This is a genomic window from Mesorhizobium sp. M1399 (genome assembly GCF_040317735.1).
Classification (GTDB): domain Bacteria; phylum Pseudomonadota; class Alphaproteobacteria; order Rhizobiales; family Rhizobiaceae; genus Mesorhizobium.
The window spans coordinates 280,687-336,554 of sequence record NZ_JAMYKZ010000005.1 but is presented as its reverse complement, the minus strand read 5'-3'; the positions used below and the strand labels follow the sequence as shown (position 1 = coordinate 336,554).

General features: G+C 62.7%; 57 protein-coding genes (2 of these 57 only partly in view). 28 read left to right on the top strand and 29 right to left on the bottom strand.

All coding sequences use genetic code 11. From position 1 onward, the window contains the following. Both NKH05_RS11005 and NKH05_RS11000 read right to left on the bottom strand, forming a co-directional pair. Positions 1–289, bottom strand: partial view of a Pr6Pr family membrane protein gene (locus tag NKH05_RS11005; RefSeq protein WP_353025386.1) — the 5' end (the start) only. The gene continues 311 nt to the left of window position 1, outside the view; only the first 289 of its 600 coding nucleotides appear in the window; it begins with the start codon at positions 287–289; the stop codon falls past the left edge of the window. Between the two features lie 299 nt (positions 290–588). Next, entirely contained in the window at positions 589–1,185 is a 597-nt protein-coding gene (locus NKH05_RS11000) for a glutathione S-transferase family protein (protein WP_023719799.1), read from the bottom strand. A 532-nt stretch (positions 1,186–1,717) separates the two neighbouring features. Between NKH05_RS11000 and NKH05_RS10995 the strand changes: the two genes are divergently transcribed. Next, a complete protein-coding gene (locus tag NKH05_RS10995) occupies positions 1,718–2,140 on the top strand; it encodes a hypothetical protein (protein ID WP_210164499.1) in 423 nt (140 codons plus the stop codon). Positions 2,141–2,597: 457 nt separating this feature from the next. Here the strand turns inward: NKH05_RS10995 and NKH05_RS10990 are convergent, their stop codons facing one another. Next, positions 2,598–3,128 (bottom strand): DinB family protein, encoded by a 531-nt coding sequence (locus NKH05_RS10990; protein WP_352856503.1) that lies wholly within the window; start codon positions 3,126–3,128, stop codon positions 2,598–2,600. 62 nt (positions 3,129–3,190) lie between these two features. Between NKH05_RS10990 and NKH05_RS10985 the strand changes: the two genes are divergently transcribed. Further along, positions 3,191–3,826, top strand: a complete 636-nt coding sequence (locus tag NKH05_RS10985; RefSeq protein ID WP_502905019.1) for a TetR/AcrR family transcriptional regulator — start codon at positions 3,191–3,193, stop codon at positions 3,824–3,826. A 41-nt stretch (positions 3,827–3,867) separates the two neighbouring features. Here the strand turns inward: NKH05_RS10985 and NKH05_RS10980 are convergent, their stop codons facing one another. Further along, positions 3,868–4,620, bottom strand: a complete 753-nt coding sequence (locus NKH05_RS10980; protein WP_352791490.1) for a sulfite exporter TauE/SafE family protein — start codon at positions 4,618–4,620, stop codon at positions 3,868–3,870. 126 nt (positions 4,621–4,746) lie between these two features. Here NKH05_RS10980 and NKH05_RS10975 point away from each other — a divergent pair, with 126 nt between their 5' ends. Further along, positions 4,747–5,109 carry a VOC family protein gene (locus tag NKH05_RS10975; protein ID WP_352481792.1) on the top strand — a complete coding sequence of 121 codons (363 nt, stop codon included), beginning with the start codon at positions 4,747–4,749 and terminating at the stop codon, positions 5,107–5,109. 38 nt (positions 5,110–5,147) lie between these two features. Here the strand turns inward: NKH05_RS10975 and NKH05_RS10970 are convergent, their stop codons facing one another. The 4 genes from NKH05_RS10970 to NKH05_RS10955 all read right to left on the bottom strand — a co-directional run bounded on the left by NKH05_RS10970 (position 5,148) and on the right by NKH05_RS10955 (position 7,866). After that, positions 5,148–5,600, bottom strand: a complete 453-nt coding sequence (locus tag NKH05_RS10970) for a hypothetical protein (protein WP_352481793.1) — start codon at positions 5,598–5,600, stop codon at positions 5,148–5,150. Positions 5,601–5,725: 125 nt separating this feature from the next. Further along, positions 5,726–6,574, bottom strand: coding sequence for a 23S rRNA (adenine(2030)-N(6))-methyltransferase RlmJ (locus tag NKH05_RS10965; RefSeq protein WP_353025385.1), 849 nt, complete (start codon positions 6,572–6,574; stop codon positions 5,726–5,728). After that, positions 6,571–7,182, bottom strand: a complete 612-nt coding sequence (locus NKH05_RS10960; RefSeq protein WP_023719807.1) for a hypothetical protein — start codon at positions 7,180–7,182, stop codon at positions 6,571–6,573. Before NKH05_RS10960 ends, NKH05_RS10965 begins: the two co-directional genes overlap by 4 nt. A 24-nt stretch (positions 7,183–7,206) precedes the next feature. Beyond that, on the bottom strand, positions 7,207–7,866 hold the full coding sequence (locus NKH05_RS10955) for a TetR/AcrR family transcriptional regulator (RefSeq protein WP_352481795.1): 660 nt from the start codon (positions 7,864–7,866) through the stop codon (positions 7,207–7,209). 140 nt (positions 7,867–8,006) lie between these two features. Between NKH05_RS10955 and NKH05_RS10950 the strand changes: the two genes are divergently transcribed. Beyond that, positions 8,007–8,183 carry a hypothetical protein gene (locus NKH05_RS10950; protein WP_352481796.1) on the top strand — a complete coding sequence of 59 codons (177 nt, stop codon included), beginning with the start codon at positions 8,007–8,009 and terminating at the stop codon, positions 8,181–8,183. Between the two features lie 51 nt (positions 8,184–8,234). On the opposite strand, the gene NKH05_RS10945 is transcribed toward NKH05_RS10950, so the two are convergent. The 5 genes from NKH05_RS10945 to NKH05_RS10925 form a co-directional block, all read right to left on the bottom strand. After that, complete coding sequence (locus NKH05_RS10945; protein WP_352515674.1) at positions 8,235–9,137, bottom strand: aminoglycoside phosphotransferase family protein; 903 nt, start codon at positions 9,135–9,137, stop codon at positions 8,235–8,237. An 18-nt stretch (positions 9,138–9,155) separates the two neighbouring features. After that, complete coding sequence (locus NKH05_RS10940) at positions 9,156–9,605, bottom strand: DNA polymerase III subunit chi (RefSeq protein ID WP_023719810.1); 450 nt, start codon at positions 9,603–9,605, stop codon at positions 9,156–9,158. A 30-nt stretch (positions 9,606–9,635) separates the two neighbouring features. Further along, a complete protein-coding gene (locus tag NKH05_RS10935) occupies positions 9,636–11,132 on the bottom strand; it encodes a leucyl aminopeptidase (RefSeq protein WP_023719811.1) in 1,497 nt (498 codons plus the stop codon). Positions 11,133–11,219: 87 nt separating this feature from the next. After that, complete coding sequence (locus NKH05_RS10930; RefSeq protein WP_352494878.1) at positions 11,220–11,603, bottom strand: VOC family protein; 384 nt, start codon at positions 11,601–11,603, stop codon at positions 11,220–11,222. A gap of 72 nt (positions 11,604–11,675) precedes the next feature. Then, positions 11,676–12,842: a flavin-containing monooxygenase gene (locus NKH05_RS10925; protein ID WP_352481799.1), complete on the bottom strand. Its 1,167-nt coding sequence runs from the start codon at positions 12,840–12,842 to the stop codon at positions 11,676–11,678. A gap of 354 nt (positions 12,843–13,196) precedes the next feature. Here NKH05_RS10925 and lptF point away from each other — a divergent pair, with 354 nt between their 5' ends. The 7 genes from lptF (at position 13,197) to NKH05_RS10890 (ending at position 21,772) form a co-directional block, all read left to right on the top strand. Further along, positions 13,197–14,399, top strand: coding sequence for an LPS export ABC transporter permease LptF (lptF, locus tag NKH05_RS10920; protein ID WP_352494877.1), 1,203 nt, complete (start codon positions 13,197–13,199; stop codon positions 14,397–14,399). Beyond that, a complete protein-coding gene (gene lptG, locus NKH05_RS10915; RefSeq protein ID WP_023719815.1) occupies positions 14,396–15,481 on the top strand; it encodes an LPS export ABC transporter permease LptG in 1,086 nt (361 codons plus the stop codon). Before lptF ends, lptG begins: the two co-directional genes overlap by 4 nt. Beyond that, complete coding sequence (locus NKH05_RS10910) at positions 15,481–17,898, top strand: LPS-assembly protein LptD (protein ID WP_352494876.1); 2,418 nt, start codon at positions 15,481–15,483, stop codon at positions 17,896–17,898. The genes lptG and NKH05_RS10910 overlap by 1 nt, the downstream gene beginning before the upstream one ends. A gap of 119 nt (positions 17,899–18,017) precedes the next feature. Further along, positions 18,018–18,944, top strand: coding sequence for a peptidylprolyl isomerase (locus tag NKH05_RS10905; protein ID WP_023719817.1), 927 nt, complete (start codon positions 18,018–18,020; stop codon positions 18,942–18,944). A 13-nt stretch (positions 18,945–18,957) separates the two neighbouring features. Further along, positions 18,958–19,986, top strand: coding sequence for a 4-hydroxythreonine-4-phosphate dehydrogenase PdxA (gene pdxA, locus NKH05_RS10900; protein WP_352494875.1), 1,029 nt, complete (start codon positions 18,958–18,960; stop codon positions 19,984–19,986). Positions 19,987–20,038: 52 nt separating this feature from the next. After that, positions 20,039–20,878 carry a 16S rRNA (adenine(1518)-N(6)/adenine(1519)-N(6))-dimethyltransferase RsmA gene (gene rsmA, locus NKH05_RS10895; RefSeq protein ID WP_352857641.1) on the top strand — a complete coding sequence of 280 codons (840 nt, stop codon included), beginning with the start codon at positions 20,039–20,041 and terminating at the stop codon, positions 20,876–20,878. Positions 20,879–21,274: 396 nt separating this feature from the next. After that, a complete protein-coding gene (locus NKH05_RS10890; protein ID WP_352494874.1) occupies positions 21,275–21,772 on the top strand; it encodes a GFA family protein in 498 nt (165 codons plus the stop codon). On the opposite strand, the gene NKH05_RS10885 is transcribed toward NKH05_RS10890, so the two are convergent. The 8 genes from NKH05_RS10885 to fabD all read right to left on the bottom strand — a co-directional run bounded on the left by NKH05_RS10885 (position 21,742) and on the right by fabD (position 29,051). Continuing rightward, complete coding sequence (locus NKH05_RS10885) at positions 21,742–22,368, bottom strand: glutathione S-transferase family protein (RefSeq protein WP_352857643.1); 627 nt, start codon at positions 22,366–22,368, stop codon at positions 21,742–21,744. The two genes, NKH05_RS10890 and NKH05_RS10885, sit on opposite strands and share 31 nt — an antisense overlap. Before the next feature lie 166 nt (positions 22,369–22,534). Further along, positions 22,535–23,191: a guanylate kinase gene (gene gmk, locus NKH05_RS10880; RefSeq protein ID WP_023719822.1), complete on the bottom strand. Its 657-nt coding sequence runs from the start codon at positions 23,189–23,191 to the stop codon at positions 22,535–22,537. A gap of 33 nt (positions 23,192–23,224) precedes the next feature. Beyond that, complete coding sequence (locus NKH05_RS10875) at positions 23,225–24,115, bottom strand: YicC/YloC family endoribonuclease (RefSeq protein ID WP_023719823.1); 891 nt, start codon at positions 24,113–24,115, stop codon at positions 23,225–23,227. Between the two features lie 137 nt (positions 24,116–24,252). Beyond that, positions 24,253–25,473, bottom strand: a complete 1,221-nt coding sequence (gene mltG / locus NKH05_RS10870; RefSeq protein WP_352481805.1) for an endolytic transglycosylase MltG — start codon at positions 25,471–25,473, stop codon at positions 24,253–24,255. Between the two features lie 93 nt (positions 25,474–25,566). Continuing rightward, complete coding sequence (fabF, locus tag NKH05_RS10865) at positions 25,567–26,829, bottom strand: beta-ketoacyl-ACP synthase II (RefSeq protein WP_352494871.1); 1,263 nt, start codon at positions 26,827–26,829, stop codon at positions 25,567–25,569. 34 nt (positions 26,830–26,863) lie between these two features. After that, positions 26,864–27,100, bottom strand: a complete 237-nt coding sequence (locus NKH05_RS10860; RefSeq protein WP_006203723.1) for an acyl carrier protein — start codon at positions 27,098–27,100, stop codon at positions 26,864–26,866. A gap of 187 nt (positions 27,101–27,287) precedes the next feature. Further along, on the bottom strand, positions 27,288–28,025 hold the full coding sequence (gene fabG / locus NKH05_RS10855; protein WP_023719826.1) for a 3-oxoacyl-[acyl-carrier-protein] reductase: 738 nt from the start codon (positions 28,023–28,025) through the stop codon (positions 27,288–27,290). A gap of 60 nt (positions 28,026–28,085) precedes the next feature. Continuing rightward, positions 28,086–29,051 (bottom strand): ACP S-malonyltransferase, encoded by a 966-nt coding sequence (fabD, locus tag NKH05_RS10850; RefSeq protein ID WP_352494870.1) that lies wholly within the window; start codon positions 29,049–29,051, stop codon positions 28,086–28,088. Between the two features lie 246 nt (positions 29,052–29,297). On the opposite strand from fabD, the gene NKH05_RS10845 reads away from it, so the two are divergent. After that, positions 29,298–31,223: an LTA synthase family protein gene (locus tag NKH05_RS10845; protein WP_352494869.1), complete on the top strand. Its 1,926-nt coding sequence runs from the start codon at positions 29,298–29,300 to the stop codon at positions 31,221–31,223. 39 nt (positions 31,224–31,262) lie between these two features. On the opposite strand, the gene NKH05_RS10840 is transcribed toward NKH05_RS10845, so the two are convergent. Beyond that, entirely contained in the window at positions 31,263–32,807 is a 1,545-nt protein-coding gene (locus tag NKH05_RS10840; protein WP_352481812.1) for a pilus assembly protein TadG-related protein, read from the bottom strand. Between the two features lie 464 nt (positions 32,808–33,271). Here NKH05_RS10840 and rpsF point away from each other — a divergent pair, with 464 nt between their 5' ends. From rpsF to NKH05_RS10780, 12 genes are all read left to right on the top strand, one after another. Beyond that, positions 33,272–33,772 carry a 30S ribosomal protein S6 gene (gene rpsF, locus NKH05_RS10835; RefSeq protein ID WP_352481813.1) on the top strand — a complete coding sequence of 167 codons (501 nt, stop codon included), beginning with the start codon at positions 33,272–33,274 and terminating at the stop codon, positions 33,770–33,772. Beyond that, the gene (rpsR, locus tag NKH05_RS10830; protein WP_006203718.1) at positions 33,772–34,020 is read left to right on the top strand and encodes a 30S ribosomal protein S18; all 249 of its coding nucleotides are present in this window, start codon (positions 33,772–33,774) and stop codon (positions 34,018–34,020) included. The genes rpsF and rpsR overlap by 1 nt, the downstream gene beginning before the upstream one ends. 275 nt (positions 34,021–34,295) lie before the next feature. Beyond that, on the top strand, positions 34,296–34,880 hold the full coding sequence (gene rplI, locus NKH05_RS10825; protein WP_023719831.1) for a 50S ribosomal protein L9: 585 nt from the start codon (positions 34,296–34,298) through the stop codon (positions 34,878–34,880). A 152-nt stretch (positions 34,881–35,032) separates the two neighbouring features. Next, positions 35,033–36,322: a cyclopropane fatty acid synthase gene (locus NKH05_RS10820; protein ID WP_352857647.1), complete on the top strand. Its 1,290-nt coding sequence runs from the start codon at positions 35,033–35,035 to the stop codon at positions 36,320–36,322. 82 nt (positions 36,323–36,404) lie between these two features. Next, positions 36,405–36,728 carry a YnfA family protein gene (locus NKH05_RS10815; RefSeq protein ID WP_352857649.1) on the top strand — a complete coding sequence of 108 codons (324 nt, stop codon included), beginning with the start codon at positions 36,405–36,407 and terminating at the stop codon, positions 36,726–36,728. Between the two features lie 3 nt (positions 36,729–36,731). Continuing rightward, entirely contained in the window at positions 36,732–37,700 is a 969-nt protein-coding gene (locus tag NKH05_RS10810; protein ID WP_352849220.1) for a small ribosomal subunit Rsm22 family protein, read from the top strand. 206 nt (positions 37,701–37,906) lie between these two features. Further along, a complete protein-coding gene (locus NKH05_RS10805; protein WP_023677714.1) occupies positions 37,907–39,397 on the top strand; it encodes a replicative DNA helicase in 1,491 nt (496 codons plus the stop codon). Between the two features lie 231 nt (positions 39,398–39,628). Further along, positions 39,629–41,047 (top strand): DNA repair protein RadA, encoded by a 1,419-nt coding sequence (gene radA, locus NKH05_RS10800; RefSeq protein WP_023719836.1) that lies wholly within the window; start codon positions 39,629–39,631, stop codon positions 41,045–41,047. 47 nt (positions 41,048–41,094) lie between these two features. Further along, entirely contained in the window at positions 41,095–41,766 is a 672-nt protein-coding gene (locus tag NKH05_RS10795; protein ID WP_023719837.1) for a CvpA family protein, read from the top strand. A gap of 114 nt (positions 41,767–41,880) precedes the next feature. Continuing rightward, entirely contained in the window at positions 41,881–43,362 is a 1,482-nt protein-coding gene (gene purF / locus NKH05_RS10790) for an amidophosphoribosyltransferase (RefSeq protein WP_502896949.1), read from the top strand. A 220-nt stretch (positions 43,363–43,582) separates the two neighbouring features. Then, positions 43,583–44,323, top strand: coding sequence for an SDR family NAD(P)-dependent oxidoreductase (locus tag NKH05_RS10785; protein WP_023719839.1), 741 nt, complete (start codon positions 43,583–43,585; stop codon positions 44,321–44,323). Between the two features lie 125 nt (positions 44,324–44,448). Then, entirely contained in the window at positions 44,449–44,670 is a 222-nt protein-coding gene (locus tag NKH05_RS10780) for a hypothetical protein (RefSeq protein ID WP_023719840.1), read from the top strand. Between the two features lie 175 nt (positions 44,671–44,845). On the opposite strand, the gene NKH05_RS10775 is transcribed toward NKH05_RS10780, so the two are convergent. Next, positions 44,846–45,352 carry an OsmC family protein gene (locus NKH05_RS10775; RefSeq protein ID WP_352481824.1) on the bottom strand — a complete coding sequence of 169 codons (507 nt, stop codon included), beginning with the start codon at positions 45,350–45,352 and terminating at the stop codon, positions 44,846–44,848. A gap of 343 nt (positions 45,353–45,695) precedes the next feature. On the opposite strand from NKH05_RS10775, the gene NKH05_RS10770 reads away from it, so the two are divergent. Next, positions 45,696–46,586, top strand: a complete 891-nt coding sequence (locus NKH05_RS10770; protein WP_352910759.1) for a DMT family transporter — start codon at positions 45,696–45,698, stop codon at positions 46,584–46,586. 199 nt (positions 46,587–46,785) lie between these two features. Here NKH05_RS10770 and NKH05_RS10765 read toward each other — a convergent pair whose 3' ends face one another. Beyond that, positions 46,786–47,640, bottom strand: coding sequence for a LysR substrate-binding domain-containing protein (locus NKH05_RS10765; protein ID WP_352494864.1), 855 nt, complete (start codon positions 47,638–47,640; stop codon positions 46,786–46,788). A gap of 114 nt (positions 47,641–47,754) precedes the next feature. Here NKH05_RS10765 and NKH05_RS10760 point away from each other — a divergent pair, with 114 nt between their 5' ends. Together NKH05_RS10760 and NKH05_RS10755 are read left to right on the top strand one after the other, a co-directional pair. Then, a complete protein-coding gene (locus tag NKH05_RS10760) occupies positions 47,755–48,162 on the top strand; it encodes a tautomerase family protein (protein WP_023719843.1) in 408 nt (135 codons plus the stop codon). Positions 48,163–48,311: 149 nt separating this feature from the next. After that, the gene (locus NKH05_RS10755) at positions 48,312–50,534 is read left to right on the top strand and encodes an AMP-binding protein (RefSeq protein WP_023719844.1); all 2,223 of its coding nucleotides are present in this window, start codon (positions 48,312–48,314) and stop codon (positions 50,532–50,534) included. 24 nt (positions 50,535–50,558) lie between these two features. Here the strand turns inward: NKH05_RS10755 and NKH05_RS10750 are convergent, their stop codons facing one another. From NKH05_RS10750 to NKH05_RS10740, 3 genes are all read right to left on the bottom strand, one after another. Further along, positions 50,559–50,822, bottom strand: a complete 264-nt coding sequence (locus tag NKH05_RS10750) for a hypothetical protein (protein WP_023719845.1) — start codon at positions 50,820–50,822, stop codon at positions 50,559–50,561. 174 nt (positions 50,823–50,996) lie between these two features. Further along, positions 50,997–51,812: a CDP-alcohol phosphatidyltransferase family protein gene (locus NKH05_RS10745; RefSeq protein WP_023719846.1), complete on the bottom strand. Its 816-nt coding sequence runs from the start codon at positions 51,810–51,812 to the stop codon at positions 50,997–50,999. Between the two features lie 3 nt (positions 51,813–51,815). Continuing rightward, entirely contained in the window at positions 51,816–52,514 is a 699-nt protein-coding gene (locus NKH05_RS10740; protein ID WP_023719847.1) for a phosphatidylserine decarboxylase, read from the bottom strand. Between the two features lie 265 nt (positions 52,515–52,779). Between NKH05_RS10740 and NKH05_RS10735 the strand changes: the two genes are divergently transcribed. Continuing rightward, positions 52,780–53,646 (top strand): SMP-30/gluconolactonase/LRE family protein, encoded by an 867-nt coding sequence (locus tag NKH05_RS10735; protein ID WP_353025381.1) that lies wholly within the window; start codon positions 52,780–52,782, stop codon positions 53,644–53,646. Between the two features lie 5 nt (positions 53,647–53,651). Here the strand turns inward: NKH05_RS10735 and NKH05_RS10730 are convergent, their stop codons facing one another. Further along, on the bottom strand, positions 53,652–53,999 hold the full coding sequence (locus NKH05_RS10730) for an antibiotic biosynthesis monooxygenase family protein (protein ID WP_353025380.1): 348 nt from the start codon (positions 53,997–53,999) through the stop codon (positions 53,652–53,654). Between the two features lie 88 nt (positions 54,000–54,087). Further along, positions 54,088–55,868: the 3' portion of an ABCB family ABC transporter ATP-binding protein/permease gene (locus tag NKH05_RS10725; protein ID WP_023719850.1), read on the bottom strand. 106 nt of this gene lie beyond the right edge of the window; the window shows 1,781 of its 1,887 coding nt (coding positions 107–1,887); its start codon lies beyond the right edge, outside the window — the gene reads right to left on this strand; its stop codon occupies positions 54,088–54,090.

Genomic DNA, 55,868 nt, shown 5'->3' with positions numbered 1-55,868 from the left:
CAGCCAAAGTGCGCAGCCCTTGGAGCAACACCGCGAAAATCACCCCGACCAGGGCCATCACGGCAGCCGTCCACGCCACCAGCGTTGGATGGTCGAAACGCTCCCCGAGGAGCGCTATGGCTGCGAATACAATGGCGACAAGACCGTTGGTCAGGATCGTGAAATATCCCACCAACACCCACAGCGAGCCAAGCATCGATGCACCGCCCTTGATCAAGGTGCTGAGTTCAAGGCCAATGCCAGTGCACGCGGATAGACAAATGATCAGGGCAAACAAGCGCTGTATCAAATCGCCCTCCCCCACCGGCTTACGTTTTAGAAAGCGACGATAAGACTGGGCGGAACGTCTGTCGACCAAAATGCCCCCAAGACCAACCTTCCAGCCTCGCCGGCCCGGCTCACTCCCAGCATGTCGAAATTGGCCGTTGCGCCTCCCCCGCCAGGAATCCGCTAAAGCGCGTCGCGTTCGACCGGCGGCATGCGACGCGCCTTAGGTTCCTGTTTTATGCATGTCGTTATCACAAAACCGCTGCACACTTTTGCGCGACATGCATTAGGGGAAGATCGGTAGCTTCGCCATCCCCGCCCTCAAGCCGGGATGCCGGGCTTCAGCTCCGGGAATTTCTCGTCGAAGCGTGCCGCCCAGCGCGTCAGCCGGCCGCGGCCCTTTTCCCATTTTCCGGCGAAGCGCAGCGAGAGATAGCCGAGGCAAGCGCGCAGCGCGATCTGGCCGACAGTGATTTTCTTCGGCAGCTTCGGCGGGTTGGCGTTGAGCAGATCGAGCGCGGCCGAAATCTTGCTCCACTGGCGCTCGAGCCAAGGCTGGTAGACCATCTCTTCGGGCCGCGTGCGCCGCTCATAGACCATCGACAGCGCGCAGTCGCAGATGCCGTCGGCCAACGCCTCCAGCACCTCCGCCTCGAGGCGCTTGTCGGGATTACGCGGAAACAATGCGTTCTTCGACATCCGGTTGAGATGCTGGGTGATGGCGCGGCTGTCGTGGACCGAGCGGCCGTCGTCGAGCACCAGCACCGGGATCTTGCCGAGCGGATTGGCGCCGATCAGCGCGGCCGGCTTTTCCTCGGTCTTTATCGGCACGAGATCGACCGCAATGCCGGCATGAAGTGCTGCCATGCGCACCTTGGAACTGTAGGGAGAAGTAGACGCGTAGAGCAGTCTGGGCATTGTCGATTCCTGTTTACCGGCTACAGCTCCATATGTCCTGTTGGACGCGCAAGAGGACGCGGTAGCATTGTGACTTCGCGCATGACCCCCACCGAAAATCGATTCCGATTGGGGCTCGTGCGTGGGCACTGTTGACCGATCATGCTGGCTTCATCAACGGCCAGAGGCGGAAAACCGCGCCGCCAGCGCGCAGCCATTGTCTCGACTTCAATCTGGATGCGATGAGCCGGAGGTGCGGCGGCAGAAGCGAGCAGGTCGGACAATCCAAATCCGATCAGCTACCAACTCGGCCTTGCACCGAAGGTTGGTCTTTGGCAGCCACGAAAATCCCACCGGACTTCGCCGCGTGGCGAAGTCCTGGGAGCTGCGAAAAGACATCTTCCTCCCGCCTCTTTCTCGTCCTGCCCGACCGTCAGCTAGCAAGCGAGGCGCCTGTCCGGCATCCCGCCCTGGCTGTCTTGAGTACTGTCCCCGGCGATCGGAGAGCGGCGACTACTTCTTGGCCTTCGCCTTTGCGGGCGCTGCCTTCGGCTTGGCCGCGGGCGCTGCTTTCTTCACTGCTGCGGAAGATTTTGCAGCGGCGGCCTTTGCCGGTGCTGCCTTCTTCGCAGCGGGTTTCGCAGCAGCCTTTGCAGCCGGCTTCTTGGCCGGTGCCGCCTTCTTTGCCGGTGCAGCCTTGGCCTTGGCCGGTGCTGCTTTTGCCTTGGCAGGTGCTGCTTTCTTCACGGCTGGTTTTGCCGCCGCCTTGGCGGCCGGCTTTTTCGCCGGCGCTGCTTTTGCCTTAGGCGCGGCGGCCTTCGCTTTGGCAGCGGGTGCTGCTTTCTTCACAGCAGTTGCGGCCTTTGCCGCCGCTGCTTTTACTGGTGCTTTCTTTGCCGGTGCCTTGGATGCCGGCGCTTTGGATGACTGCTTAGCCATATCATGCCCCTTCCGTTGTGCCGACGGCCGTTATTGACCCGGCGCGCAATGCATATCTGACTCGCGGCTTGCTAGCCAGCGAAGCATTAGAATGATTTCTGCAGCTTAAGTTTCGGTTACGGCGAGCGCGCGACCATTTTACCGGTGCAAAAATCGGCTGCGAATCTTTGTGTCGCGCAGCGAAGTTCTGCGACAGAAATTCTGCTCGCTCTATCTCGACCGGTCTTCGCGTCAAGCTCAGGACCTTTTCGACCAGCTCTGCGCTTCAACGTCCGACGCTCAGCGCGAACATTGTCAAGAGCGAAGGCGGTCGCCCGCCTCGTCTTGTCCGAAACGATAAACTACAGGTAAGTACGAAGCAACGCGACGAGCACGCCGCTGCACTATCTTGCACGACGCGATGAAAGTAAGCAGATAGCTCGCATTTCTGAAAGACAGGATATCGCTCGATAGATCCGGTCGAGCCGATCTCGTAATCGAAAACGCTCGGCCGTTCAGGCGCCGAGCGGCTCGCGCTGCTTCTGCAGCCGGCGCGAAGGCTCGGCCCTGTGGAGATGGACGGCGAAGGTATCCCATGGCGGCGTGACGGAAATCTGCGCCAGGATGCGCCCCGCTTCACCGCGATGATAGACGCCGTGCAGTACGACGTGGGTCAGCATTTCCTGTCGCGACATCAATGCCTTATCCCCGTCGGTGAACACGAATGCGACGGGCTCGGAGAGCTGTTGCGACGAAACGGTTTCGAGATAATCGAGATACCACCGATCGGTCGCCGCGACTGCGGCACGAAGTTCGTCGAGGGCCGGCGTGTCCTCGATGTTGTCGGCGGAGTAGCCATGGCTTGCACCAACCAGGTGGGCTGAGAATATCCGCGACACCACATGGCTGTGATCGATGAGCCGTATCACGGCCTGCCGTTCCTTGCCGTGAACGGGCGGGTCGAGACTGACGAGCCTTTCCAGCAGTTCGTCATTTGCCCAGGCCTGATAGGCAAACAGGCTGCGAAGCAGGGCGTGCGCACTCATGGTCGGTGTCCTTTTCTGGAAATGCGAGTATGTTGTTCATATTTTCAGGAGAATGGGCGGGCGTGTCTACTCGCATTGCAAAACCGTATCCGCGCATGCGCAAGCAGCCGCGCCAGGCGCGTTCCAGGGCGACCGTCGAGGCGATCGTCGCGGCGGGGGCTCATGTTCTGAGCGGGCTGGGCTGGGCCGGCTTCACCACCAACAAGGTGGCCGAGACTGCGGGCGTGAGCATCGGCACGCTCTACCAGTATTTTCCCGACAAGCTTTCCCTGCTCGAAGCCCTCCGGCGCCGTCACTTCGATCATGTGCTGTCGGTCATTCGCGATTCGGCAGAAGACCAAAAGCCGCTCAGGAAATTCGCGCAGGAACTGGTGCGCGGCATGATCGCGGCGCACAGCATTCACCCGACACTGCACCAGGTGCTGCTCGACGAGGCGCCGGGCGACCGCCGCTCCAGGGCCGCCCATGCTTCGTTCCAGACACAATATCTCAACCACTACGCGACGGCCGTCGCCGCCTATCGCAAGCCAAGGAAAGGCGCCGACATGGAGACCGTCGCGCGCGTGCTGTCGTCGGCGATCGAAGGTGTGATCCATAACGCGGCACGCCGAAACATGCTCGCCGCGCCGGAGCTGCAAAAGCAACTCGTCGAACTGATCTGCGCCTACCTATCGGGCGCGGACCGCATCGGTCGATAGCGCAGGGCACGGCGGAAGTCGGGGATTTCTGTACGTCGGATTCAAACCCGGCTCATGAGATGCGGCAAGGCCGATGCCAGCAATGCCGCACCTGATGCGGCCAAGAGCGTGAGGACGATCTTTCGAAACGTTGCTTCGCTGATGCCGATGTAGAGTCTCGCGCCAAGGAGTGTCGGTATCAACATCGCCGGCGCGACGATGGCAAACATCGGCAGCATTTCGAGCTTGATCTTTCCGGTCGCAAGATAGGCGGCCATCGTCATGGAGAGGGTCACAAGGTTGAAATTCTGGATGACAATGCGCTGCCTGTCCTTTTCCCATTGCCGCAGCACGCACCACAACGTTGGAACCGGGCCGGTGAAGCCGCCAAGCCCGCCCATGATGCCGCCAACCAGACCTATTGCACCGTCTGCAACAGGCCCCCCGAGCGTGATGGGAGGGAGGCGACGGGCAAAAAGCATCAAGGGACACCAAACGACCAGCAGCGCGCCGAAGATCAACTTGAACAAGTGCACATCCAGCAGGGGCAGGATGGCGACACCGACCGGAATTCCTATGGTCCCGCCGATCAGGAATGGCAGCAGAAGCTTGAGGTCGAAACCCCGGCGGACGGTGACGGCGGCGATGATTTGGCCGGTGAGCGCCCCAAAGACCGCCATGGCAGCAGCAAGCTGGGGCTCCACGGTCCAAACCCAAAACGACATGGCAACCAGGCTGAAAGCGAACCCGGACAGCCCTTGGACGAAACCTGCAACGACCGCCCCAATTGCAACAATATAAACAAGCGAATCCATGTAGTGCTGTTTCCCCGCAAAGTGATCGATGTGGCCGGTTGGCGTTGACCTGCATGGAAATCTACGATTTTCGCAACCTCCGTCCGACCTTGAGCGCCGGACAGTCCACACACCAGAGAGGTATGAATGCCCCCCTTGCCGAGCTTGGCATTTGTCACATGGTTTTCGGCTGACCCCAGATCAGCCGCGGCTTTCTATGCGAATTTCGGAATTGTCTTCAGGCAAGAGCAGCACGGCTCCGGTCCGATACATTTCGCGTTCCAAGGTCAAGGGCTCGCGATCGAACTCTATCCGGCAAACGAAGGAACGACGGCGGAAGGAGCGGGAACGATGATCGGCTTCGAGGTCACCGACGCGGACGAAGCGGCTTCTGCCGCGAAGGCCAATGGTTTTGGAATCATTGCGGATGTCAAGGCGACGGCTATGGGCAGGCGTGTGATCGTCCGCGATCCTGACGGCCGTCAGGTGTTTCTTTTCTCGACCACCTAAGTGACGCAACAATCCAACGGGAATCGGAAGGCACTGGTTCAGCGCAGGACGCGGCAGCGGCCGTTGTAGACCATCCAGCGGTCGAAGCCCGAGACGCAGAATTCGACATTGTCGCCTATCGAGGCAAAGCCTTGGCCTTCCTCGATCAGATACCAGATGGTGCGGGCGTGGCCGTCGGAGAGGCTGACGGTGGCGCCGCAATAATGGCGGCCGATTGGCCAGGTGTCGTCGGCCGGCAGATAGCGATGCTGGTGGATGCGCTGGAAGTCGACGATCTGCACATCCGGCAGATGCGGCACGTGATGCACCTGATACGAGAAGCGGTCGGTGATTTTGTTCAGCACCCAGGCCTCGCCGCAGACGCCGCTGTCCTCATCGGTATAGATTGCAAGGTCGGCGGCCTGCACCGCCTGAGTAACGCCGAGAGGCGCAGCCAGCGGCGTGCAAACGGCGAGCAGTGCGGCAAGGGCGGATTGGGCGAAGCGAGTCATGGCAGCCTCTCAAGGTCGACTGCGCGCACTGTGCGGATTCGCTGACGCGCGGTCAAGCGGTTGTAGTGACGATGGTTACGGTGACGATGGTTGCGCTGAGGGAACGGCAAGGACCGCACCTCAAACTACTCTCCCGCCAGCCAGTCCAGCGTCCAATGCGATGGCTGCTCGACAGCAAGCAGCCGGTGCAGCGCCGGCAGCAGCGTCCGCAACTCGCCCTCCAGGGTGAAGGGCGGATTGACCATCACCATGCCGCAGCCGTCGAGGCTCGGCTCGACCGAGGCCGGCCTGATCTCAAAGCCGACGTCGAGCAGCCTGGGAATGCCCGTTTGCTTCAGCGCCTTTCGGAAGGCGGCGACCGCCTTGCGGTCCTTGAGCGGATACCACAGCGCGTAAATGCCGCCTGGCCAGCGCCGATGGGCTCTTTGCAGCGCGTCGACCAAGCGACCGAACTCGCCCTCTTCCTCGAAAGGCGGATCGATGAGCACGAGGCCGCGCTTCTCCTTTGGCGGCAGATGCGCGCCGAGCGCCAGCCAGCCGTCGAGCTCGATCACCCGGGTCTGGAAGTCACCGTCGAACAGCGCCTTCAGCCTGGCAGCATCCTTAGGGTGCAGCTCGACCGCCGACAGCCGGTCCTGCTTGCGCAGCAGGTGCCGGGCGATCAGCGGCGAACCCGGGTATTTTTTCACGCCGCCGTCCGGATTGAGCCAACGGACGGCTCCAATAAACGGGGCCCCCAATGCCGCCGCCGGGGCGGCGTGGGCGCAATCGGCCAGCCGGCCTATGCCGCCCTGCCATTCGCCCGTCTTTTGCGCTTCGGTTGAGGACAGATCGTAGCGGCCGATGCCGGCATGGGTGTCGATGACCCGAAACGCCTTGTCCTTCTGCTTCAGATATTCGATCAGCCGGCTGAGCACGGCATGCTTGACGACGTCGGCGAAGTTCCCGGCATGGTAGGCGTGGCGATAGTTCAATTGGAGCCCCTGCCCCAGCGCGGCGGTGGCGGCTGCGAGTTCGGATTTTCCGGCCGGCGGCCGCCGAAACGGAATGCCAGCGCCAGCCCGGCCAGGCCGGCCGCCATCAGGGAAAAACCGACCGGCCGCGCCCGGCGGTCGACCTCGCCGGCAGCCGAGCGCAGGACGAGGTCGACGGCCCGCATCGGAATGCCCTCGGCGTCGCCCGGACCGACGGTGAAGATGTAGGAACCGGGGGTAACGCTCGGGATCAGGCCGGCCTCGTCGCGAAAGATCCTGTCCGGCAGCTGTGGGCTGACCTGGCGCGGATTGTCGGAGTGATTGAACTGCAGCGTCGAGGCGAGCACCGTCCTGCCGCCGGTGGCGGCGGTCAGGGTCAGCACGGTGCGCTGCTGCGAGACGATGCGCTCGGCTCTTGCAGTAAGATCGACCAGCACGCGTAGCGGCCCGTCGCGTGCGCTCAGGGCCACCGTCACCGGCTTGAACCGGCCCTGGTCGTAAACCCGCCAGGTGCCGATCTCACGGCCGGAGAAATTGGTCATCGCCCAGGGATAGACGACGCCGATGCCGGTACCGATGAGCAGGATCAGAAGAAACAAAAAGCGCATGCGGACAATGCCCCGTTGATGCAACTACCTCGCATTGGCACCGTCGCGGATGCGCTCCATCTCGTCCAGCAACATGTCGAGGCCTATATCGAAGGTCTTGTCAAAACCGGCTGTGCCGAAATATGCCCCGGCAGCCATGACGCCGGGGAAATCCCGCGCTAGCGCTTCATCGCTCACCGTGGTGACCGCCGAAGGCCCCTTGGCGTAGCCGGCCGTCTCGTCAAGGATCGCGCCCATCAGATAGTAGCTCGTGGCTCGGAACAACCGGGCGCTGAGTTCCAAACCGAAACCGCCGGCTTCGAACAGGCCGATCACGTGGTTCAGCTTGGCGAGACATGCCGGCGAATTCATGCGGTAGACCACAATGAACGGCGCAAAGGCGGGATGTTCGGTGGCGACCCGGCGGTATTCCTTCACGGCGACGTGGATCCGCTGGCGCCAAGGCATGCCGTCGTCAGGAATCTTGATCGAGCTGATCTGTCGATCGACCAGTGCCTCGTAAAGATGCGCCTGGGAGGGGAAATGATGGTAGATGCTCATCGCTTCGCAGCCGAGTTCTGCCGCCAGCTTGCGCATCGAAAAGCCGGAAAGCCCCTCCCTCTCGATTACCTCGAAAGCCGCATCCTCGATCATCTCGCGAGACAGCCGGCCGCGCGTTCGCTTTTTTTTGACTGATATGTCCATGGTGCCGCTGGACAACTTACGCTGTAAGGTTAATTTTCGACATTACCTTACATCGTAAGGCCAACAAAAACCAGAGGAGAACGCCATGAACAGCTTCCATATCGTTTTCATCCACGCCCTCTTCGCTTCATCATGCATCCTTGCTCGCCTCCACGGTCCACGCGCTGACCCTGACGCTGGCCTCCGCACCGGCCCGTGCCGACGACTATGACGCAACCATCAAGGACATCCAGTCGACCATGGGCGCTTGGAGCTCTATCTTCAACGGCATGCAGGTCGATTTCGATACGTTCAGGAGGGAGACGGGCGGGCAGTAATGCTTTCGTTTTTGGAGCGGGATGCGTTCAAACTGAATTCTCCATCCCGCTCTAACTGTTTGTGTGATCCGCCAGCACCTCATTGATAACCCGCCACGATTTTTCCGCCTCGCGCTGGTTGCCGTCATGTCCCGAAGCGACGATCAGCGCCTTCCAGAGCGCCCAGCCCCGAGCGCGCGCCCAGCTGTGCTCGTCAAGGGAAATGGCGTCGCGGAACGCCTGGCGGCTCTCGCCGTAAAATTCCGTCCATGCGATCACCAGGTCACAGGCAGGATCGCCGATAGCCGAACTGCCGAAATCGACGACCGCGCAGAGCTTGCCATCTTCGACGAGCAGATTGCCTGAGGCAACGTCGCCATGGACCCAGACCGGCGGCCCTTGCCATCGCGAGCCGAGCGCGGTCGCCCACACCGCCTCGGCGGTTGCCTTGTCGATGCGGCCGCCGAGCGCCGAAAGCGCGGCTCGGGTCTGGGCGTCGTAGACTGAAAGCTGGCCACCGCGGTGGAAATTATGCTGACCTGCCGGTGGTCCGCCAGCGGCGTCGATCCGGTAGAGCGCAACCAGAAAGCCGGCCAGCGAACGAGCGAATTCATTGAGATCGGCAATCAGCCCACCAGCCGCCGGCCGGCCGCGAAGCCAGCGATAGACGGACCAAGGCCATGGATAGCCTTCACCGGGCGCGCCTCTGGCCAGTGGCACCGGTATCGGCAGAGGCAAGTGAGGCGCGAGGCGAGGCAGCCAGCGATGCTCCTTCTCGACCTGGGCAACATAGGCGGCAGCGCTGGGCAGCCGCACCGACATTCGATCGCCCAGCCGGAAGGTGCGGTTGTCCCAGCCGCCAGGCTCGACCGGCTCTACCGGCAGGTCCGCCCATTCAGGGAACTGCGCGGCAATCAAGCGGCGAACAAGTGCGGCATCTATCGATATGCTTGGTGTTTGATCATCAGGCGGCATCGGGCTTGCTCAGGTCTTCTAAGCCTTGCGTTCCCAGCGCCGGTCCGGTGTTTGCTGCCAGTAGGTCACGGTGTGGCCGGCCTCCTTCATTGTCTTCCAGTGCGTGCGTGCCGCCTCTAGCTGGGCTGCATCGTGGCCGTCGAACAGGAACACGGCGCGCTGGTAGCCGCCAAGCTCCGGCGGCACCGCGCCATCGACCAGGAAGCGTATCTGCGCCTGGTTCGGATTGTCAGGTCCGACGGTCAGAAGCACCGGCTGCTCGGCGGGATGGGCTTCGCGGTCCGTTGCATGGGCCAGGAACGAATCGTCCCGGAAAGTCCACAGATGCTGGTCCAGCGCGTCGCGCCGTTCCTCGGTGCCGGTCTGCACCACGGCGCGCCAGCCGCGATCGATGCTGCGCTCCAGGAGGCCGGGCAGCGCGTCCTCCAGGGTCGATTCGGTCAGGTGATAGAACAGGATTTCGGCCATGACTTCAGTCTAAATCATTTGGCGCGCCGCTCATTGCTCGTAATGATCGCGCACCAATCGGTCGAGCAATCTGACGCCGAATCCGGAAGCCCATGACTGGTTGATCTCGTTGGAGGGCGAGCCCATCGCGGTGCCGGCAATGTCGAGATGCGCCCAGGGCGTGTCCTTGACGAAGCGCTGCAGGAACTGCGCGGCGATGATGGCGCCGCCATAACGGCCGCCAATATTCTTCATGTCGGCATTCTTGGACTCGATCAGCTTGTCGTATTCGGCGCCGAGCGGCATGCGCCACAACCGCTCCTGCGTCGCCTGACCGGCCGCCGTCAGCCGGTCCGCTAGCTCGTCATTATTAGAGAACAGGCCGGCATAATGCTGGCCGAGCGCGACCATGATGGCGCCGGTCAGCGTCGCCAGATTGATCATGAATTTCGGCTGGAAGCGGTCGTTGCAGTACCACAGCGCATCGGCCAGCACGAGGCGGCCCTCGGCGTCGGTGTTGAGCACTTCGATGGTCTGGCCAGACATCGAGGTGACGATGTCGCCCGGTCGTTGAGCGTGGCCGTCGACGGCGTTTTCGACCAGCCCGACAATGCCCACGACATTGACCTTCGCCTTGCGCGCGGCCAGCGCGTGCATCAGCCCGGTGACGGCAGCAGCGCCGCCCATGTCGCCCTTCATGTCCTCCATACCGGAGGCCGGCTTGATCGAATTACCGCCGGTGTCGAAGGTGACTCCCTTGCCGACGAAGGCGACCGGGCTTTCCTTGGCCTTGCCGCCGTCCCACCGCATGACGGCGATGCGGGCGCCACGCGGCGAGCCCTGCGCTACGCCCAGCAGCGAACCCATGCCGAGCTTCTTCATCTCCTTCTCGGCCAGGATCTCGACCGTGACGCCGAGCGCCTCCAGTTGGGCGATGCGGGCGGCGAATTCCACCGGTCCCAACACATTGGCCGGTTCATTGACCAAATCGCGCGCCAGCAAGACGCCGTCGATCACCGCCGCTTCATCGGCAAAGGCCTTCTTTGCGGCCGCCGGATCGGCCGTGTGAATGGTCACCTTTACCGGCTTTTTTGGCTCACGCTTGCCGTCACCATTGTCCTTTTTGGTCTTGTACTTGTCGAAGGAATAGCTGCGCAGCAGGATGCCCGCGGCAAGCTGAACGGCTTGCCTGCCGCTGACGGCGGCGCCGGGAAGATCGAGCACGACGGCCACTTCGGTTGCCTTGCGAAAGGATGCGGCAATCGTGCCGCCGAGCTTCAGCCAGGCGTAGTCATCGAGATTGGAGCCCTTGCCGGCGCCGACCGCCACCAGCCGCTCGAGCGACGTCCCTTCCGGTGCCAGCACTTCGACCTGGCTGGCGAATTTGCCGGTGAAGTCGGCGACGGGAAAGGCCCGCTCGAGGGTCTTTGCCGGATCGCAGGCCCTGACCGCATCACCGAGGCCGCCCTCGTCGGCCGCCAGAACGAAAACGCTGCCCTTTTTGGGCGCGGCGAATTTGGCGAAGGCGATCGAGGGTCTCGAATTCATCATGTCCTGCTTTCGGGGAAATGCGTTGGATTATCGGGGAGAGGCGTTCGATTGGGCAGATCGGATCTAAGATGCCGTGTTATTGCGTCAGTGAGCGGCGGGTTGAAACAGCTCGATGACATTGCCGGATGGGTCTTCGAGCAGGGTCTGGGAACCGCCGACGCCCGTTATGATATCGTTGCGAAAGACAAGTCCAGCACTCTTGAGACGCGCAACCTCTTCTTTCAGGTCCGGCACTACCAGCAGGATGCGGTTCCAGCCTCCCGGCACCGGCTGCCGGCCGTCGGGCATCGCCCGAGCACCCGAACTGCCGGGTCCGCTTAGAAGGAGCCGTAACGCGCCGCGCGTGACGGAGGCAAAAGCCGGTCGCGCGTCCTGTTGGACGGCGAAGCCCAGATGTCCGCAATAGAAGTCGATCGAGGCGGCGACATCATCGACAATGTAGCGAATGCTGACTGGCGTCATGATCATTGACCTTTCGGTTCGAGCACGTTCCAACAAGGCGTGTCTATTCGGGCGGAACAGTCGGCATAGTCCTGCTCATTATCGCCGCTTGACAATCCGCGCCGCTATCGCCCTAGCCTGAATGCGGGCATTGGCGAAACAACCGCGAATGCTCGGCCGCATGCCGGTAAACCACAGACCGGGCAATCGCGGGTCGGCTTCGCCGCCGTTGAAAAGCGGAACGCCCTTGCCGTCGAGAACGCCGAGCTTGCCGACCATCTGCTCCAGCCCGGTCCGGTAGCCGGTCGCTGAGATGACGATATCGGGCGTGATAAACCTGCCGTCGTTCAATATGATGCCGTCGCGAGTAAATTCTCGCAATGGCGGCACCACCACGATCATGCCTGCCTTGATGGCGCGAACCGCGCCGTCATCGGCTGCGATCGCGGTGTAGTCGGCGCTCAGACGGCTCGCACCTCCTATGGAGGCCGGCGGAAGCCCGAATTTCGTCAGGTCGCCGAAAACCAGGCGCTGGGTTGTCGCCATCACCGCATCGGCAATCCGTACCGGCAAGCGCGCCATGAAAGGCGAAAGCCTGTGGACGGCGATCTTGCAGATGCGTTTCGGCAGCAATGACGGACCATTGCGGGCCGACAGCCAGATGCTTTCGGCGTCTGCATCCGCAAGATGATTGAGGACGTCGAAACCCGAATTGCCGGCACCGACCACCAGCACCTTTTTGCCGGCATAGTCTTTCGCCTCGCCAAAATCTGCCGAATGGACGATCCGGCCGGCAAAATCCTTCATGCCTTTCCATGCGGGAATAAACGGCTGCCGGTCGCGCCCGGTGGCGACGACGACATGGCGCGCCGGACGGGATCCGGAATTGGTCTGTACGGTCCAGTGATCGCCATCGAACGTGATCTCTTCGACGGCAACGCCGAATGTGACAGGCAGCCGGTGCACTTGGCTGAAATCGTTCAGATGGCGAATGACGGCGGTTCTGTGCGGGAAGGCCGGGGTGCCTGCGGGATAGCCGATGCCGGGCAGCGTCGAGAGATCGCGATGCGTGTTGAGGTGCAGACGTTGGTGCCGCCGATGCCAGGGCTCGGCAAGCCGGCTCTCCTTTTCCAGGACGAGCGTCGGTACGCCGGCCTTCATCAGGGCGTGGGCGGCGGCAAGGCCGGCCGCGCCGGCGCCGATCACAATCGCGCCATCAAAGACCGCTTCCCAACCGGTTTGACTGCGCAATTTTTCCGCTTCCATGCTGGGGCTCAACAGATCCTGACCCGTCTTATCACGCCGCCGCGGCGGCGATCGGCGCGACATTTGGTCGTTTTGCCGCATTTGACAAGACTTTGGCCGAAATCGCTCCCATATGCGACATTGAACCATCCACGATTCGTCGCGGCACGGCCCCGCTTCCCGCCGCAACCTGTTGTTAACCAACAATGTTCGCCCTTTCTTATCCATTGCCGCCGACACTCCGGTCCAGCGGAATTTGCGATACGGGACAGAACCCAGATCGAACCGCCAAACTGAGCCAGTTGTGCAGCCGGCGCCGGACGACTACCTTATTCCAAGGCATGATGCCGTTCGAAACCGCCGAGAAAAGCCTTCATGAAGGTCGTTGAACGTTACATCATGCGCCGTGCTTTCGCGGTATTCGCGCTGGCGCTCGTTTGGACGCTGGCGATCGTCTGGACGACTCAGGTGCTCGCCCGCATCGACCTCGTCACCGATAGCGGTCAGTCGGCCCTCACCTTCTTCGAAGTCGCAGCGCTGATCGTCCCGTCGATCGTTCCGATCGTCGTGCCGTTCGCCCTAGTCGTCGCGGTCGCGCAGATCCTCAGCGTGATGAATTCGGATTCGGAGCTGGCCGTCATCAATGCCGCCGGCGCTTCACGCTGGACCATCGTCAGGCCGATCATGCTTCTGGCACTCGCAGCCAGCGTTTTTTCGTTTGCTGTCGACAATGGCGTCGACCCTTACGCACGCCAGAAGAACCGCGAGTTGATTGCTTCGTCGCGTGCCGATCTGTTGTCGTTGATCATCCAGGAAGGCACCTTCCGCAAGATCGATGATGGCCTGTTCCTGCAGGTTGGCGAACGGCTTCCCGACAATCGCCTCGGCGGCATCTTCGTCGCCGACTCGCGCGAAGAAGGCGTCAATCTCATCTATTATGCCAAGACCGGCAGCATCATCGAACGCGGCGACGAGAAGGTGCTGATGATGAATGACGGCGTCATCCATCGCAAAACCATGACCGGCGACCTCTCGGTAATCCGGTTCACCTCCTACGCCTTCGACTTGTCCGCTTTCTTGTCGGCGTCATCTGACATTCTGCTTTTGCCGAAGGACCGGACGACCCAGTACCTGCTCAATCCCAGTCCGAACGACAAGATGTACCAGCAAAAGCCGAACAGGTACCTGGCCGAGCTCAACCAGCGTTTTTCCGAGTGGTCCTATTCGCTCGTCTTTGCGCTGATCGCGCTTGCGGTCGCCGGAGATGCGCGCTCGCATCGCGAGGCGCGCGTGCACCCGCTGATCACGGCAATCGCGATCGCGCTGTTCGTGCGCTGGCTCGGGTTCTTTGCCGCCGGCAAGGCCGACAAGGTGCCGCAATATGCCTATATGGTCTACGGCGTCCCGATCGTGGCATCGGCGATCGCTATCTGGTTCATCGTTTCCAACCGGACGATGGAACTGCCGGTTGCTTGGGCCGATTGGATAACCAATCTTGCCGGCCGCTTCAATGACGGCTGGAGCGCCGTCAAGCTCCGCTTTGCCCGGCGTGGCGCATCCGGACAGGGAGCCGGCTGATGGGCTGGACTCTGGGTCGGTACTTCTTCTTTCGCTATGTGACGATCACCATCTGGTTCTTCATCGGCCTTTTGGCGCTGGTGTTCCTGATCGATTTCACCGAGCTTTCCGGCCGCACGACCGGCGTGCCGGGCTTCACCTACGCAACTGCGTTCGCCATTTCGGGGCTCCGGATGCCGATGATCATGCTGCAGACGGTGCCGTTCGTCGGCCTGTTCTCGGCGATGGCGACCCTGGTGTCGCTCAACCGCAAATATGAATTGGTCATCGCCCGTTCCGCCGGGGTTTCCGCATGGCAGTTCCTGCTGCCGTGCTGCATCGGGGCGCTGCTGTTTGGGGCCTTGTCGGTTGGCGTCATCAATCCGATAGCCGCGCACGCCTATTCCTGGTCCGAGCAGATCGAGACCCAGCTCCGTTCGGGCAAGTCGAACACCGTCTCGGCCGACGCCGCGCCCTGGATCAGGCAGAAAACCAGCTCCGGCGATACCATCATCGGCGCGCGCGCCATTCTCAATCAAGGCCTGGAGATGGCCGACGCGGTCTTCTTCAGTTTCAGCCCGCAAGGCGACATCATCGAGCGCAAGGATGCCGCGCACGCCTTTTTGCGGGACGGCTACTGGGAATTGCGGGACGTCAAGGTGTTCCGGGACGGCACCATCCAGTCGTTACCCAGCGATCGGCTGCCGACCGATCTCAAGCCGGAATTCGTGCAAGAGCGGTTGGCGCGCCCTGAGACCATCCCCTTCTACGATCTGCCCGGCAAGATCGAGGTGGCCCGCTCCTTCGGCCTCAAGGCAAATGCCTTCGCCATGCAGTTCGATTCCCTGATTGCGCTGCCCTTCCTGCTCGTCGCGATGACGCTGATTGCGGCAACGGTATCAATGCGATTTGCGAGGATGGGGCAGTCGGCGACGATGATTCTGGGTGGCATCGTGGCCGGCTTTCTGCTTTATGTCGTTTCGGTGCTGGTCAAGGCATTCGGCGTAGCGGGATTCGTACCCACTGCCGTAGCGGCTTGGGTCCCGGTTGTCGTGGCTATGTTCTTCGGGGTGACATTCCTGCTATACAAGGAAGACGGCTAGTGAGGGAGGCGGTTTTGCGCAGCCATAGGCACGCCGGTTTGGCACGCCTCTCTGCGGCGAGCGCCTTGGCATGCCTGCTTGCCGGCGCTGCCCCGGTTGCTCCGGTTTTCGCCCAGGACGTCAGTGAGCTGGCAACGAAGGTTCCGAGCGGCACGCAGATGCTGCTGGCAGCCGATACGCTGGTCTACGACAACGACAAGCAGACTGTGACGGCCGTCGGCGGCGTCCAGATCGACTATGGCGGCAACCGTCTCGTCGCCCAGCGGGTCGAATACAACCGCAACACCAAACGCCTCGTCGCCAGCGGCAATGTCGAGCTCGTCAACAGCGACGGCACCAAAATCTATTCGCAGCATGCCGACATCACCGACGATTTCGCCGACGGCTTCGTCAACGCGCTGCGTGTCGAGACCGTCGACAAGGCGTATTTCGCCGCCGAAAGCGCGGAGCGCATGGGCGGCGTGCTGACGACGTTCCACAATGGCGTCTACACCGCCTGCGAGCCGTGCGAGGACAAGCCCGACAAAGCGCCGACCTGGCGTATCAAGGCCAGGAAGATCATCTGGAACGGCGAGAAGAAGACGGTTCGCTTCGAGAATTCGAATTTCGAGTTCTTCGGCTTTCCACTGGCCTATCTGCCGGCTTTCGAGATCGCCGACCCGACGGTCAAGCGCAAGAGCGGCTTCCTGATCCCCGGCGTCGCCTACAAGAGCGATCTCGGCGTCGGTGTTAGAGTTCCCTATTATTTCGCGCTCTCGCCGACCTACGATCTAACTGTCACCGGCAGCGGCTATACCAGACAGGGTTTCCTCGGTGAGGCCGAGTGGAGGCAGCGCTTCAACAACGGTCAGTACAGCCTGAAGATTGCGGGCATCCGTCAAGAGAATCCCGATGCCTTCATCGACGACAATGGCCACAACGTCAGTTCGGGTACCGAGGGCGATCCGAACAGGTTCCGCGGCATGATGGGCACCCAAGGCCAGTTCGCCATCAACCCGCGCTGGGACTTCGGCTGGGACATCCTGCTGCAGAGCGACAAGAGTTTCTCGCGCACCTACGATATCGATGGCTTCAACGATAGCGTACACCGCTCCGAGGTGTACCTGACGGGGCTCAACGATCGCAATTATTTCGATGTGCGCGCCATGCACTTCGACGTTCAAGAAGACACCCTCGCTAGCGATCCGACCGCCCGCGCCGCCAAGCAGCCCTGGGTGCTGCCCTCGCTCGACTACGCCTATATCCCCGACATGCCGGTGGCCGGCGGGCAGCTGTCGTTCGACGTCAACGCGCGGATCATAGACCGCGACAGGCTCGATACGGCTCTTGCAGATTCGGGCATCCCTTCGTCCGTCAACAACGTCCGCGGCATCGACGGTCAATCCGGCCGCGTTACCGCTGAGGCCGAATGGAAGCGCACCTTCACCACCGATGGCGGGCTGCTGCTGACGCCGCTGCTGGCGCTGCGCGGCGACGCCGGCTATGTCAACGCCTCCTCGGCCTCGCTCGACGCCGTCAACCAGATGGCGACCAATCTCGGCGTTGACGACGACATGCGTTCGTCGCTTGCCCGCTACATGGCGACCGCCGGCCTTGAGATGCGCTGGCCGGTACTGTTCTCGATGACCAGTTCCAGCCATGTCTTCGAACCGATGGCGCAAGTGTTCATGCGTCCGAACGAGCAATATGTCGGCGGGCTGGCGGTCCCCAACGAGGACGCCCAGAGCTTCGTCTTCGACGCCACGACGCTGTTCGAGCGCGACAAATTCTCCGGCTATGACCGCATGGAAGGCGGCACGCGCGCCAATGTCGGGCTGCGCTATTCCGGCGCGTACGACAATGGCTGGAGCACCAATGCGGTGTTCGGCCAATCCTACCAACTCGGCGGCCAGAACTCGTTCGGCACGCCGGATCTGGTCAATGTCGGCGCCTATTCGGGTCTTGAAACCGCAACCTCCGACTATGTCGGCCTTGTCGGCTTCAATAGCCCCAGCGGATTTTCCGGCTCGGTCAGCGGCCGTTTCGACGAGCAAAGCTTCGAGGTCCGCCGCGCTGAGGTAAAGGCCGCCTTTTCAGGCCTGCCCGTATCGCTGAGCGCCAAATACGCCTTCATCCAGGCGCAGCCGCTCTATGGCTTCTCCACGGATCGCCATGAGATCACGCTCGGCGCCTCGACGCATCTTGCTGAGAATTGGCGCGTCTTTGGCACCGGCACGTATGATCTGGAGCAGAGCATCCTGGTCAAGGACGGGGTCGGCTTTGCCTATAGCGATTCGTGCTTTACCTATTTGATGACGTTTTCGGAAAGACGTGACCTGAACACCAAGGAAGTATCGCAGAACGTCGGCTTCAACCTGTCGTTCCGCACGCTCGGCGATTTCGGCTCGTCGCAACGCTCCATCGACACCATCCAATAAGGGGAGCAGCAGTCGGCAACGGGGCGGCTGGCGGACGACATTGTTTCGCCGCATAGAGCAGGCACGAATTTCCGCGGCCTGAACTGGGACAGGTTGGGCCGAATCGAGATGGAATTGGGATGCTTTCGATGAGGAAATACCTCTTTTCGGCAGGCTTCGCGCTGCTGGTGGCGGTCTCGATCACCGCAGTGACGCGGCCGGTTTTCGCCAGCGAGATCAAATACGTCGTCAACAATATACCGATCACCACCGGCGACATCCAGCATCGCGCGGCTTTCCTGCGCCTGCAGCACAAAAAGGGCGATGCCGGCCAGGAAATGATCGACCAGACGCTGCGCATGGCCGAAGCCAGGCGGCTCGGCATCCGCATCAGCGACGCGCAGGTCGATGCCGCTTATCAGCGTTTCGCCACGAGCAACAAGATGCCGCTCAAGCAGCTTGACGGCGCCATGGCGCAATCCGGCGTCTCCAAGGAGCATTTCAAGGAGTTTATCCGGGCGCAGATGGCCTGGAACCAGGCGCTGACCGCGCGTCACCGTTCTAGCGACGGCGGCGGCGCCATAAGCGAGCAGGACCTCGTCAAGCGCATGCTCGAGAAAGGCGGTAGCAAACCGAGTGCCACCGAGTACATGCTGCAGCAGGTCATTTTCGTGGTGCCGGCCGCCGAGCGAAGCGCGACGCTGGCCAAGCGCAAACGCGAAGCCGACGCCATGCGCGCCCGCTTCAACGGCTGCAACACCACGCGCGAATTCGCCAAGGGCCTGATGGATGTCACCGTTCGCGATCTCGGCCGGGTGCTGGCGCCGCAATTGCCGCTGGACTGGGCCGAGCAGATAAAAGCTACAAAGGTTGGCGGCGCCACCACGACGCGCGAAACCGACCGCGGCGTCGAATTCATCGGCATCTGCTCGTCGCGCGAGGTGTCAGACGACAAAGTCGCGCAGATGGTGTTCCAGAATGAAGGTTCGAGCGACAAGAACGCCGACGAGCTCTCGAAGAAATATGTCGAGGAGTTGCGGAAGAAAGCCCGCATCATCGAGCGCTGAAGTCGCGATAGCCGTGCCTCACGCAGAGCTTCCGCTGGCGCTGAGCGTCGGCGATCCGTCCGGTGTGGGGCCGGACATCGCCATCGCCGCTTGGCAGGCCCGCGATACCGCCGGCGTTCCGTCTTTCTATCTTCTTGCCGATCCGGCACTGATTGCCGCGCGGGCGCACAGGCTCGGCGCCGATATTGCGATGGCCGAGACAACGCCGGCGCTAGCGCCGGAGATGTTTTCGCGCGCGCTGCCGGTGGTGGCGCTTGCCGCCCGTTTCATCGACAGTCCCGGCCGCCCTGATCCAGCCAACGCCGCCGGCATCGTCGAGGCGATCGACCGCGCCGTCGCCGACTGCCTGGCCGGCCGCGCTGCCGCGGTCGTCACCTGCCCCATTGCCAAGAAGCCGCTCTACGATGCCGGCTTTCGCTTTCCCGGCCACACCGAATATCTGGCGCATCTGGCATCGCTTCATACCGGTACCGAGGTGACGCCGGTGATGCTGCTTGCCGGACCGGACCTGCGCACCGTGCCGGTCACCATCCACATCGCGCTGGCCGAGGTGCCGAAGGCGCTGACGACCGACCTGATCGTCACCACCGGCCGCATCACCGCCGCCGACCTTGCAAACCGCTTCGGAATTGCCAAGCCGCGGCTCGCCATTACCGGCCTCAACCCGCACGCCGGCGAAGGCGGCGCGATGGGCACCGAAGATGAGCGCATCGTACGCCCGGCGGTCGACAGGCTGAGGCAGGAAGGGATCGACGCCTTCGGGCCATTGCCCGCCGACACGCTGTTTCATGCTCGCGCCCGCGCCGGCTACGACGTGGCGCTCTGCATGTATCACGACCAGGCGCTGATCCCGGCCAAGGCGCTGGCGTTTGACGAGGCTGTCAACGTCACGCTCGGCCTGCCCTTCATCCGCACCTCGCCCGACCATGGCACCGCCTTCGACATCGCCGGCAAGGGCATCGCCCGCGCCGACAGTCTGATTGGCGCACTGAAGCTCGCTCGCCTACTTGCCGATACTGGGACAAAAACTGCAGGCCAATGAGCCCAATCCGATGATCCTAACCCAATGAGCCCAGCCCGATGAGCCCAGCCCGATGAGCATAGACGGGCTGCCGCCGCTGCGTGAGGTGATCGAGCGCCATGGGCTGCAGGCGAAAAAGGCGCTCGGCCAGAATTTTCTGCTCGACCTTAACCTGACAAGCAAGATTGCGCGGACCGCCGGCGACCTGAGCGACGTTACGGTTATCGAGGTCGGTCCCGGTCCGGGCGGGCTGACTAGGGCCCTGCTCCTCAACGGCGCCCGGCGGGTCGTCGCGATCGAGCGCGACGAGCGCTGCCTGGCGGCCTTGGCCGAGATCGCGAACCACTATCCGGGTCGGCTCGAGATCGTGGCCGGCGATGCGCTGAAAACTGATTTTGCAGCGCTTGCCAAAGGAGTGCCGGGAAGCAGCGGGTCGGCGAAAATCGTCGCCAACCTGCCTTACAATATCGGCACCGAATTGCTGATCCGTTGGCTGACCGTCACCGAGTGGCCGCCTTTCTACACATCGATGACGCTGATGTTCCAGCGCGAGGTCGCCGAACGCATTGCAGCCAGCCCCGGCAGCGAGGCCTATGGCCGGCTCGGCGTGCTGGCAGGGTGGCGGACGGAGGCGAGGATTGCCTTCGACGTGCCGCCGCAGGCGTTCACGCCGCCACCCAAGGTGACGTCCTCGGTTGTGCATCTGGTGCCACGCGCCAGCCCCTTGCCGGCAGAGGTGAAACGGCTCAGCCGCGTCACCGAAGCGGCGTTCGGCCAGCGCCGGAAAATGCTGCGGCAGAGCGTGAAAAGCCTTGGCGGCGAGGCGCTGCTCACCCGCGCCGGCATCGATGCGACCAGGCGTGCGGAGACGCTCAGCGTCGAGGAATTCGTGCGGCTGACGAATGCGGTGTGAGGCTGTGATGCAGGAACTTGGAGTGGTCGCTCGGCTTTTCCCACTTATCGAGGCAGGCGAGAAAATATCCACCATACGCTGGCGCGAAATATCGATTTTGCCGGGCTATATGCGCTATGTTTGTGACGGCGATGCCAGCAGGATCGCGATTGTGTGGGTCACGCGCTGCACCGATCTGCGCCTGTCCGAGGCGGCAGCGTTCCTTGGAGAGAATCGGAATGGCCCAAGAGGTCACGGGGATGCGAGAGCACTATCCGCAGATCGGACGGACCGACATTGTACAGATCATTGAACACTTGACACCCGCCCAGACAAAGCGTCGCCCCGACTACCCGCCTGAAGTCCGATAAAAGTGTGCTATCTGGTAAACTTCGATCGCACAGAGGAATGCCAGTCGTGACGCTGCAGGAGCCGACCAACACCCGCACGCTAGGTGGATCATGCCAGTGCGGTGCAGTCACCTATAAGGTGACGGACGAGTTCATATTTGCCGTGAATTGCCATTGCTCGATCTGCCGTCGCGCAACCGGCGCAGCGTTCAAGCCACTCGCAGGCATAGAGCGTGTCAAATTGCGCATCCCGAGTGGGGAGGACAAAATCCAGATCGTCGACGGCAATAGCTGGCATGACGAGCGATGCAAGCTATGCGGGTCGTTCCTTTTTGCGGTTGTTCGTGACGGCGCGTTCGCCCACATCGCTATGGGGACCCTCGTCGACGACCCAAACATTCGCCCAAGCGCGCACATTTTCGTCGGCTCCAAGGCACCTTGGTTCACCATTACAGACGACCTGCCGCAATATGACGAAAATATTGTCGAAGACAGGAGCGAATTCACGGAAGCGTCGAGCTTCGTGTCGTTCCATCAGGAGAGCGATACCGCAAAGCCGCGTTGAACCCCCGGCCGTGCCATCATAGTCCCATACCAGCGCTCAACATTCGGAAATTCGGCAAGATCGACTTGATGCCGCTCGTGCCGCCATGCCCAGCCGAGAATAGCAAAATCGGCGATCGACAACTCGCCCGAGAGATACTCGACCTCCGCCAGCCTCCGATCGGCGACTCCGTACAGGCGTCGGGTCTCTGCGCTATAGCGTGCCAGTCCGTAGCGGCGGTCCTGGTCGTCGGTCACGCCAAGAAAGTGGTGCACCTGGCCCGGCATCGGACCGAAACCACCCACCTGCCACATTAGCCATTCCAACACAGGGACTTGCGCGCTGAGTCTGGACGGCCAAAAGTGGCCGGTCTTCTGGCCTAGGTAAATTAGGATGGCACCCGACTCGAACACGCTGATCGGTCTACCGTCCGGTCCGGCGGGATCGACGATGGCGGGGATACGATTGTTGGGGCTAATGCGCAGAAACCCAGAGGCATGCTGTTCGCCCTTCGTGATGTCGACCACCTTCACCGTGTAGGGCAGCCCCATCTCCTCGAGCGCGACGCTGATCTTTCGGCCATTCGGTGTGTCAAAAGCCCATAATTCAATCGGCATGCCAACTCTCTATCGCGTTTCATGCCGACGTTGATCGCTGGTACGAGGGCGTCTCTCTCGTCAACCAACATCGGCAAATGTCCGTTATCCCGACAAGTGGACACTATCTTCGTGTGCTCCCACATCCCGAAAGACGCCTCAGGCCGGACGCTTACGATAAAGGTGCTCAATCCGTCTTCTCATCGAGCAGCCCCGAGACGAAATCGAACAGGCCCGGCCGGCGATCGCGTCTGAGCCGTTCGGCCGTGACGATGCCGCGCACCTCGGCGAAAGCGCGGTCAAGATCGTCGTTGACGATGACGAAATCATATTCCTTCCAGTGCTCGATCTCATTACGGGCGTTCTTGAGCCGCGTCTCGATTACCGCTTCCTGGTCCTCGGCGCGACGCTTCAGCCGCGCCTTCAATTCCTTCATCGACGGCGGCAGGATGAAGATCGAGACGATGTCGGCGCGCATCTTCTCCTTGAGCTGCTGAGCGCCTTGCCAATCGATGTCGAACAGCATGTCGCGGCCTTCTGCCAGCGCCTGTTCGGCCGGCTCGCGCGGCGTCGCGTAGCAATTGCCGTGCACCTCCGCCCATTCGAGCAGCGCATCGGAATCGCGCAGCCGCTCGAACTCGCGCATCGTGCGGAAGTGGTAATGGACACCCTCGATCTCGCTGCCGCGGCGTGGCCGCGTGGTGACCGAGACCGACAATTCCAGGCTGGAATCGCTCTCCAGCAGGTTGCGCGCGATCGTCGACTTGCCGGCGCCTGAGGGCGACGACAACACCAGCATCAGCCCGCGGCGCCGAATGCGGGAACCCACATCCCTAGTGGTCATGGGGCTTGGCAGTCATGTGGCTTGGCATCGGGATCATTCCAGATTCTGGACCTGTTCGCGAAACTGGTCGACGACCGCCTTCAGTTCCAGTCCGATGGCGGTGACCGCGGCAGCATTCGACTTGGAACACAGCGTATTCGATTCGCGGTTGAATTCCTGCGCCAGGAAATCGAGCTTGCGGCCGACGGCGCCACCGCCGGCGAGCAGCGCCCGGCCCGACGCCACGTGCGTCTTCAGCCGGTCGATCTCCTCGCGTATGTCGGCCTTGGTGGCCAGGAACGCCGCTTCCATATGCAGCCGGCTGGCATCCAGATTGGCTGATGCGTCCATCAGCAGCCGGATCTGCTCTGCAAGCCTTTCGCGGATCGTGGCCGGCTCGCGTGATGGATCGGCCTCGGCCCGCAGTGTCAGCGCCTCGATGGCATCGATATGGCCGGACAGCAGGGAACGAAGCGCCGCACCTTCGCCTTGGCGCGCCTGCTGCAGCCCGTCCAGTGCTGCTTCCAGCGCCGACAATATCGCGGTATCGAGCGCACTGCGCGCCTCTTCGGTTTCGATGGCTTCGGGAATGTCGAGCACGCCGCGCAGCGCAAGCAGTCCGTCGGCCGCCGCAGGCGCTACTCCGAACTGCTCCTGCAGCCGCTTGGCTAACCCCGCCAGATCCTTCAGGAAAGCCTCGTTGACCACGGGTTGCGCTTGCGCGCCGGCGGCGCGGCCAATGGTCAGCGTCATCTGGAAATTACCGCGCCCAAAACGCTTTTGCACCGTCTGCCTGACGGCAGGCTCCAGCCGGTCGAAACCTTGCGGCAGTCGCAGCCTGACCTCGACGCTCTTGCCGTTGACGGACTTGGCTTCCCAGGCAATCGAAGTGCCTTCGTGTTCGGCGACACTGCGCGCAAAACCGGTCATACTCTGCAAGTTCATGTTGCCGTGCGTCCCCTTGCCGAATGCCCCTCAAGCCGGAACGATTGCTCCGGACAGGACCATGTGAATTTCAATGCCATAGCAGCCCTTGCACATCCACCCGGACATGCACAGGGCCGACCTGATGGCGTCTGGCCCTACTGGGCGGCGGTAGCCCCCGCATCGTCAACGATGGCTCCCGCCGGCGTGTCGGCTCCGGTATTGGTTGCCCCGGCCTTGGCGGCGTCCTGCGCCTGCTTTTTCAGCAGTGCCCGGTAGCGAGCGACATTCTCGTTATGCTCATCGAGCGTCGCGGCAAAGACGTGGCCGCCGCTGCCGTCGGCGACGAAGTAAAGATCGCTGGTCTTCGACGGATTGGCGACTGCCTCCAGTGCCGCACGGCCGGGATTGGCGATCGGCGTCGGCGGCAAGCCGTTGATCAGATAGGTGTTGTAGGGCGTCGGCTTCTGGATGTCCGACTGATAGATCGGGCGGTCGATGGGTTTGCCCTTGCCGCCGAACAGGCCGTAGATGATGGTCGGGTCCGACTGCAGCCGCATACCCTTGGCCAGCCGGTTGAGGAAAACGGCGGCTACCCGCGAGCGTTCATCGCCCTTACCTGTCTCCTTCTCGACGATCGAGGCCAGGGTGACAAAATCCTCAATATTGGCGATCGGCAGATCCGGCGCTCGGCGCTGCCAGACTTCGTCGACCAGCCTTTTCTGGTCGGCCAGAAGCTTGTCGACCATCTGTTGGCGTGTTGCGCCGCGGGTGAAGCGCAGCGTGTCGGTGGCGAGGCTGCCCTCGGGTGGAGTGGTCGACGGCATATCGCCGGTCAGTGCGTCCTGCTCGGCGATCCGTTGCAGTGCCTGCTCGACCGTCAGCCCCTCGGGGATGGTCAGCGAATACATCACCGACTTGCCGCTCTTCAGCAGTTCCATGATATCGTGCATCGAGGCCTGCGGCTTGATCTCGTATTCGCCAGCCTTCAGGGCGGAATCATTGCCGAAGGCGCGTACGCCAAGGCGGAAGATGCGGGCGTCGCTGATCAGCCCTCGCCGCTCAAGCTGGTCGGCGATCTCCTGGACGCCGCTATTCGGCTTGACCAGGAAAGTGTCGCCATTGGCCGACGGGCCAGGCTCGTTGAATTCCTGCTTGCCGAAATACAGCGCAACGCCTGCCGCCAGGACCATCAGCATCACCGAAGAGATGACGAAGTTCATGAACACGACGAACTGGCTGCGCGAGGCACGCGAGCGCTTCGGCGGCGGCGTGCCGGCCTCGGGCCGCAACGCCTCGCTGGCCGTCTTCGGCACGATCGGGCCGGGGGTTGCTGCCCGTTGCCCGAATTCCCCGTTATCGGCCGGATTTGTGTTCATAGCGCCCTACCAATTGATCTTGCGACGAATCCCCTCGGGCAGAGTAGGGGCGAATATGGCAAAATTGACGGCAGACGCAAACCGGCGGAGCGGTCAGCCATTGTAGCGCTGGAAGACGAGCGAGGCGTTGGTGCCACCGAAGCCGAAGGAGTTGGACAGCGCCACGTCGATCTGCCGGGCTCGCGGCTTGTGCGGCACAAGGTCAATCGCCGTTTCGCGCTCCGGATTGTCGAGATTGATGGTCGGCGGCGCGATGTTGTCGCGAATGGCGAGGATCGAAAAGATCGCCTCGGCAGCACCAGCCGCGCCCAGCAGGTGGCCAATCGACGATTTGGTCGACGACATCGATATCTTCGAGGCGGCGTTGCCGACCAGCCGCTCGACGGCGCCGAGTTCGATCGTATCGGCCATGGTCGAGGTGCCGTGGGCGTTGATGTAGTCGACATCGGCGGGCGTCAGCTTCGCCCGGTTCAGCGCCGCCGTCATGCAACGGAAAGCGCCGTCGCCGTCCTCGGCAGGCGCGGTGATGTGATAGGCGTCACCGGTCAGGCCGTAGCCGGTGACCTCGGCATAGATCTTGGCGCCGCGGGCCTTGGCGTGTTCGAGCTCCTCGAGCACGACAACACCGGCGCCCTCGCCCATGACGAAACCGTCGCGATCGCGATCATAGGGGCGCGAGGCCGTTTGCGGCGCGTCGTTGCGGTCGGTGGAGAGCGCGCGGCAAGCCGCGAACCCAGCGATCGAAAGCCTCGTCACCGGCGCTTCGGCGCCGCCCGCGACCATAACGTCGGCATCGCCCCAGATGATCAGCCGGGCGGCATCGCCGATGGCGTGCGCACCGGTCGAGCAAGCGGTGACGACGGCATGGTTGGGGCCTTTCAGCCCATGCCGGATCGAGACCTGACCGGACACGAGGTTGATGATTTGGCCGGGGATGAAGAACGGGCTGATGCGGCGCGGACCGCGTTCCTTGAGGATCATCGCATTCTCGGCGATGCCTTCGATGCCGCCGATGCCGGAACCGATCAGCACGCCGGTGGCGCACTGTTCCTCATGCGTCTTCGGCTGCCAGCCGGAATCCTTGAGCGCCTCGTCGGCGGCCGCGATCCCGTACAGGATGAAGTCGCCGATCTTGCGCAGTTCCTTCGGCTCGAGAACGGCTTCAGGATTGAAAGTGGCATTGGAGCCGTCACCGCGCGGAATGACGTGGGCGACCTTGCAGGCAAGGTCTTCCACCTCGAATTCGGTGATGCGCTTGGCTGCACTGCGGCCGGTCAGAAGCTCCTTCCAGCTGTGCTCGAAGCCCATGCCGAACGGCGAAAGCAGCCCAAGGCCCGTGACGACGACACGCCTCATCGCAGGTCCTCCCCGGTGATGACTGCAAATAGCGTCAGGCGGAGGCCTTGTCGATGTATTTCACCGCATCGCCAACAGTCAGGATGGTCTCGGCCGCATCGTCGGGGATTTCGACGCCGAACTCTTCTTCGAACGCCATGACAAGTTCGACCGTGTCGAGGCTGTCCGCGCCCAGATCATCGATGAAGCTCGCCTGCTCCGTCACCTTGTCGGCATCGACGCCAAGGTGCTCGATGACAATCTTCTTGACGCGCTCTGCGGTGTCACTCATTTGGGCATCCTCGTCTTTTGGTTGTCTGTCTTCGTTAGCGGGCAGAATGCCGCTAATCAAGCTGAAAGATGGTCCTGCCGGAAACGCAGCGGAACAGGACCGATTTTTGCCCGAACCGCCGGGTTGCGGGCGGCATTACACGAAAAATCCCGTGCATCCAAGACGGAATGAAGCGTTTTCCCAAGTGTTAGATCATTGCCATGCCGCCATTGACATGAACGGTCTGGCCGGTGACGTAGGCCGCCTCATTGGAAGCGAGGTAGGCGACGGCAGAGGCGACTTCGGCGCCCGTGCCCATGCGCCGCGTCGGGATCGCCGCCATGATCGCCTCTTTCTGCTTGTCGTTGAGCTTGTCGGTCATCGCCGATTCGATGAAGCCCGGGGCGACGCAGTTGACGGTTATATTGCGGGTGGCGATCTCCTGCGCCAGCGATTTGGAAAAGCCGATCATACCGGCTTTGGAGGCGCAATAATTGGCCTGGCCGGGATTGCCGGTGACGCCGACCACTGAAGTGATGTTGATGATGCGGCCATGGCGGCGCCGCATCATCGGATGGGTAAGCTCGCGGGTCAGCCGGAACACGGCGGTCAAGTTGACCTCGATCACGCTATCCCAGTCGGCATCAGCCATGCGTACGAACAACCCGTCCTTCGTGATGCCGGCATTGTTGACGAGGATGTCGACGCCTTCGAGATCGGCCTCCGCCTTCTGGCCAAGCGCCTTGACCTCGTCGCGATTGGAAAGATTGGCCGGAAACAGCTTGACCCGGTCGCCCAGTTCGGCGGCCAGCGCCTCCAGTTTCTCGATACGCGTGCCGTGCAGGCCGACGATGGCGCCCTGGCCATGCAGCACGCGGGCGATCGCCTCGCCGATGCCCCCCGATGCGCCGGTGACGAGCGCCTTGCGGCCGGTCAATTCGAACATTTTTGTCTCCTGATCTGAGCGAACACCCTTCGCACGGAGCGGGGTCAAATCGCCAGTTGATTATGCAAGCGCCGCCAGCGCCGCCTCGACATCCGCCGCGGATCCGATTGCACTGGTGGCAATATCGCGGTTAATGCGCCGCGCCAGCCCCGACAGAACCTTGCCGGCGCCTACTTCATATAGCGTCGCAACGCCATTCGCGCCGAACCACTCCACCGTTTCGCGCCAGCGCACGCGCCCGATCACCTGTTCGACGAGGCGGCGGGCGATCTCGTCGGGATCGCTCGTCGGGGTCACCGTAACATTGGAGACCAGCGGCACGGCCGGTGCACTCTTCGTCACGGCGGCCAGTGCCTCCCGCATGATCTCGGCCGCCGGCTTCATCAATGCCGAATGGAAGGGCGCCGAAACCTGCAGCATGAGCGCCCGCTTGGCGCCCTTCTTCGTGCATAGCTTCGCCGCCAGTTCGACCGCCGACCTGGCGCCGGAGATTACCAACTGGCCGCCGCCATTATCATTGGCGATCTGGCAAACCAAGGCTTGCGCGGGATCTTTGGCCGCGCCTTGGGCAGCCTCTGCGCAGGCGGCTTCGACGTCGGCTTGTTCCAGCCCGATGATCGCCGCCATGGCGCCCTCGCCGGCCGGTACCGCCGCCTGCATGGCGTTACCCCGGATGCGCAACAGCCGGGCGGCGTCGGCGACCGAAACGAAACCGGCGGCCGCAAGTGCCGAATATTCGCCAAGCGAGTGGCCGGCGACATAGGTGACCTTGCCTTTCAGGGAGAAGCCGCGCGCCTCCAACGCCCGGATTGCGGCAAGCGACACCGCCATCAGCGCCGGCTGGGCATTGGCGGTCAGCGTCAGCGTCTCTTCCGGGCCTTCCCAGATAAGCTTCGATAGATTTTCGCCGAGCGCATCATCGACTTCCTCGAAGATCCGCCGCGATTCAACAAAGGTATCGGCAAGGTCCTTGCCCATGCCGACAGCCTGGCTGCCCTGCCCCGGAAAGGTGAATGCGATGGCCATCGGCGGCTCCCAGCTGCTGGTTCTCGTTGCCTGTGACGCAAGGCGTGCGGCCAAGTCAAGTCCAACCTTGACCGCGCAACGTCGGCCGAGTGCCTGTTTCGGCAGGCTTTTTGGCGATCACTCATGATGAAAACCGCTCACGATTTGTTTGCTGGCTCTTCTTATTTCCGCCACAGGCGCTAGCTTTGCGTGACAGTTCGATGACAGTCGAGTGACGCTTTTGTTGCGGGCCGGGGAACTATTGCAGTGGCAAAGACCAAGAAGAGCGCAGCCGAGGCCGCGCCACAGTTTCTCGAAGGCGATCCGGCCACCGGCTATCTGCCAGGGCGCAAATGGCCTGTCATCCGCTATGGCTTCATCAGCCTGTTGGCCGCGGCCATCCTGGTGTTCGCTATCGAATTGATCGTGCGCGGCAACTTTGCCGGCACCATCGACTTCTTTCTGCAGCCCTTCAAACCCGGCTGGACCACAATCATCATTTTTGCGTTGATCCTCATAGGGCTCGACGCCGTGCTCGGCCGCAGCCATCAGAGCCTGATGATCCTCGCGCCGCTGACGTTGTCGCTGGCGTTCGTCGGCCACCAGAAGTCGCTCTATCTCGGCGATCCGCTCTATCCGACCGATTTCCTCTATTCTCGGCAGATCGTGGCGCTGATGCCGCTCCTGGTACGCGATCGCCCGGGAACCGCCATTGCCCTGGCGATCGGCATCGTCGGCGGGCTGTCGCTTCTCGTCTATGGCTGGCGGCTATGGCGCCGCCGCGTTCCGGCGCTCAGCCACAAGGGCCGCCTTGCCCGGCTGACGCTGACAGTGCCGCTGATCGCCTTCTTCGTCTCCATCATGGACTATGCCACTTTCTCATGGACGCGCGACCGGCTGCAGATCATCCCGATCATGTGGGACCAGAAGGAAAACTATGCCTCGAACGGTTTTGCGCTCGCATTCGCGCTGAACGTCCCGATGGCCCATGTCTCGGCGCCGCCCGGCTATTCCGGCAAGGCGATCGAAGCGATCGGCAAACCGCAGGTGACGGTCTCGGTACCCGCCGAGAAGCCCGACATCATCGTCGTCATGAGCGAATCCTTCTGGGATCCGACCAAGCTGCCCGGCGTCACCATCACGCCCGACCCTATCCCCAATGTGCGGGCACTGCGCACGGGCTACATGTTCTCGCCCGAATTCGGCGGCATGACGGCCAACATCGAGTTCGAGGCCCTGACCGGCTTTTCCAACGCCTTCCTGCCGGCGGGCAGTATTCCTTACCAGCAATATGTGCGGACACCGACCCCGTCACTGGCGACCTTCCTGAAAAGTCAGGGCTATCGGGCACGCGCCATCCACCCCGGCACCAACTGGTTCTGGAACCGGGGAGCCGTCTATGCCGATTTCGGCTTCAACGACTTCAAGTCCGAGGAGACGTTGCCGCCCATGCAAAAACGCGGACCGCTCGCGTCGGACGCGGCGATGACCGACGAGATCATCCACGAGGCCGATACCAGCGCCGAGCCGGTGTTCTTTTTCGCCGTCAGCCTGCAGAACCACGGGCCGTATGAGCCGTATCGCTATAACAATCCGACCCATAAGGTGCAGGCGCCGATCAGCCAATGGGCGCGTGAATCGCTGTTGAGCTACGCCGAAGGCTCTTCCGACGCGGACCGCGGCCTCGAGCGGCTGATCGAATGGGCGAAGAAACGCCAGCGGCCGACGGTCATCGCCTTCTTCGGCGACCATCTGCCGCCGCTTGGGCCGGTCTACGTCGAGACCGGTTTCATGAAGGACAATGTCGCGCCGCGCAAGGAGGCGGCCGACCAGATGCTGCTGCATCACCAGACGCCGCTGATCGTCTGGTCGAACCGCAGCGGCCCGGCCGAGGATCTCGGCGCCGTCAGCCCAGCCTTCCTGCCCTACCATATCCTGAAGACTGCCGGCATCAGTCATCCCTATTATACCGGCTTCCTCGGCCAGTTGCGGGAGCACTACCGCGTCATCGACCGCAATTTGCTGTTGGCACCGGCGGGCGACGCCACCCCCGATTGGTCGCGTCAGAAAGAGATCGACCCGGCAATCCGCGACTTCCGTCTGCTGCAGTACGACATGATGTTCGGCAAGCGCCATGCGGCGCCCGACTTCTTCCCCGAAACCACAGGCAAAGTGGCTGCGCACACGAGTTGAGCAACGGCGGCGGAACGGCCGTTGGGCGACTGACGTCGTTCAGTTCGTCAAGTGCAGTTGCGAAATCGAGCTTCCGATTTTCAGGAAGACGCTTTCGAGCTGACTGACGTCGTTGGTCGGGTAATAATCCGACGGCGACGACGCGCAGGCCTCGTAGAGCTTGCGGTTGGCTGCGGTGTCGGCCTGCAGCAGTACTGTGAAGATCTGCACGTCCTGTTTCTTCAACGTGTTGCAGACATTGGTTGTCCAGTCGTCGACATTGCGCGCGGCCGCGGTCTGGTCGCTGGATCCGAACCGACCCGAAGCCAGGAACCCGTAAGAACCATAGTCCGACTTCTGTGGCGTATCCTTCGCGCCATAGACAACATTTTCGCCGTCGGTGAGCAGCAGCACCGTTTTGGTCGTGCCTGACGCCCTGAACGGCGCGCCGTCACTGTAGGGCGGTTCCGGCGAGAGTACCCGCATCCCCCATGACAACCCTTCCGAAACATTGGTCCCCGAGCCGTTCCATTCGATCATCTCACTGACGGCCTTACGCAATTTGTCGAAATCGTCGGTCAGCGGCACTATCGGCGTCGGACAGGCCCGGTTTGGGCCGATGGTCAGGGGGCCTTTCTTGTCGTTGATCAGCTTCATCGTCGAAACACTGTACTTCGCGATGTCGCCGGTGAGGCCGGGAAGCAGGGTGATAACCGTATCGTCGAGATAGGAATTATTGTAGCCGGTCGCCGAATTGCCATAGGAGCTGTTCGGATTTTTGGCGTTACCTGGATCGTCCGGCGCGAAATAAGGTACGAACAGGGTGTCCGGTTTGTTTTGGTCGGGCGAAATGTCGGAAACATTGTTGGTTCCGGGCCGCGCCTCGACGCAGCCTCTCCATTCGACGCCCAATTGCTTGAACAGGTCCATATGGGTGATGCGCTTGCCGCCGACCAAGGGGAAATTGGCGCCATTGTTCGGCGATTTGCCGGCCATGTCGATCCAGGACGGATCGTAGTCCTCGCCCTTGACGTTGACCGCGGTGACGAACGGCACCACTGCGACACGTACGCTGCGTGTCGGCGACTTCGCGGCTTCGAGCATATCGATCAAGCCCGTCGCCGCCGTCCGCAATGCGCCGATGCGATCGTTGCTGGCCATCGACCCGGTATTGTCGAGCACCAGTACGACTTCGAGCTGATTGGTCGATTCGACGGCGCCAGCATCGACCGTGATGCGCTTGTCGTTGCCGAACAGGAAAGCGAAGTTCAAGTTGACGTCCGCCGCGGCGACAGCCTTTGTCTGGATGTAATTGAGGCCCCTTTCGACGGTAAGCGTCGCTTCGGCGTTCCTCAACTCGCTGTGGCCGGCGACATTGGTCTGGAAATAGCGGTCGAACACGTCCTTGCGCGTGGCCTCGATGTCGCCGAGATGCGAAGATGCAAGGTTCGCGGCATCGAGCGCGTTCTGCAAGCTGACCTTGGCCCTCATCAAGGTGGACACGTCCACGGCAAAGGCGACGGCCGTCAGAACCGCAGGCAACCCGAACGCCAGCATCAGGGCAAAGTTGCCGCTCTTCGAACGGCAGAACTTGTCGAACAGCATTTTACCCCCAAACCGCCTTGCTGGCGGCCGCGCGCGAACTGTTTCGTTTTGCATTCGCATGATGAACGGCGGGTTGCCACCACGCCCGCCGGCACGGGGAACTTCGCATGATGGTTAAGGTCAGGTTTCAGGAAATCCGTAAAACCTTGCCATCGAGGTCCGTTGTGCTCTGGAAGGTAGGGCGCTAGTCGAGCCGTTTGGCCTGTCGTTTGGCCTTGCTTTGCGGTCAAATTCCTGTATAGACGCCCGCAATCTGCCGGTCCTTGCTGGGGGCTGAACGGAGGGCCGGAGGTTTTCGAAACCTTCGCGTGGAGCCAGAAGCGCTTCCGCCTCCCGTGTCTCCGCTCTCGACCGTCTCGTCATGCTCCTTTCTTCCCCGTCTTCGCAAGGATTGCGGGTCAGAGAAGTTGCAGAGGCTTTTGCCGCCGGGAACCGGGAGAGAAACGAAGAAAGGCACGAACACTATGGCTCTATACGAACATGTGTTTCTTGCCCGGCAGGACCTCTCGCAGCAGCAGGTCGATGCACTTGTCGAACAGTACAAGGGCGTCCTCACCGCGAATGGCGGGTCCGTCGGCCGGGTCGAGAACTGGGGACTGAAGTCCCTCACCTACCGGGTCAACAAGAACCGGAAGGCATATTATACACTCATGGACATCACCTGCCCGCCGGCCGCGCTCAATGAGATGGAGCGCCAGATGGGCCTGTCCGAGGACGTGCTGCGTTTCCTGACCATCAAGGTCGATGCGCATGAGGAAGGCCCGTCGGCAATGATGCAGAAGCGCGAAGAGCGCTCGGAACGCGGCGGCTTCGGCGACCGCGACCGTGGCGATCGTGGCCCGCGCTCATTCGGCGACCGCGATCGCGGTGACCGTGGTGATCGTCCGCCGCGCAGCTTCGGCGATGGGGGTGCCGATCGTGGCCCGCGCCGTCCGCGCGAAGGCTTTGAAGGAGCCGCAGAATAATGGTCGACATCAACCAGATCCCAACCCGGCGCCCCTTCCACCGTCGCCGCAAGACTTGCCCGTTCTCCGGCGCCAACGCGCCGAAGATCGACTACAAGGACGTGCGGCTTCTGCAGCGCTACATTTCCGAGCGCGGCAAGATCGTGCCGTCGCGCATTACCGCCGTCAGCCAGAAGAAGCAGCGCGAACTCGCCAAGGCGATCAAGCGCGCCCGCTTCCTCGGCCTGCTGCCCTACGTGGTCCGCTAAGACTGATTAGTTGACCATGATCTTATCCGAAAACCGGTTTTCACTTTTCGGGATCATGGTCTAGCCAGCGGGCGGTTCGCCGCCTGCTTTTTTCACCGGCCACGACGGGCGTAGCTGGATCGAACACCAAATCCCGGGTTGGATTTCGACAAGAGATCCTAACTGCCGCGACAGGCAGGACAGCGACACAGGCGGCGACGCCCCAGCTTCCTGACCTGTTCCAGACAATTCGGCGCCGATCCTGAGGATAGGCGCCCAACCGAAGGAACAAAACCATGGAAGTCATTCTTCTCGAACGCGTTTCCCGGCTCGGCCAGATGGGCGACACCGTCAAGGTCAAGGACGGGTTCGCCCGCAATTTCCTGCTGCCGCAGGGCAAGGCGCTGCGCGCCAACGAAGGTAACAAGAAGAAGTTCGAAGGACAGCGCGCCCAACTCGAGGCCCGCAACCTGGAGCGCAAGTCCGAGGCCGCGCAGATTGCTGAAAAGCTCGACGGCAAGAGCTTCATCGCCGTGCGCTCGGCCGGCGAGACCGGCCAGCTCTATGGTTCGGTCTCGACGCGCGACATCGCCGAGCTGTTGACGGCGGAAGGTTTTTCGGTGAACCGCAACCAGATCCTTCTCAATCAGCCGATCAAAACCATCGGCGTCACCAACGTGGCGATCGCGCTGCACCCGGAAGTCGAGGTCACCATCACGCTCAACATTGCCCGCACGGCCGACGAAGCCGAACGCCAGGCCAAGGGCGAAACGCTGACCACCGCCGAAGCCATCTACGGCGAAGACATCAACGACAATGCGCGGCCGGAAAATTTCTTCGATCCGAACGCGGAGTTCGAGGGCGGCGAAGACAACGGCTGATCGTTGTTCGCCGGCATTCGTCGGCTAATACCTATCTGGACCAATGCCCGGGCCTCGCACCCGGGCATTTTTATGCCAAATGGAACTTTTCGAACCCCTATATCTTGATGCAGAATAGGACAGCATGTCTGGCCGAGAGGGGACAATTGGTCATGAATATTCTGCTTAAGCGCGTTCTCGACCGCCTGGTCCGCACAGGCAATCTCAAGGTGACAGGGCCGCAAGGCTCGATGGTGACTTTCGGTGACGGCAGCGGCGAGCCGGTGCACATGCACATCAAGACAAGGCATGCCGAGCGCGCCATCACTTTTGATCCGATGCTGGCGGTGCCGGAAGCCTACATGGACGGTGAACTCGACATTATCGAGGGCGGCGTGCTGGGGGTGATGCGCATTGCGTTCCAGAACATGGGCAGCGGCGGCATCGATGCCACCTGGTCGAAGGCGATCGAGGGTCTGCGCCACGCCTTCCGGCGCCTGCAGCAGATCAACACGGCGTCGCGGGCGCGCCGCAACGTGCAGCGCCACTACGATCTGTCGGGCGATCTCTATCGCCTCTTCCTCGATGAGGACATGCAGTATTCCTGCGCCTATTTCGAGCAGCCGGACATGACGCTCGATGAGGCCCAGGCAGCCAAGAAGCGCCACATCGCCGCCAAGCTCAGGTTGAAAGCCGGCCAGACGGTACTCGACATCGGCTCCGGCTGGGGCGGGCTTGGCCTCTATCTCGCCAAGGCGTTCGACGTCGACGTGCAAGGCGTGACGCTGTCGACCGAGCAGCACGGCGTCGCCACCGACCGCGCGCACGCGCAAGGCCTGCAAAACCGGGTGCATTTCGACCTCAAGGACTATCGCGAGCTCAATGAGCGTTTCGACCGCATCGTCTCGGTCGGCATGTTCGAGCATGTCGGCGTCAATCATTTCCGTACCTTCTTCGACAAGTCGGCGACGCTGCTGAAGCCGGACGGTGTCATGCTGCTGCACACGATCGGCCGTTCCGGTGTGCCGTGGGCGACCAGCGCCTTCATTCGCAAATACATCTTCCCGGGCGGCTATATCCCGTCGCTCTCCGAAGTGATGCCGGCTATCGAAAAATCGGGGCTCGTCGTCACCGACATCGAGGTTCTGCGGCTGCATTATGCCGAGACGCTGAAGCATTGGGGCGAGCGCTTTGCCGCCAACCGCGACAAGGCCAAGGCGATCTATGACGAGCACTTCTGCCGCATGTGGGAGTTCTATCTTGCTGCCTCGGAAGCTGCCTTCCGATGGCAGGATCTGGTGATCTTCCAAATCCAGATCGCCAAGAAGAACGACACGCTGCCGGTGACGCGCGACTACATGGCCAGTTGCGAGAAGGCGCTGGAGATGCGCGATCTTGGACGTCGTGAAAAGGCTCCTGCGGCCAAGCCCACTCGCCGCCGCAAGGTGGCGGATCCGGAGTAGACTGCCGGCGATCGCGCCATTGCCGCTTGCCATTGCCGGCTGGCACGCTGAAAAAGGTCTCGTCAACGCGGGACCTTTTTTCATGACCTACCTCCTCTACGTCGCCGCCGCACTTGCCGAGATCGCCGGCTGCTTCTCGTTCTGGGCGTGGTGGCGGCTGGATAAGTCGCCGCTGTGGTTGGCGCCCGGTCTCGTCTCACTGGTGCTATTCGCGTGGCTGCTGGCGCTTGTCGACACCAGTGCGGCGGGCCGGGCCTATGCCGCCTATGGCGGCATCTACATTGCCGCCTCGCTGGTCTGGCTATGGTTGGCGGAAGGCGTGCGCCCCGACAGTTGGGATCTTGCCGGTTCCACGATCTGCATCATTGGCGCCTCGGTCATCGTGCTCGCACCTCGGGCTGCGTAGACCATGGAACTGCCCGCCCCGCTTAGACAAGGCGTCGACCGCCTTCTCGAACAGGTGCCGTTACCGATGATCAAGCAAGCGGCCAAGACGCTGTCGGACCGCTACCGCGCCGAGTTGCGCGATGGCCGCCTGCACATGGCAGAAGAAATGGCGGTTAAGGCCTATCTGGCAACGCGGCTGCCGGCGACCTATGCGGCCGTCCGCGCCAGTCTCGATGCGGTGGGCGAGTCTCGGCCCGACTATGCTCCGAAGACCTTGCTCGATGTCGGCGCCGGCCCTGGCACGGTGCTTTGGGCCACAATCGATCTCTGGCCCGATCTCGAACAGGCAGTGCTACTCGAGGCCGGTGCCGCGGTGCGGCGGGTCGGCGAGGCGCTTGCCGCCGAGGCAATCCATGCCAAGACCGCCTGGCTGACCGGTGACGTCACCATCGACCTGGTCGATCTGGAGCCCGCCGAGCTGGTGACTTCAGCCTATGTGCTGGATGAGATCGCGCCGGCATCGCTGGCAAAACTAATCGACCGGCTCTGGCAGCTGACCGCCGACACGCTGCTGGTCGTCGAGCCAGGCACGCCGGCCGGCTGGCAGCGCATCCTTGCCGTGCGGCGGCAGCTGATCGAGGCGGGGGCGCACGTGCTCGCGCCCTGCCCGCATGAGGCGCCCTGCCCACTTGTCGCTCCCGACTGGTGCCATTTCGCCCGCCGCGTCGCCCGCTCGCGCCTGCACCGTCTGGCCAAGGATGCCGAGGTGCCGTGGGAGGACGAAAAGTTCATCTTTGTCGCCGCTTCCCGTCATCCGGCCGCTCCGCCCCGCGCGCGGGTGATCGCACCGCCGAAATCGGGCTCCGGCAAGGTCTTGCTGAAGCTTTGCCAACAGGATGGTCATGCTGCCGAGCGACTGTTCACCAAGCGCGACGGCGAGACGTTCAAGGCCGCGCGGCGACTGGACTGGGGTGACGCCTTGCCGGAATGACCGGCAGCTATTTTCCTGTTTTGTTCTCGCTCAAGAACGGCTAGGCTCGCCATCTTGATTCGAGTCAATCGAGATTCTTTCCACCGAAGCATCTTGGCTGTGAATCGCGGGCATCAAAGTTGGTTGGTTGGGGACTGATGCAGATAAGTCATCACCGACTTGTCTCGTTCTGATATCGAGAGACCGGGATCAGGACCGGGGACATCATGGCAGAGGCAGCACGAAAATTCGGCGTGGCGGAAACACCGCTCTATCGCGAGGCGCCGAACAACATCGAGGCCGAGCAGGCGCTGCTCGGCGCCATACTGGTCAACAACGATGCGTTCTACCGCGTCTCCGACTTTCTGAAGCCTGGCCATTTCTACGAGCCGCTGCACAGGAAGATCTTCGAGGTCGCGGCCGAGCTCATCCGCATGGGCAAGATCGCGACGCCGATCACGCTGAAGACCTTCCTGCCGGCCGACGAGAAGGTCGGCGACATGACGGTGGCGCAATATGTCGTGCGGCTGGCGGTCGAGGCCGTCACCGTCGTCAACGCCACCGACTATGGCCGCGCCATCTACGATCTGGCCACGCGCCGCGCGCTGATCACCGTCGGCGAGGACATGGTCAACATCGCCTATGACGCGCCGGTCGACATGTCGCCCTCCGACCAGATCGAGGACGCCGAGCGGCGGCTGTTCGAGCTGGCCGAGACCGGCCGCTACGACGGCGGCTTCGAGAGCTTCACCGACGCTGTCAAGACGGCGGTCGACATGGCCAATGCCGCCTATATGCGCGACGGGCATTTGTCGGGCGTCGCCACCGGCTTGCGCGACCTCGACCGTCGCATGGGCGGCCTGCAGTCGTCCGACTTGATCATCATTGCCGGCCGCCCCGGCATGGGTAAAACCTCGCTCGCCACCAACATCGCCTTCAATATCGCGGAGGCGTATGTCCCGGCGCAGCAGGCCGACGGCTCGTTCAAGGCGGCCAATGGCGGCGTCGTCGGCTTCTTTTCGCTCGAAATGTCATCCGAACAGCTCGCCACCCGCATTATTTCCGAACAGACCGAAATCCCGTCGTCGAAAATCCGCCGCGGCGAGATCAGCGAGATGGATTTCGAAAAGCTCGTCGCCTGTTCGCAGACCATGCAGAAAATCCCGCTGTTCATCGACCAGACCGGCGGTATTTCCATCGCTCAGCTGTCCGCCCGCGCGCGTCGCTTGAAGCGCCAGCGCGGCCTCGACGTCATCGTCATCGACTATATCCAGCTGATGCAGGGATCGAGCGCGAAATCATCGCAAAACCGCGTCCAGGAAATCACCGAGATCACCACCGGGCTCAAGGCACTGGCCAAGGAGCTGGCGGTGCCGATCATCGCGCTGTCGCAGCTGTCGCGCCAGGTCGAGAGCCGCGACGACAAGCGCCCGCAGCTTTCGGATCTGCGCGAATCGGGCTCCATCGAGCAGGACGCCGACGTGGTGCTGTTCGTCTACCGCGAGGAATATTATCTGAAGAACCGCGAGCCGAAGCCAGGTACCGACGAATACATCAAGTGGGAACACGAGATGAACGAGATGCGCGGCAAGGCCGAGGTAATCGTCGCCAAGCAGCGCCACGGCCCAACGGGATCGGTCAGCCTCGCCTTCCAGGGCGAGTTCACCCGCTTCTCGGACCTCGCGGAAGAGCATCATTTGCCGGATCGGTTCGAGTAGCTTGTTGGCCAACCGTCGCGTTCCGTCACACCCCCCTCTGGCCTGCCGGCCATCTCCCCCGCAAGGGGGGAGATCGGCAGTTTTGTCGCCGGCTCTCTTCTTGCGGCATCGGCGATTGGCGAAAGCATCAATGACAGCCAATCTCCCCCCTTGCGGGGGAGATGTCCGGCAGGACAGAGGGGGGTGGGCAGGATCGACGAGCCTCGGCAATTGGCAAGCGACGCGACGCTGATGGCCAAATCCCGTATCCAGTTCATCTGTCAGAATTGCGGTTCGGTGCATCAGCGTTGGGCCGGCAAATGTGATGCCTGCGGCGAGTGGAACACGCTGGTCGAGGAAGGCACGTCGGGCGGCATCGGCTCCGGCCCGGCCAACACCCGCAACGCCCGCAAGGGCCGCGCGGTGGTGCTGACCAGCCTCTCCGGCGACATCGAGGACGCCCCGCGCATCGTCTCCGGCATCGGCGAACTCGACCGCGCCACCGGCGGCGGCTTCGTGCGCGGATCGGCGCTTTTGGTCGGCGGCGATCCCGGCATCGGCAAGTCGACGCTGCTCACCCAGGCTGCAGCCGCACTGGCGGCAAAGGGCCACCGCATCGTCTACGTCTCCGGTGAAGAAGCGGTCGCCCAGATCAGGCTGCGCGCCCAGCGGCTCGGCGTCGCCGACACCCCGGTCGAACTCGCCGCCGAGACCAACGTCGAGGACATCCTCGCCACCATTGCCGATGGCAAGCGGCCGGACCTGGTCATTCTCGATTCGATCCAGACGCTATGGACCGACATGGCCGATTCAGCGCCCGGCACGGTGACCCAGGTGCGTGCCGCCGCCCAAGCGATGATCCGCTATGCAAAATCCACAGGGGCGGCGATCGTTCTGGTCGGCCATGTCACCAAGGAGGGCCAGATCGCCGGCCCACGCGTCGTCGAGCACATGGTCGACGCGGTGCTCTATTTCGAGGGCGAAGGCGGCCACCACTACCGCATCCTGCGAACGGTCAAGAACCGCTTCGGGCCAACCGACGAGATCGGCGTCTTCGAAATGTCGGACAAGGGCTTGCGGGAAGTCGCCAACCCGTCCGAGCTTTTCCTCGGTGAACGTCACGCGAAGTCGCCGGGTGCCGCGGTTTTCGCCGGCATGGAAGGCACACGGCCGGTGCTGGTCGAGATCCAGGCGCTGGTAGCACCTTCGACGCTCGGCACGCCACGCCGCGCCGTCGTCGGCTGGGACGGCGCCCGGCTGTCGATGATCCTGGCGGTTCTGGAAGCCCATTGCGGCGTTCGCTTCGGCACGCACGACGTCTATCTCAACGTTGCCGGCGGCTACCGCATTTCGGAGCCGGCGGCCGACCTGGCGGTGGCGGCGGCACTGGTTTCCTCGCTCACCGGTCTTGCCCTTCCCGCCGATTGCGTCTATTTCGGCGAAATCAGCCTTTCGGGGGCGGTGAGGCCGGTTGCGCATGCGCAGCAGCGCCTTAAGGAAGCCGAAAAGCTGGGTTTCGGAAGCGCGGTTCTGCCCTTGGGCAGCGAGGAACTTGTTGGTGGTAATGGGGCCGGGGGGATCGGAGCCGGCGCTTTCCAGCCCACCGAGCTTGCCGATCTCGTGGCGCGCATAGCCGGCTCTCGGCGCAGCCGCGCCGACGAGCAAGACTGATGCGGCTCGTCGAGTCGTGAAAAAGAGATCGGAGCGGGGCGAAAAACATGCCGATTACGCTGCTTGACGGAATTCTCGTCGGCTTCACCCTGGTCTCGGCGATGCTCGCCATGGTTCGCGGCTTTTCGCGCGAGATCCTGTCGATCATCTCCTGGGCAGTTGCCGCTGCGGCGGCCTTCTTCTTCTACAAGCCGGTGCTGCCTTACATTCAGCCCTATATCGACAACGAAAAGGCAGCCATGGCGGCGGCCGCCGGTATCGTCTTCATTGTCGCGCTGATCGTCGTTTCGGTCATCACCATGAAGCTCGCCGACTGGATCATCGATTCCAGGATCGGCGCGCTCGATCGCACACTTGGCTTCCTCTATGGCGCGGCGCGCGGCATCCTGGTGGTCGCGGTCGCACTGCTGTTTTTCAATTGGCTGGCCGGCGCCAAAGCTCCAGGCTGGATTGCCAACGCCAAGTCAAAGCCGCTGCTCGAATCGATCGGTGCCAAGCTGGAAAGCCTGCTGCCCGAGGATCCGGAAAACGCCATCCTCAACAAGCTCAATCCGAATCAGCCGGCCACCGAGACGCCTCTGGCCCCCGACGCGCCTGCAGCGGAAGCACCTGCCGCCGGCGACGACGCCACTGCTCCGGCACCCGATGACAGCGACGCTCCGCCGGCCGACAATGCGCCCGCGACGCCGGCACCTGCAAACCCGGCGCCGGCAAACTGATTTCGGCAGACTTGCTCGCCTCGAGACTGTCGATCATGTGAACGTCGCACGACGTGCGTTGCTTTCGATGCGCTATGACCTTATATGGCGACTTTAGCGGAGCTTGAGCCCCCAATGGCAGTCTCAGTGGCAGACGCAGACGACGTGCTTTCCGCCGAAGCCGACGACCATTTCCACGACGAATGCGGCGTGTTCGGTATTTTCGGCCGGCAGGACGCCGCAGCCATCGTAACACTCGGCCTGCATGCGTTGCAGCATCGCGGCCAGGAAGCGGCCGGCATCGTTTCCTACGACGGCACTCAATTCCATGTCGAACGCCATGTCGGCCTGATCGGCGACACCTTCACCAAGCAGCGTGTCATCGACAGCCTGCAAGGCAACCGTGCCATCGGCCACACACGCTATGCCACCACCGGTGGCGCTGGCTTGCGCAACATCCAGCCTTTCTTCGCCGAACTTGCCGATGGCGGCTTTGCCGTCGCCCATAACGGCAATCTCACCAACGCCATGACCGTTCAGCGCGCCCTGCAGAAGCAGGGCGCCATCTTCTCTTCCACCTCCGACACCGAGACGCTCTTGCATCTGGTCGCCACCAGCAAGGAGCGCGACCTCAATTCGCGCTTCATCGATGCGGTGCGCCAGGTCGAAGGCGCCTTCTCGTTAGTGGCAATGACGTCCAAGAAGATGATCGGTTGCCGCGACCCGCTCGGTATCCGGCCGCTGGTGCTAGGCGATCTCGACGGCGCCTGGATTCTCGCCTCGGAGACCTGTGCGCTCGATATTATCGGGGCGCGTTTCGTGCGCGACCTGAAGCCCGGCGAAATGGTCGTCGTCACCAGCAAGGGCATCGAAAGCCTGTTCCCGTTCGAGCCGCAGAAGACCCGCTTCTGCATTTTCGAATATGTCTACTTCGCCCGGCCGGATTCTTCGGTCGAAGGCCGCAATGTCTACGAGGTACGCAAGCGCATCGGCGCCGAGCTGGCACTGGAGAGCCCGGTCGAGGCCGACATTGTCGTGCCGGTGCCGGATTCGGGCACACCGGCGGCGATCGGCTTTTCGCAGGCCGCGGGCATTCCGTTCGAGCTCGGCATCATCCGCAATCACTATGTCGGCCGCACCTTCATCCAGCCCGGCGATTCGATCCGCCACATGGGCGTCAAGCTCAAGCACAACGCCAATCGCCGCATGATCGAAGGCAAGCGTGTGGTGCTGGTCGACGATTCGATCGTACGCGGCACCACCAGCCAGAAGATCGTGCAGATGGTGCGCGATGCCGGCGCCAAGGAGGTGCATATGCGCATCGCCTCGCCGCCGACGCGCGCCTCGTGCTTTTACGGCGTCGACACACCGGAAAAGTCGAAGTTGCTGGCCTCGCGCATGTCGGTGGAGGAGATGGCCGAGTTCATCCGCGTCGATTCGCTCGGCTTCCTCTCGATCGACGGGCTCTACCGGGCCGTCGGCGAAGCCGGCCGCGACAACGAGCAGCCGCAATTCTGCGACGCCTGCTTCACCGGCCAGTATCCGACCCGGCTTGCCGATTTCGAAGGCTCCGACAATGTCCGCACGCTTTCGCTCTTGGCGGCGGGCGGGTCGTAAGGTTGCCGGATCGCCATTTGTCTTCGCCAGGTTACCCCCCTCTGCCCTGCCGGGCATCTCCCCCTCAAGGGGGGAGATCGGCTGAACTGTCGACTTTCGCCAATCGCGACGGTCGCAGAACAGGCGCTGAGCCTGATGAGGGCCAATCTCCCCCCTTGAGGGGGAGATGCCCGGCAAGGCAGAGGGGGGTGCTTCACGCCGACCTCATGGAAGTTCAAGCATGACCCTCGATCTCTCCGGCCGCGTTGCGGTCGTCACCGGCGCCTCGCGCGGTATCGGCTATTTCATCGCCAGGGAGCTTGCCGCAGCCGGTGCGCATGTGATTGCGGTTGCCCGCACCGTCGGCGGGCTGGAAGAGCTCGACGACCAGATCAAAGCAGGCGGCGGACAAGCGACGCTCGTCCCGCTCGATCTTGCCGACATGGCGGGGATCGACCGGCTGGGCGGCGCCATCCACGAGCGCTGGGGCAAGCTCGACATACTGGTCGCCAACGCCGCTGTGCTCGGCGTCATCGCCCCGATCGGCCATGTCGAGGCAAAGACCTTCGAGAAGGTGATGACCATCAACGTCACCGCAACATGGCGGCTGATCCGCTCGGTCGACCCGCTGCTGAGGCTTTCCGATGCCGGCCGCGCTATCGTGCTGAGCTCCAGCCTGGCCCACTCCGCACGCGCCTTCTGGGCGCCTTATGCGGCGTCGAAGGCGGCGGTCGAGGCCATGACGCGTTCGTGGGCCCATGAGACCGAAAACCTGCCGCTCAGGGTCAACGCCGCCGATCCCGGGGCAACGCGCACCGCGATGCGGGCGCAGGCCGTACCCGGCGAGTATCCGGAAACGCTGCCGCACCCTTCGGAGATCGCCAAGCGTATCGTGCCGTTGGCCAGCCCTGCGCTCAAGGAGACGGGGCTGATCTTCCAGGCCAAGCACAACCGCTTTGTCGCCTACCGGCAGCCGGAGTAAGCGGCCTTGCATCACGCGGCTGTGATGCCGTGGCTTAACGCCGCGCTTCGGCCCAGCTTTCGCCGCTTGGCCGGAGTTGCTAGGATCGCACCGACTCCCAAAACAAGCAGAGCGAGGAAACACCCATGGCGGCACCGAGCGTAGCGTTGGTCTGGTATCTGGTGATCGCCGGCCCGCAAGGCGGCATGGTCGTGCTGCCCAGCACCTTCGACACCCGCGAACAGTGCACCTCCGCCGTCACCGAATACCAGAAGCAGCCGACGCCGGCCGGCTGGTCGGTGCAGTGCGTGCCGAGTGCCTCGCCGTTCGCGGACGAGGGCGACGCCGAGGAGCCGTCGGCGCAGTAGGAGCGTCATCTCCTCCCTTGAGGGGAGATGCCAAGTTTTGGCAAAGAGGGCAGGCCAGAGGGGGTCGACAGGCGTGGAGCGCCAGCCTCCATCTGCCGCAGCAGGCCGAGCCCCGTCGGACCAACCCCCTCTACCCTGCCGTGCATCTCCCCCTCAAGGGGAGAGATTGGCAGCATCAGCGTCGTGCGCTTACCGTCAGCTCCGGCTTCTGACTGATGGTCTGCAACACGACGCAGTAGCGCTCGGTCAACTTGATCAGCGCATCGATGCGCTCCTGCGGCTCGTCGGTGTCGAGGCCGAATGTCAGCCGGATGGCGCGGAAGCCAACCGGCGCATCCCTCGCCACGCCAAGCGTGCCGCGAAAGTCGAGATCGCCTTCGGCTTCCACCGTGGCGGCCCCAAGCTTGAATTCCAGCGCCGTGGCCACCGCCTTCAGCGTGACGCCGGCGCAAGCCACCAGCGCCTCCAGCAGCATGTCGCCGGAGCAGAGTTCGAACCCGGTGCCGCCGGTCGCCGGATGCAGCCCGGCAATGGCGATCGCCCTGCCTGTCTCGACCTTGCAGGCGATCGATTGGTCGTCGATCGAGCCTTTGGCGCGGAGAGTAATCAGCGCGCGCGAGGCGTCGTCGCGATAGGCCTCCTTCAGCGGCACCTGCATGGCCTTCAATGCGATCGCGTCCATTTCATTTCCCTCCCATAGTTGCCTGGCTTCGCTGCTTAACGGCGGTGTCGGCTGCCCCAAACGCAAGTCCCCGCTGGCGTAGCGCTTGGCAGGGCTTCGCCCCGTATAGCCTGACGATACGGGGAGCATCCAACGCCTTCACACCCTCTCTCGCAACACATTCGTAAGGCCGCCGGACATATGGCCGATATCGCCATCCTGGAAATCCGCGAAAGGGCTTCGCCGGCAGCCTGTTCACCGGGGCTGCCGGTCTGCTGTTTCGATGCATGACGCCTCGATCAAGCTGACACTATGGTGTCAGGACGGGGCAGCGTAAGCTGGTGAGATGACGGAATCGCTGGATATGCCAGGCACAGTGGAAAGCGCCCGCGAACGCACCCTCGGCATCATCCTGGTTTCGGCATCGGCGGCCGTCTTCGGCCTCACCGGCGTGCTGACCAAATCGATCCATTCCGACCCGCTGACGATTACCTGCTGGCGCGGCTTCGTCGGCTCGATCCTGATCAGCCTCTATGTGCTATGGCGTCGCCAGCGCTCCGGCGGTCGCGGCAGCCTGCGGCTCGGCTGGCGCGGCTGGCTGCTGGCGATTGAGGGCGCGCTCGCCAGCATCGCCTTCATCTCGGCGTTCAAGTTCACCTTTGTCGCCAATGTCGCCATCATCTACGCCACCGCCCCTTTCGTCACCGCGCTGCTGGCCCTCCTGTTGGTCCGCGAACCGTTCCGGCTGCAGACGCTTGCTGCCGCTGCCGTGTCACTATGCGGGGTGGCGATCATGGTCTGGTCGGGCTTCGGCACCGGCCATCTGTTCGGGGACGGGCTGGCGCTGCTGATGACGATCGGCAGCGCCCTCTACATGATCATGGTGCGCACCTTCCGCGATACGCCGGTGGTGTGGGCGGGTGCGGTGTCGGCATTCCTTTTGTTCGTGCTCGGCTGGTTCGTCACCGATCCGCTGGCCGTCTCGGCCAGGGACGCATTGCTTCTAGCCACCTTCGGCTCCTCGTTCGCGCTTGCCTCGATCCTGTGGACGGAGGGCGCCCGGCTCATTCCGGCGGCCGAGTCCGGACTGCTGGGTTCGGCCGAAGTGCCATTCGCGATCCTGTTCGCCTTCCTGTTCCTGGCGGAAATCCCGCCGGCAGCCAGCATGGTCGGCGGCGCAATCGTGCTTTGCGCCGTGTTCGCTCACGCCGGCCGTGACTGGCTGATGGCCAGGCAGCGCGCAGCGGATGCATGACCAAAATCCTCGCCACGCCCGAGGGCGAGTTGGAGGTCCGATCACGCGAAATCCGTGCCTGAAAATAAATTTGAAAAGTCATGGAACCATCATCGGGCTCAGGCATTATGGCTGCGACGGGCCACCCCCAAGTCCCCCCAAACCCCTCGGCCCGTCCTACTCAGAAGCCGACCGCAAGGTCGGCTTTTTCTTTGCTGACTCAACTGGCCAAGCCCAGGTTGCCGCTGAACAACGCGGCCAGATCCTGCGCCGGCCGGTCGGCATCCTCACGCAAGCGGATGGCGAATTCGGCGACCGGCACCGGCGGCAGATCAAGATCGCGCGGCGCCTCGACGATGCCGGAATGAGCGAAGCGCGCCGTCCTCAACGTCAAAGCGATGCCAGCGTGTACCGCCGTACGCAGGCCGGCAAGGCTGGCACTGCCGGCAGCAATGCGATAGCGGCGGCCGGCCGCATCCAGTGCACTGGTCGCTGCATCGCGAAACCCGCAATGGGGATCGAGCAGCGCCAAGGGCAATTCCTCTTGGCGGGTGGCCAAGCCGTTTTGTGAGCAAAGCCAGATCATTGGCTCTTTGAGCACGCCGACTTCGTCCCGCGTCGGCGCCTGTCGCATGGCAATGGCCAGATCAAGGGTGCCGGCTTGCAAAGCCTGCGCCAGTTCGGCGGAGCGGCCGACACGCAATTCGATCCTGACGCGCGGATGGCTGACGGCGAAGGCCCTGAGAAGCTGCGGCAAGCCGCTGTCGGCGAAATCCTGCGTCGTGCCGATGGCGACGCGCCCATCGGCATGCGCCCCTTTGAGGGCCAGCCACGCCTCGCGGTGCGCAGCAAGAATGCGCCGCGCGTGGCCGACCAGATCCTCGCCCGCCGGCGTCAGGCCACGCCCTCGCCCCTGCGGCACCAGCAGCGGTTCGCCGACTACATCCTCCAGCCGCTGCATCTGCGCGGTCACCGCCGACGGCGAGCGGCCGACGATCGACGCAGCCTGCGCCAGCGAGCCGCTATCGACGAAAGCGAGGAAAGTTTTGAGGAGGTCGGGATCGAGCGCCTGCATAATTCGATAATATCTAAGTGTTTATCAAAAACAATTCGATTTTTCTGACTCAAGAACGATGGCATGATTTTCTCGACGGCGAAGAGACGCCGCTTGAAACCGAGGAGAAGAAACATGCCGATCATCAATGTCAGCGTTACCGGCAAGCCCGATGCCGCTTTGTCCGCCGCTATTGCCAAGGAGGTGACCGAACTGACGGCCACGCATCTGCGCAAGGACGCGACGATCACAGCTGTCGCGATTTCCTATCTCGACCCCGAGCACTGGTTCGCCGGCGGCAAGTCGCTGGCCGAGCACGGCGCCAACACGGCTTGGCTCGACATCAAGGTCGTCGACGGCACCAACACCAAGCTCGAACTGGAGGCCTATCTCCAGGCAATCTTTGCAGCATTCGGCCGGCTGCTAGGCAAGGTCCATGAGGAAAGCTATGCCCTCGTGCACGAAGTGCCGGCGGCCGCGTATGGCTTTGGCGGCAAGACGCAGGAATTCCGCTTCATCAGCGGGAGGATGAAGGCGGCGTAGCTGCGATTTGTGGAGAAGGCAGCCGAGCCCACTGATAGCAGGAGAGACGGAAAAATGAAGCCGCATTGACGTTGATCCAACTTCGGCTAGGTTCTCACCCGAAGCGGCCACTGAAGAGCCGCGACGTGAGATTGTTGGGAGATGCGGCGATGATCCTGACACTGGCGCTGCTTGCGGGTCTTGTCACGGCCTGGCTGCTGATCGGCGTGGTGGAGAAGTTCCGCCTCGGCCTGCGCTTGAGCCAGGCGCTGCTCTACGTGCCGTTCAAGCTCGCCTACCGGATCAACGACGAGCGCATCAAGATTGCCCGCAAGTCGGCGGCTCCGGTCATCTACGTCGTCTGGCATCAGTCGCGCCTCGAGCCGGCATTGATGCTGTCGCTGCTGCCGGAGGACACGCTGCACATTCTCGACCCGGCTTCGGCCAGATCGCCCTGGCTGGAACCATGGCGCGAGCTTGGCCGCACCATCGCCTTCAACGCCGAGCACGTCTTCGTCAGCCGCAGACTGGTGCGGGTGCTGAAGGGCAAGGGCCGGCTCGCGGTTTACCTTCCGAATGCGGTCGAGCCCGACGTCAAGTCGTTTCGATTGTTCCGCGCCATCACCCGTATCGCCATGCAGGCCGACGCTCGCATCGTGCCGATCTTCGTTGCCGGCGCGCGCAGCCTGCCGGCGTCGCTGACGCCGGCAGACAAGGCGCCGCGCCACTGGTTCCCGCAGCTGTCGATCAGCGCGCTGGAGCCGATGACCATCGCCGAGTTGGTGGCGCGGAACCCCAATCAGGCCTCCAATACCAATGCGCTGTTCGATCGCTTCGCCGAGGCCAGGCTTTTTGGCAGTGATCTCGACCGAGGGCTGTTCCTTGCCATGCGTGATGCCGCCGACCGTGTCGGCGCTTCGCACCCAATTATCGAAGACATCATCGGCGGTGCGCTGAGCTACCGGAAAATGTTTATCGGTGCCAGGGTTTTGGGCCGCCGCTTCGAGGCAATGACAGCGCCGAGCGAAGCGGTTGGGCTGCTCCTGCCCAACGCCAATGGCCTCGTGCTGGCGTTCGTCGGTGTTTTGTCGGCTGGGCGAGTGGCAGCAATGATCAACTATACCGCCGGCCCAGCGAGCGTCACCGCCGCCATCCGCACGGCGGTGATCCGCACCGTGGTCTCCTCACGCGCCTTTGTCGAAAAGGCCAACCTCGCCGACATAGTCGAGGCGGTGGAAAAGGGCGGAGCCAAACTGCTCTGGCTGGAGGATGTTCGCGCAAGCGTGACCGCGCTGGACAAGCTCGCTGCCGCCTTGCTGTGGCGATGGCCGTTGCAGCGCCAGAATGCAGCCAAGCCGGCGGTGATCCTGTTCACCTCCGGCTCGGAAGGCACACCCAAGGCAGTTGTGCTGTCGCACCGGAACCTTCTTGCCAATGCCATGCAGGCCGAAGCCCGCATCACCATCTCGCCGGTCGACATCCTGCTCAACGTGCTGCCGGTGTTCCACTCGTTCGGCCTGACCGGTGGCACCATCCTGCCGCTGGTCACCGGCGTAAAACTGTTCCTCTACCCCTCACCGCTCCACTACAAGCTTATTCCGGAGGTGGCGCGCAAGGTCCGGCCAACGGTGATGTTCGGCACCGACACGTTCCTCGCCAACTATGCCCGCACCGCCAAGGACGGCGATTTTTCCAGCCTGCGCTTTGTCGTCGCCGGTGCCGAGGCGGTGAAGCCGGAGACGCGCCGGGTTTATCGCGAACGCTTCCAGGCCGAGATCATCGAAGGTTTTGGCTTGACCGAGGCCGCACCGGTGGTCGCCGTCAACACCGCCATCCACGGTCGCGACGGCACGGTCGGGCGGCTGCTGCCGGCCATGCGCATGAAACTCGAACCGGTCGAAGGCATTAGCGACGCCGGCCGGCTGTGGCTCGACGGGCCGAACCTGATGATGGGCTACATGACCGCCGATCGGCCGGGCGAGCTACTGCCGCTCGAAGGCTGGCACGACACCGGCGATATCGTCTCGGTCGATCGCGAAGGCTTCATCACCATTCGCGGCCGCGCCAAGCGCTTCGCCAAGATCGCCGGCGAGATGGTATCGCTTGGTGCGGTCGAGATGCTGGTGCAGTCGCTGTGGCCGGAAGAGCATCACGCCGTGGTGGCGGTGCCGGACAGACGGCGCGGCGAGCGCCTCGTCCTGGTCACCACCGCCGACAGTGCCAATCCCGACGAATTGCGCGAATTCGGCAAGAAGGCCGGGGCGGCCGAACTGATGGTACCGAACGACATCGTCAAGGTCGAGGAAATCCCGGTGCTGGGCTCGGGCAAGACCGACTATGTCTCGACAAGAAAGCTGGCGCTCGAGAGGCTGGGACTGAGCGCTGCCGCCTGAGGTTTTCCAGACCTTTCCAAAACTCTAGAGGACCACTACCGATAACAGCAGAATGACGCCGACGGCCATCATCAGCAGGCCCGGCCAATTCTGTGACAAGCCGAGAAAACGGAGCCCGCGCCGCCGCGGCTCCAGAGTCGGACCTGGTGTTGCGAGATTGGGCCTCGGGCTATCCGGCGCGGTGGAGACAGCGGCCGGCTCACTGAGCCGCCCGCGCATGATGGCTGCAACCGCCATATATACGAGGCCGGCGACAGTCAGTAATGCGCCAATGAGGATGACAGCCATTTCTCGTATTCCGATGATTCTGGGCCCGATGCGGCAGCTTGCGCGACGTTGACGATCACGAGCAGTCGCTCAAACGGACCTACCGACACAAACGGTCAGGCGCCCAGCAAGTTCCGAAAACGTGGTTTTGAAGGGCGTTCCACAGCGCCGCGTGCGAAATTGGCACCAAATCTGTCAGCCGATGTCCGAGGACGGTACCTTCTCGCCTTCGCGCTTGGCGCGTCTGGAATAGGCGCGCACGCTGAATGGCAAAAACAGCAAATAGCCGGCAACCGAAGCCGTCAGCGTATACCAGGGATAGGTCATCAAAAGCAGGACGTAGAGGACGACTGCGAGGATGATCGGCAGCACTCTGTCGCCCGGTATCCTGACGCTCTTGCCGGAATAGACGGGCAGTCGGCTGACCAGCAGGAATGCCACCAATATTGTAAAGCCGGTGGCAATGAAGGCCGCCAGGCGGCTGGGTTCAAGGCCAAGCCTGAGGAAGAACAGATAGAGCGGCAGCATCACCAGCACCGCACCCGCCGGCGCCGGCACGCCAACGAAATATTCGGTTTGCCACTGCGGACGGTCGAGCTCTTCGTCGAGCACGTTGAAGCGGGCAAGCCTCATCCCACAGGCGATGGTAAACAGCAGCGCCGCGATCCAACCCGGCGAACCTGCCCTGTCGAGCAGAAAGGCATAAAGCACTAGCGCCGGTGCCACGCCGAAATTGACGATATCGGCCAGCGAATCCATCTGGGCGCCGAATTTGGAGGTCGCCTTCAGCATTCGCGCCAGGCGGCCGTCGATACCATCGAGGAAGGCGGCGAGCAGTACCATCACCACCGCCGGCTCGAAGCGGCCTTCGAAGCCGAAGCGGATGCCGGACAGGCCGGCGCAGATGGCAAGCACGGTGACCAGATTGGGCAGCACCATGCGCATCGGGATTTCACGGATGCGCGGGCCGCCGCCGCCATGCGCCTCGAATTTCTTGAACGGCGGGGCCACCGGTCAGGATATCCGCACGAGCGGCGTTGCGGCAACGCCGCCGAATTCCGCCAGCACCGTCTCACCGCCTACCGCCGTCTGGCCGACGGCAACGCGCGGCGTCGCCGTCGAGGGCAGGAATACGTCCACGCGCGAGCCAAAGCGGATCAGCCCGAAGCGCTCGCCGGTGCCGATGGCGCCGCCGGTCTCGGCCCAGCAGACGATCCGCCGCGCCACCAGGCCGGCGATCTGCACCGCAGCCACCGTGCCGTTGGGGCTCTCTATGACCAGCCCGTTGCGTTCGTTCTCGGTGCTTGCCTTGTCGAGTTCGGCGTTGAGGAATTTTCCTGGCCGATGCTCGATCCTGGAGATGCGGCCACGCACCGGGGCGCGGTTCACGTGGCAGGAAAAGACATTCATGAATACCGAGATGCGGGTCATTTCGCCGCCGCCGAGGCCAAGCTCGCGCGGCGGCACGGCCGGGCCGACGGCCGAGACGATGCCGTCCGCCGGGCTGACAACCAGCCGGTCGTCGATCGGCGTGACACGCTCGGGATCGCGGAAGAAATAAGCGCACCACGCGGTCAGAATGAGACCGATCCAGAACAGGGTCGAGGAGAAATAGCCAAGAAAAAGCGTCGCCGCGCCGAACGCAGCGATAAAGGGATAACCCTCGCGATGGATCGGAACGAACGCATTTTTGATCGTGTCAACGAGGCTCATGGGATGAGGGCAACCTTGGTTCCAAGTCCGGCCTCAATAGCGGAAACACCCCTTCGCCGCAACGCGACAATCAGGCGGTCGGGTGTTGGCGGTCGTGCCGCCTCAGGGGCGTCCTTGGCAGCATCCGGACTGCCGAAGTGGTCAACCGGAAATATGTTGATTGCGATTGTCGGCACGAAGCCCCCACGCCCGTCCTTGGCAAGACAGCGCCTCTCATCGGCCTTTCGGCCGTGACGATTTGCGCAAACCCGGAGGTTCTCGGCCCATGCAGAAATCAGCAGCCAGGCAAGCGCAAGTGGTGATGAACGGTCTGGCCTTTGGCGAGTCGCCTCGCTGGCACGATGGCCGGCTGTGGTTCTGCAACTGGGGCACAGGCCAGATCATCGCCGTTGACGCCCTAGGCAACAGCGAGATCGCGCTCATCGTGCCGGCCACCCTGCCCTACTCCATCGACTGGCTGCCGGACGGGCGGCTGCTTGTCGTGTCCGGCCGCGAAGGGCTGATCCTCAGGCAGGAGGCTGACGGGACATTGGTCACCCATGCCGATCTGAGACATCTGTCGAAGAGCCCATGGAACGAGATCGTCGTCGACGGGCGCGGCAACATCTACGTCAATGGTGGTGGGCCGGCTCCGGCTTCCGGCCAGCATTTCGGCCCCGGCACCGTCGTGCTGGTTGCACCTGACGGCTCGGCTCGGCAGGTGGCTGAGAATCTCGCCTTCGCCAATGGCATGGCAGTGACGCCCGACAACAAGACGCTTGTCGTTGCCGAATCCCACGCCAACCGGCTGACCGCCTTCGAAATCGCTGCCGATGGCCACCTTTCCAATCGGAGAGTCTGGGCCAATCTTGGCAACGGTTTTCCCGACGGCATCTGCCTCGATGCCGAAGGTGCCGCCTGGTACGCCGACGTTCCGAACAGGCATTGCGTGCGGGTGCGCGAGGGCGGCACAATGCTCGAAAGCGTCGACGTCGATCGCGGCTGTTTTGCCTGCATGCTCGGCGGCAGCGAGGGAAAAACGCTGTTCATCGTGGCCGCCGAATGGCGCGGCTTCGAACATATGATCAGCGATGCCCGTACCGGCCAGGTGCTCAGCATCGAGGCTACCGCGCCGGGAGCAGGCTGGCCATAGAGAGCTTACACCGCGGGAATCCGCTGGTAATTGGCGATATCGGCCCTGACGCCAAGTCGCGCAATGGTCTCCTGAGGATTGAAGCCGATGCGCTCATGCGCGGCCTTGATGATCGGCACGACCTTATCGACAGCGGCCTGCCCTTCCCATTCGACAATGGTCACGAGGTTGAACTCCCCCGGCCCCGAGAATTGCTCGAGCAGGAAATCCTGGATGAACCCTTGCTGCTGGCGCAGCAATTCATGCGTCATCCGGACCTTGGCAAGAATCTCCTCGCGAGCGTTGGCCGGAACGACAAACTTGTCCACCCGGAATAAGCTGCCGCCACTAACTGCCTGATTTATCCCATTCATATCGATTGTCTCCGTTTTTGAACGACGCATCTTGCTACGATCCAAAACGGCCTACGATCTCAACTTAAGTTGAGGTCAAGCACGAATTTCAGCTCACCTCCGAGGTGCGGCGGCGGACGACGACGCCGAACTCGTCGCTTTCGCGGGCAATGCGCAGCCGCTCCTCGGCCTCGCTTGCCTCGCGCTGCCGGTCCCACATCGATGCATATAGGCCGCGCTTGGCCATCAAGGCGGCATGGGTGCCGCGCTCGGCGATCTGGCCGTCCTGCAGGACGATGATCTCGTCGGCCGAAATCACTGTAGACAGTCGATGGGCGATGACGAGGGTGGTGCGGCCCTGGCTGACCAGGTCCAGTGCCGCCTGGATCTCCTGCTCGGTGTGGCTGTCCAGCGCCGAGGTCGCCTCGTCGAGCATCAGGATCGGCGGTGCCTTCAAGATGGTGCGGGCAATCGCCACCCGCTGCTTCTCGCCGCCGGACAGTTTCAGCCCGCGCTCGCCCACCATTGAGCGATAGCCGTCGGGCAGCCGCTCGATGAACGGTCCGATCTGGGCCAGTTCTGCCGCCTTGCGCACATCCTCCTCGCTGGCGCCGATGCGGCCGTAGCGGATGTTGTAGGCGATGGTGTCGTTAAACAGCACCGTGTCCTGCGGCACCATGCCGATGGCGGCGCGCAAGCTCTCCTGCTTGACGTCGCGAATGTCCTGGCCGTCGATCAGAATCGTGCCACGCTGAATGTCGTAGAAACGAAACAAAAGCCGCGAAATGGTCGACTTTCCGGCTCCGGAGGGGCCGACGATGGCCACCGTCTTGCCGGCCGGCACCTCGAAGCTGATGCCCTTCAGTATCTTGCGGTTGGGGTCGTAGGAAAAATGCACGTCACGAAACTCGACCTTACCGGCATCGACGACCAGTGGCTTGGCGCCCGCCCGATCGACGATCTCGCGCTTGACGTCGAGCAGATCGAACATGTTTTCGATGTCGGTCAGGCCCTGGCGAATTTCGCGGTAGATCATGCCGATGAAATTCAGCGGCACCGAAAGCTGCATGAGCATGGCGTTGACGAAGACGAAATCGCCGACGCTCTGCGTGCCTGCCTTCACCTCGAGCGCCGACAGCACCATGACGACGGTCATGCCGATGCCGAAGATCACGCCTTGGCCGAAGTTCAGCCAGCCAAGCGAGGTCCAGGTCCTGGTCGCCGCCACCTCATAGCGCGCCGTGGAACGGTCGAAGCGCTCGGCCTCCATGGCTTCGTTGTTGAAATATTTGACTGTTTCGTAGTTAAGCAGCGAATCGATCGCCTTCGTGCTGGCTTCATTATCGCTGTCGTTCATCTCTCGGCGGATCGAAATACGCCAATCGCTCGCCCTGACGGTGAACCAGACATAGAGCCAGACCGTGACCGCGATCACCAGCACGTAAAGCCAGCCATAGGTGACGGCGAAGATGCCGGCGGTGAGCGCGAATTCGACAATCGTCGGCGCCGTCGCCAGCATGGTGAAGCGGACGATCGTCTCGATGCCCTTGGTGCCGCGCTCGATGACACGCGACAGGCCGCCGGTGCGCCGTTCGAGGTGGAAGCGCAGTGACAATTCATGCATGTGTACGAAGGTGCGGAAGGCGAGCCGGCGCACGGCATGCTGGCCGACCCGTGCAAACAGGGCGTCGCGCAACTGGTTGAAGCCGAGCTGCACCAGCCGCACGGCATTGTAGGCGACGACCAGCATGACCGGCGCTAGCAGGAAGGCCGGCAGCGGCGGCGGAGATTTGGCGTCGCCGGCCAGTGCGTCGGTCGCCCATTTGAAGAAATAGGGTCCGGCCACCAGGGTCAGCTTGGCGGCAACCAGCAGCACGGTTGCCCACACCA

What these genes read in the sequence shown, in the direction of transcription:
- NKH05_RS10775 (WP_352481824.1), bottom strand. Translation starts at nt 45,352, where the DNA reads ATGGACGCGATCGCATTGAAGGCCATGCAGGTGCCGCTGAAGGAGGCC.
- mltG (WP_352481805.1), bottom strand. Translation starts at nt 25,473, where the DNA reads ATGAACACAAATCCGGCCGATAACGGGGAATTCGGGCAACGGGCAGCA.
- NKH05_RS10930 (WP_352494878.1), bottom strand. Translation starts at nt 11,603, where the DNA reads ATGATCATGACGCCAGTCAGCATTCGCTACATTGTCGATGATGTCGCC.
- fabF (WP_352494871.1), bottom strand. Translation starts at nt 26,829, where the DNA reads ATGAGGCGTGTCGTCGTCACGGGCCTTGGGCTGCTTTCGCCGTTCGGC.
- rplI (WP_023719831.1), top strand. Translation starts at nt 34,296, where the DNA reads ATGGAAGTCATTCTTCTCGAACGCGTTTCCCGGCTCGGCCAGATGGGC.
- NKH05_RS10960 (WP_023719807.1), bottom strand. Translation starts at nt 7,182, where the DNA reads ATGCGCTTTTTGTTTCTTCTGATCCTGCTCATCGGTACCGGCATCGGC.
- NKH05_RS10760 (WP_023719843.1), top strand. Translation starts at nt 47,755, where the DNA reads ATGCCGATCATCAATGTCAGCGTTACCGGCAAGCCCGATGCCGCTTTG.
- NKH05_RS10840 (WP_352481812.1), bottom strand. Translation starts at nt 32,807, where the DNA reads ATGCTGTTCGACAAGTTCTGCCGTTCGAAGAGCGGCAACTTTGCCCTG.
- NKH05_RS10740 (WP_023719847.1), bottom strand. Translation starts at nt 52,514, where the DNA reads ATGAGCCTCGTTGACACGATCAAAAATGCGTTCGTTCCGATCCATCGC.
- NKH05_RS10765 (WP_352494864.1), bottom strand. Translation starts at nt 47,640, where the DNA reads ATGCAGGCGCTCGATCCCGACCTCCTCAAAACTTTCCTCGCTTTCGTC.
- rpsF (WP_352481813.1), top strand. Translation starts at nt 33,272, where the DNA reads ATGGCTCTATACGAACATGTGTTTCTTGCCCGGCAGGACCTCTCGCAG.
- NKH05_RS10810 (WP_352849220.1), top strand. Translation starts at nt 36,732, where the DNA reads ATGGAACTGCCCGCCCCGCTTAGACAAGGCGTCGACCGCCTTCTCGAA.
- NKH05_RS10975 (WP_352481792.1), top strand. Translation starts at nt 4,747, where the DNA reads ATGCCCCCCTTGCCGAGCTTGGCATTTGTCACATGGTTTTCGGCTGAC.
- NKH05_RS10935 (WP_023719811.1), bottom strand. Translation starts at nt 11,132, where the DNA reads ATGAATTCGAGACCCTCGATCGCCTTCGCCAAATTCGCCGCGCCCAAA.
- NKH05_RS10735 (WP_353025381.1), top strand. Translation starts at nt 52,780, where the DNA reads ATGCAGAAATCAGCAGCCAGGCAAGCGCAAGTGGTGATGAACGGTCTG.
- NKH05_RS10815 (WP_352857649.1), top strand. Translation starts at nt 36,405, where the DNA reads ATGACCTACCTCCTCTACGTCGCCGCCGCACTTGCCGAGATCGCCGGC.
- NKH05_RS10945 (WP_352515674.1), bottom strand. Translation starts at nt 9,137, where the DNA reads ATGCCGCCTGATGATCAAACACCAAGCATATCGATAGATGCCGCACTT.
- purF (WP_502896949.1), top strand. Translation starts at nt 41,881, where the DNA reads ATGGCAGTCTCAGTGGCAGACGCAGACGACGTGCTTTCCGCCGAAGCC.
- NKH05_RS10875 (WP_023719823.1), bottom strand. Translation starts at nt 24,115, where the DNA reads ATGAACTTGCAGAGTATGACCGGTTTTGCGCGCAGTGTCGCCGAACAC.
- NKH05_RS10820 (WP_352857647.1), top strand. Translation starts at nt 35,033, where the DNA reads ATGAATATTCTGCTTAAGCGCGTTCTCGACCGCCTGGTCCGCACAGGC.
- NKH05_RS10885 (WP_352857643.1), bottom strand. Translation starts at nt 22,368, where the DNA reads ATGCCGATTGAATTATGGGCTTTTGACACACCGAATGGCCGAAAGATC.
- NKH05_RS10780 (WP_023719840.1), top strand. Translation starts at nt 44,449, where the DNA reads ATGGCGGCACCGAGCGTAGCGTTGGTCTGGTATCTGGTGATCGCCGGC.
- NKH05_RS10860 (WP_006203723.1), bottom strand. Translation starts at nt 27,100, where the DNA reads ATGAGTGACACCGCAGAGCGCGTCAAGAAGATTGTCATCGAGCACCTT.
- fabD (WP_352494870.1), bottom strand. Translation starts at nt 29,051, where the DNA reads ATGGCCATCGCATTCACCTTTCCGGGGCAGGGCAGCCAGGCTGTCGGC.
- NKH05_RS10805 (WP_023677714.1), top strand. Translation starts at nt 37,907, where the DNA reads ATGGCAGAGGCAGCACGAAAATTCGGCGTGGCGGAAACACCGCTCTAT.
- lptF (WP_352494877.1), top strand. Translation starts at nt 13,197, where the DNA reads ATGAAGGTCGTTGAACGTTACATCATGCGCCGTGCTTTCGCGGTATTC.
- NKH05_RS10925 (WP_352481799.1), bottom strand. Translation starts at nt 12,842, where the DNA reads ATGGAAGCGGAAAAATTGCGCAGTCAAACCGGTTGGGAAGCGGTCTTT.
- NKH05_RS10785 (WP_023719839.1), top strand. Translation starts at nt 43,583, where the DNA reads ATGACCCTCGATCTCTCCGGCCGCGTTGCGGTCGTCACCGGCGCCTCG.
- gmk (WP_023719822.1), bottom strand. Translation starts at nt 23,191, where the DNA reads ATGACCACTAGGGATGTGGGTTCCCGCATTCGGCGCCGCGGGCTGATG.
- NKH05_RS10955 (WP_352481795.1), bottom strand. Translation starts at nt 7,866, where the DNA reads ATGGACATATCAGTCAAAAAAAAGCGAACGCGCGGCCGGCTGTCTCGC.
- NKH05_RS10755 (WP_023719844.1), top strand. Translation starts at nt 48,312, where the DNA reads ATGATCCTGACACTGGCGCTGCTTGCGGGTCTTGTCACGGCCTGGCTG.
- NKH05_RS10940 (WP_023719810.1), bottom strand. Translation starts at nt 9,605, where the DNA reads ATGGCCGAAATCCTGTTCTATCACCTGACCGAATCGACCCTGGAGGAC.
- NKH05_RS10905 (WP_023719817.1), top strand. Translation starts at nt 18,018, where the DNA reads ATGCTTTCGATGAGGAAATACCTCTTTTCGGCAGGCTTCGCGCTGCTG.
- NKH05_RS10730 (WP_353025380.1), bottom strand. Translation starts at nt 53,999, where the DNA reads ATGAATGGGATAAATCAGGCAGTTAGTGGCGGCAGCTTATTCCGGGTG.
- fabG (WP_023719826.1), bottom strand. Translation starts at nt 28,025, where the DNA reads ATGTTCGAATTGACCGGCCGCAAGGCGCTCGTCACCGGCGCATCGGGG.
- rsmA (WP_352857641.1), top strand. Translation starts at nt 20,039, where the DNA reads ATGAGCATAGACGGGCTGCCGCCGCTGCGTGAGGTGATCGAGCGCCAT.
- NKH05_RS10750 (WP_023719845.1), bottom strand. Translation starts at nt 50,822, where the DNA reads ATGGCTGTCATCCTCATTGGCGCATTACTGACTGTCGCCGGCCTCGTA.
- NKH05_RS10970 (WP_352481793.1), bottom strand. Translation starts at nt 5,600, where the DNA reads ATGACTCGCTTCGCCCAATCCGCCCTTGCCGCACTGCTCGCCGTTTGC.
- NKH05_RS11000 (WP_023719799.1), bottom strand. Translation starts at nt 1,185, where the DNA reads ATGCCCAGACTGCTCTACGCGTCTACTTCTCCCTACAGTTCCAAGGTG.
- NKH05_RS10990 (WP_352856503.1), bottom strand. Translation starts at nt 3,128, where the DNA reads ATGAGTGCGCACGCCCTGCTTCGCAGCCTGTTTGCCTATCAGGCCTGG.
- NKH05_RS10980 (WP_352791490.1), bottom strand. Translation starts at nt 4,620, where the DNA reads ATGGATTCGCTTGTTTATATTGTTGCAATTGGGGCGGTCGTTGCAGGT.
- NKH05_RS10795 (WP_023719837.1), top strand. Translation starts at nt 41,095, where the DNA reads ATGCCGATTACGCTGCTTGACGGAATTCTCGTCGGCTTCACCCTGGTC.
- rpsR (WP_006203718.1), top strand. Translation starts at nt 33,772, where the DNA reads ATGGTCGACATCAACCAGATCCCAACCCGGCGCCCCTTCCACCGTCGC.
- NKH05_RS10770 (WP_352910759.1), top strand. Translation starts at nt 45,696, where the DNA reads ATGCCAGGCACAGTGGAAAGCGCCCGCGAACGCACCCTCGGCATCATC.
- radA (WP_023719836.1), top strand. Translation starts at nt 39,629, where the DNA reads ATGGCCAAATCCCGTATCCAGTTCATCTGTCAGAATTGCGGTTCGGTG.